Consider the following 57,671-nt stretch of genomic DNA (forward strand, 5'->3'; position numbering starts at 1 on the left):
TGGCGCTCGACGCGTACGGCGTAGTGGTGCTGGAGCTGCGATGACCCTCCCCCGCTACCGCGATCCCGCCGCGCCGGTGCTGGACCGCGTCCGTGACCTGCTGGGCCGCATGACCCTCGCGGAGAAGGTCGGTCAGGTCAACCAGCGCATGTACGGCTGGGACGCCTACGAGCGCGCCGGGGAGGGGCACCGGCTCACCGACGCCTTCCGCGCCGAGGTCGCCGCCTTCGACGGCATGGGCGCGCTGTACGGGCTGCAGCGGGCCGACGCCTGGTCGGGCGTCGGCTTCGCGGACGGCCTCGACGCCGGGAGCGGGGCGCGCACGGCGGCGGACGTGCAACGGCACGTCATGGAGCACACCCGGCTCGGCATACCCGTGCTGCTGGTCGAGGAGATGCCGCACGGCCACCAGGCGCTGGACGGCACGGTGCTCCCGGTGAACCTCGCGGTCGGTGCCACCTGGGACCCGGACCTGTACGCCGACGCGGTGGCCGGGGCGGCCGCCGAACTGCGGGCGCGCGGCGCGCACATCGCGTTGGTCTCCGCCCTCGACCTGGTGCGCGATCCACGCTGGGGACGCAGCGAGGAGTGCTTCGCCGAGGACCCGTACCTCGCCGCGCGAATGACCGAGGCCCTGGTCGAGGGCGCACGCCGGGCGGGTGTGGCCGTGGTCCTCAAGCACTTCGCCGGGCAGGGCGCCACCGTCGGCGGCCGCAACAGCGCGGCGACGGAGCTGGGGACGCGCGAACTGCACGAGGTGCACCTGGCTGCGGCGCGGGCCGGGGTGGCCGCCGGTGCGGCCGGGGTGATGGCCGCCTACAACGAGTTCGACGGTCTGCCCTGCATCGCGAACCGGTACCTGCTGACCGACCTGCTCCGCACGGAGTGGGGCTTCGAGGGTGTCGTCATGGCGGACGGCACGGCGGTGGACCGGCTGGTGCGGCTGACCGGCGATCCGGTGTCGGCCGGGGCGCTCGCCCTGGACGCCGGGTGCGACCTGAGCCTCTGGGACGCCTCCTTCACGCGGCTGGGCGAGGCGGTGGAACGGGGTCTGGTGTCCGAGTCGGCGCTGGACGCCGCGGTGGCGCGGGTCCTCACGCTGAAGTTCCGTCTGGGCCTGTTCGAACACCCTTTGCCTCCGGCCCGGTCCGAGACGGCGGGTCTCCCGGACCCCGCCGAGCTGGGCGAGCGGATCGCCCGTGCGTCGGTGACCCTGCTCGCCCACGAGGGCGGCGTGCTCCCCCTGCCCCGGGCGGTGCGGCGGATCGCGGTGCTCGGCCCGAACGCCGACTCCGTCGCGCAGCAGATCGGCGACTACACGGCGCCGCAGCGGCCCGGCGGCGGGATCACCGTCCTGGAGGGCATCCGGGCGGCGGTGGCGCCCGGCACCGAGGTGGTCCACGACCGGGGGTGCGCCCTGGTGGGTGACGACGTGTCGGACGTCCCCGCGGCCGTCGCCCTGGCGGCCGGCTCCGACGTGGCCGTGCTGGTGCTGGGCGGCTCCAGTGCCCGTACCCCGGACACGGTCTTCGACGCGAACGGGGCGGCCGTCACCGGTGCCGGAACACCGTCCGGCATGACCTGCGGCGAAGGGGTCGACCTGGCCGACCTGGCGCTGCCGCCCGCGCAACGGGCCCTGCTGGCCGCGGTGTCGGCGACCGGGACCCCGGTCGTGGTGGTACTGGTGCAGGGCCGTCCGCACGCCCTGCCCGACCTGGACGCGCCCGCGTCGGCGGTGCTGAGCGCCTGGTATCCGGGGCCGCGGGGCGGGCGCGCCGTGGCCGAGGTGCTGTTCGGCGACGCCGAGCCGCGCGGGCGGCTGCCGGTCTCCGTGCCCCGGTCGGCCGCCCAACTGCCCGTCTACTACAACGGCAAGGACCACCGCTACCGCGGGTACGTCGACGAGGGCGCCGGTCCGCGCCATGCCTTCGGGCACGGCCTGTCGTACACGAGCGTCACGTACGGGACACCGAGGTTGTCGCACTCGTGCGTCTGCGCGCGGGACCCGCGTCTGACGTGCCGGGTCACGGTCCGCAACACCGGGGGCCGGCCGGCCGAGGAGACGGTGCAGCTGTATGTGCGCCGCCTGTCCGGGGGCACGTCCTGGCCGCGCGTGCGCGAGCTGCGGGGCTTCGTCCGGCTGAGCATCGCGCCCGGCGACGAGGCCGAGGCGGTCTTCGAGGTGGGCCGTGACACGCTGGCCTCGGTGGGGCGCGACCTGCGGCTCACCGTGGAGCCGGGAGTGGTCGAGCTGGAGACGGGCCCGGCGTCCGACCGGACGACGGGCGTCCGCCTGGAGATCACGGACTCGGCATTGGGTGAAACTTAGGCTAGCCTTGCCTTCATGGCGAAGGTTCGGCGGCTCACGCCCCAGCACCCGGAGATGTTCCACGCCCGCGTCGTGCGGACCGAGCGGGTCTCCCCGTCCATGCAGCGTGTCACGGTCACCGGCCCGGGACTGGGCGGCTTCCCGTGGCTGGGGTACGACCACTGGTTCCGGCTGTTCTTCCCGCTGCCCCACCAACACGGGCTGCGGCTGCCGGAGTTCACCGGTTCGCAGTGGTGGCAGCCGTATCTCGCGATCCCGGAGGAGGAGCGGCCGCACTGCGCCAACTACTCCGTGGCCGACTACCGCAGGGCGGCGGCCGAGCTGGACATCGACTTCGTCGTGCACCGCGGCCCCGCCGGCGAGGTCGAAGGCAGGGCCGCGATCTGGGCCTGCGGCGCCCGCCCCGGGGACACACTCGCCCTGCTCGACCAGGGCGTCCTCTTCGACTGCCCGAAGGACGCCTCCGAGGTCACCGTGGTGGCCGACGAGACCGGGCTGCCCGCCACTGCGAGCATCATGCGCTCGCTCCCCGAAGGCACCGTGGGACGCCTCATCCAGGAGATCCCCACCGACGCCGACCGCCGCGAACTGAACGCCCCGGCCGGTGTGACCGTCTCCTGGGTCGTACGCCGGGACGGCACCTCGGTCCCCGGTGCCGCCGCACTCAGCGAGCTGCGCCGGCTGACCCGCGCCGACGCGGCGGGATACGCCTTCGTCGTCGGCGAGTCGACCCTGGCCACCGAGGGACGCAGGCACCTGCACCGCCTGGGCCTGCCCAAGGAGCGCATCACCTTCTCGGGGTTCTGGAAGCACGAGGCGATGGCGGCGGCCTGACGCCGGCCGGACTCCCCCACGACCGGGAGCCCCGTGTCCGCACCCCGGTCCCCTGACTACGCCTGGGAGTCCTTGACCCGCTGATAGTGCCGCCGGGCCTTCATCCGGTTCCCGCACTCGGCCATGGAGCACCAGCGGGCGCTGTTGGGCTTGCTCCGGTCCAGCAGGAAGCGCCGGCACTCCGGATTGCCGCACGCCTTGAGCCGACCCGGCCGGGTCTCTTCGACGTGCGCCCAGGTCAGCACCAGTTCGACGGCCAGACGGTGCGCCTCGGGGGCCCGGAGGGTCCATTCCAGCCTGCCGTTCTCGACGGCCGGCACCCTGCTGACGCCCTGGAGGAACTCACCCAGGCACGCGGGGTCCCGTCGCCCCCGGACGACGTCCTGGAGGGCATCGCGCGCGGCGACCAGGAGGACGAGTTCCTCGTCCGACCCGGTACCGCCGTGGCGGCGCGTCCACGCGCGGCCCTCGGCGGGCGTGCCCAGAGCGTCGCTCACCGAGCCCTGCACGACGGGAGTCGTGTTGAGCAGCTCCAGAAGGACGTCCTCCGCGGCTCCGTCGGCCACCGCCTTCACCCCTAACCATTTCGCTGACATTGGCAGGTTACAACACTCCTCACCGCACTCCACCTAACCCTTAAAATGCGCTTGACAGGTTACCCCCGAAGTGCTGGACTCTTACTAACCACCAAAAATCACTTAAGGGGTTGCCATGAGTGTCGCCGTGCACCACAGGACCGCCACCGTCGACGGTCTGGACGTCTTCTACCGGGAGGCCGGTGACCCGCAGGCGCCGACCGTCGTGCTGCTGCACGGCTTCCCGACGAGCAGCCACATGTTCCGCAACCTGATCCCGGAGCTCGCGGACACCTACCACGTGATCGCACCCGACATGATCGGCTTCGGACTGTCGGCCATGCCCGGGACCGACGCGTTCGACTACAGCTTCGACTCCCTCACGGACGTGACCGTCGGCCTCCTGGACCTGCTCGGCGTGGCGCGCTTCGCGGTGTACGTGCAGGACTACGGGGCGCCGGTGGCGTGGCGGATCGCCATCCGGACCCCGCACCGCGTCACCGCGATCGTCACGCAGAACGGCAACGGCTACACCGACGGGTTCGTCAAGGAGTTCTGGGACGGACTCTTCGCCTACACCGACGATCCGACCCCCGAGACCGAGGCACCCGCCCGGGCCGCGCTGACGCCCGAGGCGATCCGCTGGCAGTACCTGAACGGGGTGCCCGACCAGAGCCTCGTGAGCCCCGACACCTGGACCCTCGACCAGGCCCTGCTCGACCGGCCGGGCAACGACGCGGTCCAGCTCACGCTGTTCCGCGACTACCCGACCAACGTCGCCCTCTACCCCCGGCTCCACGCCTACTTCCGGGAGACCGGGGTGCCGCTGCTGGCCGTGTGGGGGGCCAACGACGAGATCTTCGGCCCCGAGGGCGCCCACGCGTTCCGGCGCGACCTCCCGGACGCCGAGATCCACCTCCTCGACACCGGGCACTTCGCCCTGGAGACCCACCTGGAGGAGATCGCCGGTCGTATGCGGGACTTCCTCGCCCGGGTCGGCGAGTAGAGCCCCGCGCCGGTCACGACCCGGCTGGCCGGCCGAGGACGTGCGGCGCGAGGATGTCGGCCACCGTCCGGTTGCGCGGGACGGGCACGCCGAGGCGGTCGCCGAGGTCGACGACTCCCCCGCTGAGCCAGGGCAGTTCGAGGCGGTTGCCGTTCTCCAGGTCGTTGTGCAGGGACGAGGTCATGGCCTCGGGGAGCGTGTCGCAGAAGTCGAGGCGGTCCTCGGCGAAGTCACTGTCCAGGTGTACTCCGCAGGCCCGCGCCACGGCCACCGTCTCGGCCATCACGTCGTGCAGGAGTCGTCGGCTCTGCTCGTTGGAGCGGACGACTCCTATGGGCCCGCGGACGGTTGCCGTGGTCGCCGACAGACCCACCAGGAACACGAACTTCTCCCAGATCGCCCGCTCGATGTCGTCGCTCGCCTCGACCTCGATCCCCGCGTCCCTGAACGCGGCGAGCACGTTCCGGCTGGTCGCCGACTGGCCGGGCCGGTAGGGGCCGAGGACGACCTTCTGCAGGGCGCTGTTGTGCCTGACCACGCCGGGTTCCTCGATGAAGGCGGAGATGAAGCAGACCCCGCCCAGGACCTGTTCGTCCGTCAGCCGGCCGCGCAGGACGGTGTCCTTGTGCACCCCGTTCTGCAGTGACAGCACCGGCGCCGCGTGTGCCGCCGAGGACCGGAGTTGGTCGGCGACGTCCTCGGTGTCCCACAGTTTGACGGCGACGAGGACGAGGTCGGCGGGGCCCAGCTCCGAGATGCTCCCCACGACGGAGTCGGGCGGGGTGCGCAACTCGCCCAGGGGGCTGTGGACGACCAGTCCGGACCGGCGCACGGCCTCCAGGTGGGCGCCGCGGGCCACGAAGGTGACCTCGTTCCCCGCGGCGGCCAACCGGGCCCCGAAATAGCCTCCGACGCCGCCCGCCCCGATCACCGCGATACGCATGACTCCGCCCCCACTCTCCTGGCAACCGTCTGACAGTCTCTTAGTAACCGTCTCAATGGTTACTATAGAACCATGGACGCCGAGCAACGCGAGCCCCGCAGGAGGCTCACCGCGCGACTGCGGGAGCTTCGTTTCGACGCGGGAACCCTGTGCCTGGACCTGGTGGCCACCGTGGGCCGCAGGCCCGAGCGCCCCGTCGAGCGGATGGGCGACGCAGCACGTCTGAGGGCCTGGTGCCGGGGGGTGGGGGTGACACTGGAGGACGGGTACGACCCCCAGGGCGTCCTGGAGTCGCTGCACGCGCTGCGCGCGGCCGCCCACGACATCGCCTCCGCCGCCCTCGACGCGCACCGGCCGCGGCAGGAGTCGGTCGACCTGGTCAATCTGCTGGCCGGGGCCGAACCTCCGGCGCCCCGACTGGAGTTGACGGCCGAGGGCGGGTGGGTGCCGAAGGGCAGCCGACCGCTGACCGAGGAAGCCCTGCTGTCGCTCGTCGCACGGGACCTGATCGATCTCGTGACCGACGAGGCACGCCGGTCCCGGCTGACCGCCTGCGCCTCCGAGGTGTGCCGGATGCTGTGCCTCGACCCCGGTGGCGGCCGGCCGCGCAAGTGGTGCTCCATGCGCCGCTGCGGCAACCAGGCCAAGGCGGCCGGCCGCCGCCTGCGGGCAGCGGCACCCTGAGGTCCGCACGCCGTCGAGCGGGGCGTCCGCTCAGCGGCCGCGGGCGAGCAGCAGGGTGACGTCGTCGGGCGGCGGGGTGGTGGGCAGGGTGCCGATCACCGCCGTGCCCAGTTCCTCCAGGGAGGAGGCGCTCCCGGTCAGGGCGCGCCCCACCCGGTGCAGTCCGACCTCGATGTCCTGGTCGCGCTCCTCGACGAGTCCGTCGGTGAACAGGGCGAGCAGGCTGCCCGCGGGCAGCTCCAACTCCGCGGTGGGGAAGGGCAGCAGGCCGACTCCGAGGGGAAGGCCGTGCGGCAGGTCCGGGAACGAGAAGTCGCCGCCCCGGTGCACGACGGCGGGCGGCGGATGCCCGGCCAGGGGCCAGCGTGCACCTCCGGGTCGCGGGGTCGTAGACCGCGTAGACGCAGGTGGCGCTCATGGTCGCGACCTCCCTGCCGCCCTCCTCCTCGTCCTCGGTCAGCCGGATGAACGTCCGGTCGAGTCTGGTCAGCACCTCCCCCGGCGGCAGGTCGAGATCGGCGAGCGTGCGGATGGCCATGCCCAGGCGCCCCATGGTGGCCGCGGCGTTCACGCCGTGTCCGACCACGTCGCCCACCACCAGTGCGAGCCGGCCGCCCGGCAGGCCGATGACGTCGAACCAGTCGCCGCCTACGCCTTCCTCCGGGTCCGCCGGAAGGTAGCGGGCGGCCACCTCCATGGCCGTTCCGCCGTGCACCCGGCGCGGCAGCAGACTGCGTTGGAGGGCGAGTGCGGTGTTGTGCTCCCGGGTGTAGCGGCGGGCGTTGTCCAGGCTCAGCGCCGCCCGGGCCACCAACTCCTCGGCCAGCAGCCGGTCGTTGTCGTCGAACGGCGTCGGATTCGAGGTACGGACGAAGACCGCCACGCCCAGCAGGACGCCCCGGGCGTGGATCGGCAGGATCAGCAGCGAGTGCATGCCGAACTCACGGATCTTCGCGGCCCTCGCCGGGTCGTCGGCCAGCCATGCCTCGTGGGAGGGGTCGAGCACGGGTTGCAGCAGGGCGCGTCCCGAGGACAGCACCTGCATGAACGGCGAGGTCTCGGGGACGTAGACGACCTCGCCGTTCAGCCACAGGGACTCCGGGGAGCCGGTGTGGACCGAGGCCCTGCCCCCGCGCCGGAACTTGGGGACGCGCCCCTGGGAGCGGCCCAGCCGGTCGAGCGGCTCCTCGCCGAGCCGCACCGCCTCCGTCAGGTCGACGGTGACGTAGTCGGCGATCAACGGCACGGTGAATTCGGCCAGTTCCTGTGCCGTGCGCATGACGTCGAGGGTGGTGCCGACGCGGGTGCCGGCCTCGCTGACCACGGCCAGCCGGTCGCCCGCCCAGCGCCGGTCGGTGACGACCAGCATCAGCATGCACACGCCCAGCGTGCGGCCGTCGGTGTCGTGCAGGCGCACGAAGGAGGCCGAGAAGGCCCGGTCGCGGCGCTTGCCCGCTTCCACCGGGACCCGGTACTCACGGCCGGTGACGCAGCGGCCGGTGGTCAGCACCCTCCGTACGAGCGCCTCCAGTTCGTCGGCGTCGCCGGTCAGCGAGTCCCGCGGGCGACGGCCCAGCCGCCGCTCGCGGGCGATGCCGTCGTAGCGTTCGAGGGTGTCGTTGACCCAGACGCACCGCAGGTCGGTGTTCCAGACGGCGAGCCCGACGACCGAGTCGGTCAGCAGGGCGTGCAGCGCCGGGCCCGCCTCGCCCTCCGGGATCCCGCTCACGCCGGCTCCCGGGCTACGACTTCACGAAGGCCAGGAGGTCCGGGTTGATGACCTCCGGGTGCGTCGCGTGCATGCCGTGCGGGAATCCCTCGTACGTCTTCAGGGTGCCGTTCTGGGCCAGTTCGGCGGACAGCGGCCCCGCGTCGGCGTAGGGCACGACCTGGTCGTCCGTGCCGTGCGCGGCGAGGAGCGGTACCCGGATCTGCTTCAGGTCCTCGGTGAAGTCGGTCTCGGAGAACGCCTTGATGCACTCGTAGTGCGCGTTGGCCGCGCCCCTCATCCCCTGCCGCCACCAGTTGTCGATGAGGCCCTGGGACACCTTCGCACCCTCCCTGTTGAAGCCGTAGAACGGTCCGGAGGGCACCTCGATGTAGAACTGCGCGCGATTGGCGGCGAGGGCGGCGCGGAACTCGTCGAAGACCTCGATCGGCGTACCTCCCGGGTTGGACGCGGACTTGACCATCACCGGCGGCACGGCGCTGAGCAGTACGGCCTTCGCCACCCGGCCCGGCTCGGCCCGCGCCACGTAGCGCGCGACCTCGCCGCCGCCGGTCGAGTGCCCGATGTGCACGGCGTCCCGCAGGTCGAGCGCCTCGGTCACGGCGGCGACGTCGGCGGCGTAGGTGTCCATGTCGTGGCCGATCGACGGCTGGCCGGACCGTCCGTGACCGCGGCGGTCGTGGGCGATCACGCGGTAGCCGTGCGAGAGGAAGTACAGCATCTGGTTGTCCCAGTCGTCGGCGCTGAGGGGCCAGCCGTGATGGAACACGATCGGCTGTCCGTCGCGCGGCCCCCAGTCCTTGTAGAAGATGTCCGTGCCGTCGGAGGTGGCGACCTTACCCATGGCTGATCCTTCCGCGTGTGCGACTGATCCCCGCCCGCCACCTTACGCCGATAACCGACATACCTCATTTTTCACTCATACTGACCAGGTCTTGAAGAACCGAATGGCGGAGGAAGCAATGGCAGCGGGACCGCACAGGGTGGGCGTCCTCGTGTTCGACGGCATGAAGCTGCTCGACCTGTCGGGACCGGCGGAGGTCTTCAGCGAGGCCAACCGGTTCGGCGCCGACTACCGCCTGAGCATCGTCTCGCCGGACGGGTCGCCGGTGTCCTCGTCCATCGGCATGCGGGTGCCGGCGGACACCGGCGCACAGGCCGCCGCGGCCTACGACACCCTGGTCGTGGTCGGCGGCGACGCGTTGCCCGCCTCCCCCGTCGACCCCGCTCTCGGCGCGGCCGCGAAGGCCCTGGCACACCGGGCGGGGCGCGTCGCCTCGGTGTGCACCGGCGCCTTCGTCCTGGGCGCGGCGGGCCTCCTGGAAGGCAGGCGCGCGACGACGCACTGGCAGCACACCGACGCACTGGCGCGCCGGTGCCCGGCGACCCGGGTCGAGCCGGACGCGCTGTTCGTGAAGGACGGCACCACGTACACGTCCGCCGGCGTGACCGCGGGCATCGACCTCGCACTCGCCCTGCTGGAGGAGGACCACGGTCCCTCGCTGGCCCGTCGGGTCGCCCGCTCGCTGGTGGTGTACATGCAACGGGCCGGCGGCCAGTCCCAGTTCTCCGCCTCGCTCCAGGGTCCGGCTCCCCGGACCCCGGTGCTGCGTCTGGTCCAGGAGGCGGTGCAGGGCGACCCGACGGCGGACCACGGCCTGGAGGCCCTGGCCGCGCGCGTGCGGGTCAGTCCACGCCATCTGACGCGCATGTTCCGCACCGAGCTGGACACGACGCCGGCGAAGTACGTCGAACTGGTCCGCTTCGACCTGGCCAAGGCCCTGCTCGACGCCGGGCACAACGCCACCGAGGCGGCCACCCGATCGGGCTTTCCCAGTTACGAGAGTCTGCGCCGCGCCTTCGCCCGGCACCTGGGCCTGTCCCCCATCCGCTACCAGCAGCGCTTCGCCACCACCGCGCGGGAGTCATGACCGGTTTCGAGGACACCCGGCCATCGGGGAGCGGACACGGCCCGGCCGTCCGGCACAGGGTGGGAACCGACACGACAGGCACCGACCCGTGAGGACCGCCATGACCGAGACCATCGCCGGAGTCGACGTCCCCGACAGCTCGCTCGCCCGGGAGGCGACCGAACTCGTCCGTGACACCACACCGCCCCTGATCTTCCACCACTCGCGGCGCGTCTACCTGTTCGGCAGCCTCCAGGCCGCCGCCCTGGGTCTGCGCCCTGACCCCGAGCTGCTGTACGTCGCCGCGCTCTTCCACGACACCGGCCTGGTGCCTCAGTACCGCAGCGACGACCAGCGCTTCGAGATGGACGGCGCGGACCAGGCGCGGGCGTTCCTGCTGGCCCACGGCGTGCCCGAGGCCGACGCGGGCACCGTGTGGACGGCCGTCGCGCTGCACACCACCCCCGAGGTCCCCTACAAGCTGGCACCGGAGATCGCGGCGACCACCGCGGGCGTCGAGACGGACGTGCTCGGCCTGCACCTGAGCCGCATCACCCGGGCGGAGATCGACGCGGTCACCGCCGTCCACCCCCGCCCGGACTTCAAGAAGCAGATCCTCCAGGCGTTCACGGACGGGTTCAGGCACCGTCCGGACACCACCTTCGGCACGGTGAACGCGGACGTCCTGGAGCACTTCGTGCCGGGCTTCCGGCGCACGGACTTCGTCGAGGTGATCGAGAACTCCGCCTGGCCGGAGTGACCCCGCTCCCGGTCTACGGCGCGGGGTTCCTGCGCGGGGACAGGGTGGCGTTGGGGAGCGCCGGCGCCGGGAGCCGGTCGCCGGGGTAGCCCTCGACCCGGCCGAAGCGCTCGGACTCGTTCTCCCAGTCCGTGCGGGCGGCCGCGACCTCGTCGTGGGTGCGCCCGACGAAGTTCCACCACATGACGAGCTCCTCGTCGAAGGGCGGGCCGCCGAGCAGCAGGGCCCGGGCGGTCCCGGAGCTCTCGTTGGTCAGCGCGAGCGTGTGCCGTTCCGGTGCGGCGTACGCCAGTCCGGCGGGGCGTACGGCCGTGCCGTCGACGCGTACGTCGCCGGTGTCGACGAGGACGCCGTGCTCGAAGCCGGGATCGACGTCCAGGGTCACCGCGGCGCCCGGGGCCAGGGTCACCTCGGCGCCCAGCAGGGGCGTGAAGGTGTCGACCGGCGAGGTGTCCCCGGCGAGCGAGCCGAGGAAGACGCGCGCCTCGCCGCCGTCCAGGGCCACCGGGGCGGGCACGTGGTGCTGGAAGTCCGGGGCGGTGTCGCGGTGCTCCGCGGGCAGCGCCACCCAGAGCTGGACGCCGTGCAGGACCGTGGTGTCGGGCGTGGACACCTCGGAGTGGCTGATGCCGCGGCCGCCCGTCATCAGGTTCACCTCGCCCGGTCTGACGTACGCGTGGCTGCCCAGGCTGTCCCGGTGCTCGATCACCCCGCTGAACAGCCAGCTGACCGTCTGGAGGCCGATGTGCGGATGGGGAGGGACGTTCATGCCGCCCGACTCCGAGACCGCGTCGGGTCCGTAGTGGTCGGCGAAGCACCAGGCTCCGATCAGCGTCCGGGCCCGTTGGGGCAGGGTGCGGCGCACCGTCATGGCGCGCGGCCCGCCGAGCGGGACCTCCCGCGCGGTCAGGATCTCCACACCGGCGGCGGGTGTGCCGTTCTCCCGTGCCCCGCACCCGACTTCGGCGGGATGCGCTTCCGTGTTGCTCACCGCTTCGTCCTCCCACTCGCCCCTGAAAGTTTCACTTTCAACTTCTATGGTTCGATGATAGGACGTGACGAACGCCAAGGCGCAACGGAGGGCACCCCCGCATGACGCAGACGCCTGTACGCACCGATGCAGACACCGCCGGAAGTACCGGAGAGCGACGCGTGTTCATCGACAAGCAGAGCCCCGAGGCATACAACGCACTGCGCGCCACGGCGGAGGCCGTTCGAGGCGTCGCCGCGGCGGCCGGACTCGACCGGACCCTCGTGGAACTGGTCAACATCCGCGTCTCCCAGCTCAACGCCTGCGCCTACTGCCTCAACGTGCACACCAGGGCCGCGCTGCGGGGCGGTGAGACGACCCAGCGGCTCGGGGTGCTGCCGGCCTGGCGCGACACCGAGCTGTTCTCGCCCGCCGAACGCGCCGCGCTCGCCCTCGCCGAGGCCACCACGCATCCCGCCGACGCGAGCGCGCAGAGCGCCGCGTACGCGCAGGCGCGGGGCGTCCTGTCGGAGGACCAGATCTCCGCGGTGATCTGGGTGGCGATCAGCATCAACGCCTTCAACCGGGTCTCCGTCCTCAGCAAGCACCCGGTGCGCGGCGCTTCACCCGCCTGACCGCCGGGTGATCCGAATGGCACCGCCCGGCCGTGCGTGGAATCGTGGACGGACGGCATCCACGGATGCGCACTGACAAGGACACGAACACGGACACGCACCGAGCAGACGTCTTCCGAAGGAGGCACGCATGTCCTCGAAGCGACGCCGGAAGAAGAAGGCCCGCCGCAACCACCCCGCCAACCACGGCCGGCGGCCCCAGTCCTAGGACAACCTGCCCGCAGACCGGAGATGACTCCATGAAGATCCACCTCACCAGTGTCTTCGTCGACGATCAGGCCCACGCTCTGCGCTTCTACACCGAGGCGCTGGGCTTCCTGAAGAAGCACGACGTGCCGGTGGGGGCGGGCGGGGACCGGTGGCTGACCGTGGTCTCGCCCGAGGCGCCCGAAGGGACCGAGCTGCTGCTCGAACCCTCCGCCCATCCCGCGGTGCGGCCGTACCGGACGGCGCTGGCCGAGGACGGCATCCCGGCCGCCTCCTTCGCCGTGGACGACGTACGGGCGGAGTACGACAGGCTGCGCGGCCTCGGGGTGCACTTCACCCAGGAGCCGCTGGAGACGGGCGCGGTCACCACGGCCGTCCTCGACGACACCTGCGGCAACCTGATCCAGATCATGCAGGTCCGGTAGCGGACGGGGGCCGGGCCGCGCGTCCGCTACGTCCCGGCCGTCGCGTTCTCGATCCGGTCGGCCAGGGTCGCGGCGAACTCCTCCGCGCGCGCCAGCCGGGTGCGCAGGTCGGCGACCCGCTGCCGGGCCGCCCGCTCGAAGCCGCGCACCCGCTCCAGGAGCCGCTCGCGTTCGTCCGCGGACAGCTCGTCACCGAGGTCCAGGCGGTCGGTCGCCTCCAGGAGGGCGCGCATCTCGTCCAGGGTGAAGCCGAGCGGCTTCATACGGCGTACGACCATGAGGCGGGCGACGTCGGCCTCGGTGTACAGCCGGAAGCCGCCCTGGGAGCGGGCGGACGGGACGACCAGGCCCGTCTCCTCGTAGTGCCGGATCGTGCGCAGCGACAACTCGGTCCTGGACGCCACCTCGCCGATCTGCATGTGCCCGCCGTTCACGCCCGCGCCTTCCTCCTCGTCCGTCCCGCCGTCGTCGGGACGGCCGGGATCCCTACCGTAACGTTAGGGTAGAGTTGCCGGGTCCCGTACCGACGCCGGCAGGAGAGAGCGAGCGCATGCCGATGATGCCCCGCGCCGCCGCCTGTCCGCCGTGATGCTTCGCCACTGAGCGGCGCGGCGTCCGCCTGTCGGCGCGCCGTCTCCACCCGTTCGGTCCGCCGACGCGCGGGCCTCGCGCACGGCCGGTCCGGCTCTCGCGCTCCCCCGCACGCCCCTCGCCGCCGGGTGTGCCCGACCACGACAGGTACCTCCCTCTTGTCTGCTGACGTGCTCTCCCCCGCCGCGCGCCTGCGCGGCCTCAAGCCCGACTGGATCTCCGACCCGAAGGTGTGGCGCACCGAGGTCCTCGCCGGACTCGTCGTCGCCCTCGCCCTGGTCCCCGAGGCCATCTCCTTCTCGATCATCGCCGGGGTCGATCCGGAGATCGGCCTGTTCGCCGCGTTCACCATGGCCGTCACCATCTCGATCGTCGGCGGCCGGCGCGCGATGATCTCCGCGGCCACGGGTGCCGTCGCCCTGGTGATCGCCCCGTTGAACCGTGAGCACGGGCTCGGGTACCTCGTCGCGGCGGTCATACTCGCCGGTGTCTTCCAGGTGGTCCTCGGCGCGCTCGGGGTGGCCAGACTGATGCGCTTCGTGCCGCGCTCGGTGATGACCGGCTTCGTCAACGCCCTGGCCATCCTCATCTTCATGGCGCAGGTGCCCGAGATGACCGACGTGCCCTGGCCCGTGTACCCGCTCGTCGTGGCGGGCCTGGTGCTGATGGTGTTCTTCCCCAGGATCACCAGGGTGGTCCCGGCGCCGCTGGTATCCATCGTCATCCTGACGGTCGTCACCGTGGCGGCCGGCATCGCGGTACCCACCGTCGGCGACAAGGGGGAGCTGCCCCACGCGCTGCCGGTGCCGGGGCTGCCGGACGTGCCGTTCACGCTCGACACGCTGACGACCGTCGCCCCGTACGCGCTCGCCATGGCGCTGGTCGGGCTCATGGAGTCGCTGATGACGGCCAAGCTGGTGGACGACATCACGGACACCCACTCCGACAAGACCCGCGAGTCGATCGGTCAGGGCGTCGCCAACATCGTCACCGGCTTCTTCGGCGGCATGGGCGGCTGCGCCATGATCGGCCAGACGATGATCAACGTGAAGGTGTCCGGCGCGCGCACCCGCCTGTCCACGTTCCTGGCGGGTTCGTTCCTGATGGTCCTGTGCATCGTCTTCGGCCCGGTCGTGTCCGACATCCCGATGGCCGCCCTGGTCGCGGTGATGGTCATGGTGTCGTTCACGACGTTCGACTGGCACTCCGTCGCTCCGCGGACCCTGCGGCGGATGCCCGCCGGCGAGATCCTCGTCATGGTGGTCACCGTCGCCGTCGTGGTCGCCACCAGCAACCTCGCCATCGGCGTCGTGGTCGGGTCCGTCACCGCCATGGTGATCTTCGCCAGGCGGGTGGCGCACCTCGCCGACGTCACCTCCGTCACCGACCCGGACGGCGGCCAGGTCGTCTACTCCGTCACCGGCGAGCTGTTCTTCGCCTCCAGCAACGACCTCGTCACGCGCTTCGACTACGCCGGCGACCCCGACCAGGTCGTCATCGACCTGTCCGCCACCCACATCTGGGACGCCTCGTCCGTCGCCGCACTGGACGCGATCGAGACCAAGTACGCGCAGCGCGGCAAGCGCGTCGAGATCGTCGGCCTCAACGAGCACAGCACCCTGATGCGCGAGCGGCTGGGCGGCACACTCGCCGGAAACCACTGACCGTCCCGCCGACGTCAACCCCGGGGCGGGCGGAACTGGGGGCCGTAGTTTCCCCGGGCGCCGGGGATGCCCGTTTCCATCAGCTCCAGGGCGGGGTCCTCCAGCGCGCGCATCGTCCGCACGGCCGAGCCCAGGGTGCGTGCGCCGCCGCCGGCCCAGGCCGCCTCCAGGGTGCTCAGCACCTTGGCGTAGGCGGTGTCGAACCGGTCGAGGAGGTCCGCCACCCGCTGCGGCGGGCCGGCCCAGCCGCCGGCCGGGACCCGGGCCATGGGGCGGGCGTCGGGGAAGGGCACGGGAGCGCCGGTGAACCGCCACTCGCCGTCCTCCTGGCGCAGTTGCCGCCCGTGGTAGATCTCGCCGAAGGCGTAGTAGTGGGCCGGGTAGTCGTCGCCGAAGGCGTCCTCGGGGGAACTGGTGGTGCCCTCGCCCTGTTCCTTGATGATCTCGATGGCCCGTTCGACGCCGTCGAGGTCGGTGACGGGTTCCAGGACGTCGGACCCGATGTGCTCGGACAGCTGCCCGCGGGCCGACAGCTCGGGCGCCGCGGACCGGAAGGCGCCCAGCAGATCGTCGTAGAAGCGCCCGATGCTGGGCGAGTTGTTCATGCCGCGGGCCAGCGGCTCCTCCGGGGCCTCGATCGCCATCATCACGTCGTGCACGAAGGGCCTGGTGAGGCCCGAGAGGTAGACGTTCACCCCGTCACGCACCCCGCCCGGCAGCGGGCCGGGGTAGGCGGGGGCCGCGTCCGTGATCCGGGGCCGGCCGCCCACGGCCACCAGCAGGTTGCAGACGACGCCCATGTGGTACATCTCGTCGCCGATGATGCGCCGGATCAGCCGTGCGACCTGGCTCGTGCGGTCCCCCACGGACCACCAACCGCACAGGTACGGCGGGATCGTGGCGAGTTCGAGTGCCACGGCGACCTGCAGGGCCTCCCTCAGCCAGTCGACGCCGCGGGAGCCCTCGGGGACGGCGAGCAGCCGGGCCACGGACCGGCAACCGGGCACGGCTCCCTCCGGCGGCGCGGCCGCGCGGACGGGGGCGGCGGCCGAGACCACAGTGGCGGCCGAGACGGGCACGGCGGCCGTCAGGACGGCCGACGCCATGAAGGTCCTTCGCCCGACCGGGGAGCCCTTCCCCGACGGTTCCTCGCGCACACCGGTCACCCGTACTCCCTCTCCCAGCCGACGCCCGTCTTTGCCCCAGACGTCCAGATTCCTCCGACGGCTGGCGAAACTAGCAGCGCCGAGGTCGTTTCCCGGTGGGCGACACCGAGCGACACCGGGCGGGTCATCCTCTACCCGGTCGGCCCTACGCGGCAGGACCGTCCGGTGCGGAGGTTCTTCGCGGCACCGGTGATCACGGAGTCGAGCCTGTCCCGGGTGCCGACCAGTTCGGTGATCCGGCCCTCGACACGGTCCCGCTCCGCGGACAGGCGGTCGATCAGTTCCGGGGTGGCCCTGCCGTCGACCGCGTACGGCATGAGTTCGACGATGGTCCTGCTCGACAGGCCCGCCGCGTAGAGCTCCTGGATCAGACGGACGTGGTCGACCGCGCTGTCGGGGTAGTGCCGCTGGCCGCTGCGGCTGCGCTGAGGGACGAGCAGTTCCTGCTCCTCGTAGTAGCGCAGCGCCCGCACGCTGACGCCCGTCCTGGCGGCGAGTTCCCCGATGCGCATCAGGCGCCTCCTCTCCCGAGCCGGGCCGTACGGCTTGCCTCTCACGTCAACGTCAGGTTTTAGCGTAACCCGCGAGGGCCCCACCTCGTCCCGGGCCCCTCCTCACCACCCTTGCGACCAGCAGGAAGAAGGCCCCTTCATGACCGCATCCGTCAGCGCGACGGCCCACGCCACTGCCACCGCACCGGTCGTCTCGGTCAAACCCGTCGTACTGCCCGCACCCGGGCGCGCCGAGGACCTGCGCGTGCGCGTGTCCGCACCGGTGACCGGGCACGGCCTGCCCGTCGTCCTCCTCGCGCACGGCTTCGGCTCGTCGCTCGACGGCTACGGCCCGCTCGCCGACCACTGGGCCGCCCACGGTTTCGTGGTGGTCCAGCCCACCCATCTCGACTCGCGGACCGTGGGCCTTGCCGAGGACGATCCGCGCAGGCCGGGGTTGTGGCGCTCGCGCGTCGAGGACATGCGGCGGGTCCTCGACGACCTGGACGTGGTGGAGGCGGCCGTACCCGGGCTCGCCGGGCGGCTGGACCGGTCCCGCGTCGCGGCGGCCGGACACTCCTTCGGCGGCCAGACGGCGGGCATCCTGTTGGGTCTGCGCGTCCGCGATCCCGCCACCGGGGAGGCGGAGGACCTCTCCGACCCCCGGGTCCGGGCCGGCGTGCTGCTCGCCACGGCCGGCGCAGGCGGCGACGCCCTGACACCGTTCGCCACCGAGCACCTCCCGTGGCTGAGGCATCCCGACTTCACCCGCATGACCGCCCCCGCCCTCGTGGTCGCGGGCGACAAGGACGACCTCCCCCTCACCGTCCGCGGCGCGGACTGGACGGTCGACCCGTACGTCCTGAGCCCCGGCGAGAAGAGCCTCCTGACGCTCTTCGGCGCGGAGCACTTCCTCGGCGGCATCTCCGGCTACGAGGCCGCGGAGACCACCGACGAGAACCCCGCCCACGTCGCCCTGGTGCAACGGGTCACCCTGGCCTACCTCCGCCACGCCCTCGGCGTCGACAGCACAGAATGGGCGACGGCGCGCGACGACCTCGCCGGGGACGCGCATCCCCTCGGGCGGCTCGAGTCCAAGGAGGTTTCCGACTGACCGCCCGTCGGTCCGACGCCCCCGGGCCGGTCAACGCGCGCTCTCCGGACGCTGGTTCACCGCGCGCTCTCCGGACGCCGGTTCACCGTGGACACACTCTTGACACGGTCACGTCGACCGCTTGTATGGTCTAGTCCAACAGAACTCACCGCTCCGCTTGCGGAGTTGAGCCCTGCCGGGGTCCCACACCCCTGCGGGGACGGTGAGTGCGCGTCACCTTCGCGCCTCCTGGCCCCACCCACGAGAGGCCGTACTCGGCGTGCGCGCGGTCCCCCCACACACGGCCGCGCGTGCCCTGGGACGGCCGGATGTGAAGGAGTTCCCATGAACGCACGCCGGAAGACCGCTGCCCTGATCGGTGCGGCCCTCGCCCCGGTCGTGGCCGTGAGCCTGCCCGCCTCCTCGGCGAGCGCGCACGGCTACATCTCCGATCCGCCCAGCCGTCAGGCCCAGTGCGCCGCGGGCACGGTGTCCTGTGGCGACATCACGTACGAGCCCCAGAGCGTCGAGGGCCCCAAGGGGCTGACCAGTTGCAGCGGCGGCAACAGCCGGTTCGCGGAGCTGGACGACGACAGCAAGGGCTGGAAGGTCACCCCGGTGTCGAAGACCACGACGTTCTCGTGGCAGCTCACCGCACAGCACGCCACCAGCACCTGGGAGTACTACGTCGGCGGTCAGCGGATCGCGCTGTTCGACGACGGTGGCGCGAAGCCGGGCGCGGTCGTGAACCACCAGGTCGACTTCGGCGGCGTCACCGGACAGCAGAAGGTCCTCGCCGTCTGGAACGTCGCGGACACCTCCAACGCGTTCTACGCCTGCATCGACGTCAACGTCGGCGGCTGACGGGCCGGGCGGAGCGGTCCGGGAGCGATCACACCCCCTGTTCGGGGTGCACGGTCGCTCCCCCCTCCGTCCTTCCCGCCTCCTCCCTCCCACCCGACTGGAGTCCCACCGATGCAGCACCGCAAGCTCGCACTGCTGGCCGCCACCGGCGCGGCCGCCGCCCTGTGCACCCTGACCTTGGCACCGTCTGCCGTCGCCGAGAAGTCCGAGAAGCCGGACACCGGGGCCGCTGCCGCCGAATTCGTGGTCAGCGAAGCCCAGTTCGACCAGATGTTCCCGAGCCGGAACTCGTTCTACACCTACGACGGCCTCACCGCCGCGCTCAGCGCCTACCCCGGGTTCTCGAACACCGGAAGCGACACGGTGAAGAAGCAGGAGGCCGCCGCCTTCCTCGCCAACGTCAGTCACGAAACCGGCGGACTGGTGTACGTCGTGGAGCAGAACACCGCCAACTACCCGCACTACTGCGACGCCTCACAGCCGTACGGCTGTCCGGCCGGCACCGACAAGTACTACGGGCGCGGGCCCGTCCAGCTGAGCTGGAACTTCAACTACAAGGCCGCCGGGGACGCCCTCGGCATCGACCTCCTCAACAACCCCGACCTGGTGCAGAACGACTCGGCCGTGGCCTGGAAGACGGGCCTGTGGTACTGGAACACCCAGACCGGGCCCGGGACGATGACCCCGCACGACGCCATGGTCAACGGCGCCGGGTTCGGCGAGACCATCCGGTCCATCAACGGCAGCCTGGAGTGCGACGGGGGCAATCCCGGGCAGGTCCAGAGCCGGATCGACAACTACGAACGCTTCACCCAGCTCCTCGGCGTCGAGCCCGGCGGCAACCTGAGCTGCTAGCCGGCCGACCCCGACCCGCCGCCCCCTCGCGCCCACCGGCACGCCCGGCCGCGAGGGGGCCCGGCGTGCCAACCGAACCGGCGGCCCGGGACGCGTCGCCCCCGGGCCGGCGTCGCTCCCCCGGCGGCAGTCACTCCCCCGGCCCGCGGTCCGGTCCCGGTGCGCCCAAACGCGCGAGGTCCTCGGCGTCCGGTTCCTCCAGCAGGAACCCCGCGCCGCCCTCCAGCATCCCGGCGATCTCGGCCGAGCGCGGGAGCATCGTCTTCTCGTAGGTGCGCACCGCATCGTCGACGGTGGTGGAGCGGGCGAGGGCGAGGGCGAGTTCCGCGGCGTCGAGCATGGCCAGGTTGACGCCGACACCGAGCGGGGGCATCAGGTGCGCGGCGTCCCCCAGGAGCGTCACGCCGGGCGTGTGCCGCCAGGTGTGCGGCACGGGCAGGGCGAAGAGCGGGCGGTCGACGTAGGCGCCGTCGTTCTCGGTGATCAGACGGAGTATGCGCGGGGACCAGCCCGCGTACTCGGCGAGGAGCCGCGCGCGGATTCCCTCGGTGTCCTGCGGGCCCAGGCCGCTCGCCGCCATCCAGTCCAGGGCGGCCCTGCGCATGATGTACACGCGCATGTGACCACCGCTGTTGCGCTGGGCGAAGAGACCGCGCTCCCCGTCGGCCACATGGGCGCTGCCCCGGCCGACCAGCTCGGACAACTCCGGGTGTGCGGACTCCGTCGCGTCGAACCGTGCTTCGAGGAAACCGACGCCGGTGTAGCGCGGTACGGCGTCGGAGACCGCCGCGCGGACGCGGGAGAAGGCGCCGTCCGCCCCGATCACGAGGTCCGTCTCCACGGTGCTCCCGTCGGCGAACGCCAGTGTCCGGGGCCCGTCGGCCGGCCCGCCCACCGATTCCAGGGTGTGCCCCCACCGCACCGTCCCGGCGTCGAGCGAGCGCAGCAGGAGGTCCCGGAGCTGACCGCGGTCGATCTCCGGGCGGGCGGTCTCGCCCTCGTCCGGCAGCCGGTGGCCGAGGAGGCGCCCCGCGGCGTCGAAGCGGCGCTCCTCCTGGCTCTCGCACCTGGCGAGCGCGAAGAACTCCTCCAGCAGGCCGGCTTCGCGAAGAGCCAGCTGGCCGTCCTCCTCGTGCAGGTCGAGCGAGCCTCCCTGGTCCCGGGAGGCGGCGTCCGGATCGCGGTCGTACACCGTCGCCGCGATGCCGTGCTGCCGCAGGACGCGGGCACAGGTGAGCCCGCCCGGGCCCGCACCGATGATGCTGATCCGCGCGGCCGCGGGCGTCGGAGCGTTCATGGTGGCTTCCTTCCGTCGGTGGATCCCCCGTGGAACCACCAAAGCAGAAACGAGTGAGGAACTGCAACTGTTCCACTTTCTGTCTCACTCAATTTTCTGTCCGGCACCGACTTCTGGTCCGTTCCAGCTGTCGGTTAGAGTGGGGTCATGCCCGACTCCCCGCCCCCAGGCCGTCGCGAGCGAAAGAAGGCCGCGACCAGGCAGGCCATCGCGGACGCCGCCCTCGAACTCTTCCTGGAGCACGGCTTCGACCGGGTCAGCGTCCGCGACGTCGCCGAGCGGGCCGACGTCTCGACGACAACCCTCTTCGCGCACTTCCCGAGCAAGGAGGCGCTGGTCTTCGACCGCGAGCAGGACGTCGACGCCGCACTGGCCGCCGCCGTGCGCGAACGGCCCGAGGAGCAGGGAGTGGTCGAGGCGCTCCGCGCGCACGCCCTGAAGTCCTGGGTGCCGATCGTGACCGACCCGCGCCGGGCGGACTTCACCGCTCTGGTCGGCGACACGCCCGCGCTCCGCGAGTACGGGGAGCGCATGTGGATGCGACACGCCGACACCCTCAGCGCCGTGATCGCGGAGGAACTCGACCGGGAGCCGGACGATCCGGCGTGCGCGGCGCTGGCCCGGTTCGTCCTGGAGATCCCCGCCCTGACCGCCGGGCGGCAGGACCCCCGGGCGACCGTGGAGACGGTGTTCGACCTGCTCCTGCACGGCTGGCACGCACAGGCAGGCCCGGCGGACGGGCCCGCGTCCGCTCAGGCGGGCCGCGGGTAGTCGGGTCAGGCGGGCCGCGGATAGTCGGGCAGTTCCAGGGACGAGTGGACCGCACGGCCCTCCGTCGCGCTCGCGGTCACCATCGCCCTCGCCGCCGCCTCCGGGTCGCGCAGCAGGGCGTTGCGGGCCTCGAGCTCCTGCCGCGTCACGGGGGTCACCGCCGAGCCGCCGCTGGTGGCCAGCGCCTGGTTGCGCTCCGCGAAGGGACGGACCCGGCGCTCGTAGGCAGCGAAGGCGTCGGCGTGGTCCGCGTGCGTGGCCAGTTCACCGGCCAGGACGTACGCGCCGACGAGCGCGACGCTCGACCCCTGGCCGGAGATGAACGACGTGGCGTGCGCGGCGTCGCCCGCCAGGACGACACGCCCGTGCGACCAGGTGGGCATGTGGATCTGGCTGACGATGTCGAAGAAGAGGTCGTCGGCCTCCCGCATGGCCTCGACCATGCGCGGCAGGTGCCAGGCCCGCTCGGGGAAGCGCGCCGCCACCAGGTCGCGCTGGGCCCGCGGGTCGCGGAATGCCTCGAAGGGCGGCGTGTCGCGGGTGAAGTTGAGGAAGCCGTGCACCGGGTCGGAGGGCTCGTGGGCGTAGAGGACGGCGCTGCGTCCCGGCTCGTTCCACATGACGGCCTCGTGCGCGAGCCCGAACTCGTTCGGCAGCGTGAAGCCGGCGAAGACCCGCCCGAGGTAGCTGTGGAACGGCTCCTCCGGGCCGAAGACCAGCCTGCGCGTGTTCGAGTGCAGCCCGTCCGCGCCGACCACCAGGTCGAAGGTACGGCGCACGCCGCTGTCGAGGACGACGTGCACGGCGTCCCCGTCGTCGTCGAGTGTCGCGATCGAGTCGTTGAAGAGGAACTCGACCCGGCCCCGCAGCGGGGTGTAGAGCACCTCGGCCAGATCACCGCGCCGGACTTCGAGATCCACCCCGGCCTCTCCCCCGGTCAGCTGCTCCGGCTGCAACGAGCCGACCTCCTCCCCCGCGGCGTCCACGAAGGTGATCCGCCGGCTGTCGACGTGCGCCTTGGTCAGGGCCGGCAGGAGGCCCATACGGTCCACGGCCTCGCGGGCCGTGCCCCGCACGTCGATCGCGTAGCCGCCCCCGCGGACGGCGGCGGCCTTCTCGACGACGGTCACCTCGAAGCCGTACCGGTCGAGCCAGTGCGCGAGCGCGGGGCCCGCGATACTTGCTCCGGAGATCAGTACGCGGCGAGCGGGACGGGACGTGTGGGTCATGGCTTCTCACCCTTCCACCGGGGCGGACCCCGGCGAGTCGGAGGCACGTGCCGCGCAGCGCGCAAACATACGTACCTTAGGTATCTTCATGGAGGCCATACGGCACCCTCCCAGGCACCGGCCACTCCCCACGATATAGATACCTAACTCAGGTATGCAAATGGAGACCTCATGACCCCCGGACCTTCCGACCCCGCCGAGCCCTCCGCGCCCGACGACCCGCACCCCGACCTGCTCACCGTGCTTCCGCGGCTCACCCAGCTCAGCGCCGCCTTCAACAAGGGCCGGCTCACCGAACGCGCGGCCGAGGCGGCCGGGCTCGCCCTCGACCGTCCCGCCATGGGCGTACTGGTGACCCTCCGGACGGCCGACCAGCCGCTGCGGATCGGTGAGATCGCCGACCGGATGCAGGTCGTGGGCCCGCACGTCACCCGACAGGTACAGGCGCTGGAGAAGCGCGGTCTGGTGCACCGGGTCGCCGACCCCCACGACCGCCGTGCGAGCCTCATCGAACCGACCGGGGCCGGCCTGGACGCCGCCAACCGGTATGTGGCGTCGCTGCTCGGCTGGTTCGCCGAGGCGCTCGCCGACTGGCCGCGGCAGGACCGCGAGGACCTCACCCGTCTCCTCACCCGTCTCGCCGACGACGTGACGGCGCGTCTGGCCAGACTCGACGCGGAGGAGTGAGCACTTGGCGCGCTGCGCCCGGGCCTACCCTGCGGCCCCGGTGCGGGCTCGCCACAGGTCGCGCAGGAGCGCGATCTCGGCCATGTGGTGGATGAACTCCAGGTTGTCCCCGGCCACGACGCCGATGTAGGGATCGTCGGGATCGGAGCCGTAGGGGTACTGGGAGAAGCCGACGGTGTCGAGCTGCTCGTCGGTGACGCCCGCGACGTCCTCGCGCCAGCGGTCGATCGCCGCCCAGAACCTCTCCAGCGCCAAGGCGGCGGAGGGGGTGAAGTCGACCAGCAGCCGCGGGTCGCGGCGTCGTTCACCGAAGGTCCACTCCCACTGGCCCGCGAAGCAGGAGTGCAGGTGCGAGAGCCGCCAGGCGATGGTGGTGACCGGCGCCGGGTCGGGCTCGGGCGTGCCGGTGTGGGCCAGGACCTGCTCGACGCGCTCGACGCTCACGCTCCAGTCGTCGGCGATCTTGGTGACCGCCATGCCGCTCGCGGCCTGCCGGGCCACCTCCGCGTACTCGCTCGCCGGGATGTCGGGGGCGCCCTTGTCGAGCACCCACTCGCCCGGCCCGTACGCCCTGGGCGTCACCGCCTCGCCCCGGCGCCGGATCGACCAGCAGTCGGCGGCGGGCTCCCACAGGTACTCCTCGTCGCCGAGCCCCGCCAGCCGCACCTGCGCCATCTCCCTGGCCTGGTCGAACTGGTCGAGCAGTACGCCCAACCGGTCCGTCCGCGCGCCCTCGATCTCCATGCCCGGCCCCTTTCACGGTTCTCACGGTGCGCCCGCGCCACGCGACGCCCGGCGGAGGCCGAGGCTAACGAGTGGCGTGACGCGGGCGCGACCGATTTCCCCGCCGCACGCTCCTACGGGCGGGACGCCGAACGCCGTGGCGTGGAACGGCCGTTGTCACATCCCTTGATGGGGCCCACAGGGCGTGCATAGGATCGTGAGGACAGTGATTGAATCGTTTCAACACTTCATTTCCGCACCTCCCCATCCGTAGGACCAGACAGCCGACGCGAGTCACACGCGCGGTCGTTCCCGCCGCGTCGGCACGACGAGCAAAGGCGGACACACATGACCGAGGAATCGGCCGGGGACCCGACCGAGGGCTGGAACCGCAGGGTCTTCCTCCGCGGCACGGTGGCGACCGCGGGTGCCGCCGGCGTCACCGCGCTGACCACCGGCGGCGCGGCCGCGGCCGTGGGCGCCGGGAGGGCGGGCGGCTCGCCGGAGACGGAGGCCGGACTGCGCGTCGTGCGCACCGGCGTCGAGTACGCCGAGAACCTGCTCGGCACGGACGTCGAACTCCCCCGGCTGTCCTGGGAGCCGGCCGCCCCCGGACACGGCGCCCGGCAGACCGCCTACCAGGTCCGGGTGACCCGGGACCCCGGCGGCCGGGGCTCGCGCACCCGCACGGTGTGGGACTCGGGCAAGGTCGCCTCCGACCGCACCGTCGGCATCCCCTACGGCGGGCCCGCGCTGCTCCCCCGCACCCGCTACCACTGGCAGGTCCGGGTCTGGGACGCCGCGGGGCGCCGCTCCCCCTGGAGCGAGACGCGCTGGTGGGAGACGTCGCTGCCGGACGACGGCTGGCTGGCTAGCTGGATCGGCGCCGAGGAGCCGCCCGCACCGCCGACCCTGGACGGCGCGTCCTGGATCTGGTCCCCCGGCGCGACCTCCTCGGACGCCCCGGAGGGCGAACGCCGGTTCCGCGCCACGCTCGCCCTGCCCGCGGGCGCCGTGGTGAGGCGGGCCGTGGTGAGCGCCACGGCGGACGACGACTTCACCCTCTACGTCCACGGACAGCAGGTGCTCCACGCACCGCCGCAGACCGACGGCTGGCGCACCGGCCGCACCGCCGACGTCACGGAGCAGGCGCGCTCCGCCGGCGGCGGGATCGTCGTCGCCGCCCTCGCCACCAACCGGCCCGGGGCCAGTGTGAACCCCGGCGGACTCCTCGCCCGCCTCCTCGTCGAGACCGAGGACGGACGCACCCACGAACTGCGCACCGGCGACGGCTGGCGCACCACCGACACGGCACAGGAGGGCTGGGAGCGCCCGGGGTTCGACGACGGCGACTGGGCTCCGGCCGCCGTCCTGGCCCCGTACGGCGAGGGCCCCTGGGGCGGCAGCGTCACCGTCACGACTCCCGAGGCTCCCGCTCCGCTGCTGCGCCGCTCCTTCACCGTCCACGGCCGGGTGGCCCGCGCACGCCTGTACATCAGCGGACTCGCCTACTACGAGGCCGAGATCAACGGGCGGCGCGTCGGCGACCAGGTCCTCGACCCCGGTTTCACCGACTACGACGAGACGGTGCTGTACGCCGTCCACGACGTGACGGAGCTGCTGAGACGCGGCGAGAACGCCATCGGGGTCGCCCTGGGCCGCGGCTTCTACGGTATGACGACGCCCAACGTCTGGAACTGGCACCGCGCTCCCTGGCACGGCGAGCCCCGGCTGCTCGCGCAGTTGGAGATCGACCATCCGGACGGGACCCGCACCACCGTCGCCACGGACACCGAATGGCGCATCACCGAGGGGCCGACCCGGTCCAACTCCCTGTACGCCGGGGAGACCTATGATGCCCGGCGGGCGCCCGACGGCTGGTCCCGGCCCGGGTTCGACGACTCCGGGTGGCGGCCCGCCGGTGTGCGCGAGGCGCCCGGCGGCACACTGCGCGCACAGCCGCACGACCCGATCGGGATCGTCGACACCGTCCGCCCGAAGGCGATCGAGGAGCTGCGCGACGGCGTGTACGTCGTGGACATGGGCCGCACGATGGCCGGCTGGACCCGGCTGAGCGTGCGCGGGGCCGCCGAGGGCACGGTGGTCCGGCTCGTCCACGGCGAGAAGCTCAAGGACGACGGAAGTGTGCACGCGGAGACCGGGCACGTACCCGGCCGCTTCCAGACCGACGAATACGTGTGCGCCGGCCGGGACGAGGAGGTGTGGGAGCCGAGCTTCTCGTACAAGGGATTCCGGTACGTCGAGGTCCACGGCCTGCCCGCGGGTCCTGAGCCGGGGGACGTGCTGGGGCGGCTGGTGCACTCCCGCGTGGACGAGGTCAGCTCGTTCTCCTGCTCGGAGCCGTTCTACGAGTGGCTGGACGGGGCCATGCGGCGCACCGTCCTGAACAACCTGCACGGCATCCCCACCGACACGCCGATGTACGAGAAGAACGGCTGGACCGGCGACGCCCAGCTCGGTACACCGGTCATGACGTACGCCTTCGGCATGCAGCGCTTCCTGTCCAAGTGGCTCGGCGACCTCGCCGACAGCCAGACCGGTGACGGCCAACTCCCGGTGATCGTGCCCAGCGGCGGGTGGGGGTACGGGGACCTCGGGCCCTCCCCGGAGTGGACGACCGTGTACCCCTTCGTGGTGCGCGAGTTGTACCGGGTGTACGGGGACGAACGGGCGGCCCGGGAGCACTGGGAGACCCTGACCCGCTACCTGGACTGGGAACTCGGCCGGCTGCGGGACGGCCTGGCGGTCACCGCGCTCGGCGACTACCTGGCACCCGGCTACGGCGGCAACCCGCCCGAGGACACCCGGCTGACCGCGACGGCCTATCTGTACCGGGCGCTGCTGCACACGGCGGAGCTGGGCGAGACGCTCTCCGGCCTGCCCGGCGACAACGATGTCCCCACTCGTTACCGTGCCGCCGCCGAGGGGCTGCGGGACGCCTTCAACGCGGCGTTCCTGGGGCCGGAGGGGCACTACCGCACGGCCAAGGACCCGGACTACCGGCAGACGTCCAACGCGATCCCGCTGGCGTTCGGGCTGGTGCCGCCGGGAGCCCGGGCCACGGTCCTGGAAAGCCTGGTCGCCGACATCGAGAAGCGCGGGAACCACCTCAACACGGGGGCCCTGGGCACGAGCGTGCTACTGCGGGTCCTGTGCGCCCACGGCCGCCCGGACGTCGCCCACGCCGTGGCCACCCGGCGCACGTACCCGAGTTGGGGCTACTGGCACGACAACGGTGCCGACACGATGTGGGAGATGTGGCCGCTGGACTCCCGCTCCCGCGACCACTACTTCCAGGGCACCGTCGCCCAGTGGCTGTACGAGAACGTGGCCGGGCTCAGGCCGGGCGACGCGGGGTGGCGCACCTTCTCCGTGCGCCCCGACGCCCGTACGGGGGTGGACTGGGCGCGCACCTCGATCCGCACCGTGCGCGGCGAGGCGGCCGTGGCGTGGTCCGCCGTGGGCGGGAGGCTGCGGCTCACCGTACGGGTACCCGTCGGGTCGCGGGCGGAGGTCCACGTGCCGGTGTCCGAGGGCGGGCGCGCGAGCGCGCCCGCCGGGGCGGAGCTCCTGCGCTCGGTGCCCGGCTTCGACGTCCTCCGGGTCGGCCACGGCAAGTGGGAGTTCACCGGCGACGCGTGAGGCGGCCCGACGCTCAGGCGTCCGCGGACCCGGCCAGGGAACGCGGGCGCAGGTCGGTCCAGTTGGCCTCGACGTAGGCCAGGCAGGCGTCGCGGGTGTTCTCCTCGAAGACGGTCGTCCAGCCTCCGGGCACCGGAGCGAAGGACGGCCAGAGCGAGTGCTGGCCCTCGTCGTTCACCAGGACCAGGAACCGGCCGTCGGCGTCGTCGAAGGGGTTGGTGCTCATCCGCGGTACCTCCCGTTGAATTAGGTTAGGCTCGCCTAATGCGCGATGAGCTTAGCCTTCTGGATTTCCGCTCCACAAGGAGACGTTCATGAGGCGGTCGGGCCCGGATCCCTTCGCCGCGTTCGGGCTGGCGGGGGAACCGGGCACCGATGCCTTCTGGGCCGACGTGGCCGCCGTGACCACGCCCGTGGCGACACCCGACGGTGACGGGTGGGCGACCCTGTTCCTGCGGCGCGGGTCGCGGGCGGCGAGCGTCGTCTTCGAGAGCTGGTCGGAGCCCGTCCCCCTGCGGCGGTGGGGCGACACGGACTGCTGGTACGCCGAGGTGCGGATGCCGGCGCGACTGCGGGTGACGTACCGGTTCCTGGCGGGCGACGAGGCGTACGCCGACCCGTACAACCCGGCGGGCGCGGGCGGCGACCGGTCCCTCGCCGCCACCCCGGACGCCCCGGCCCAGCCGCACTGGCCGCTGGTCGGCGCCACCGACGTCCTGCCCCTGCCCCGCACCCGGCTGCGCTGGACCAGCGAGCGGCTCGGCGGACGGCGCACCGTGCGGGTCCATCCGGTGGGCGGCGGCGGGCCGGTGGTCCTGCTGCTCGACGGCGACGACTGGCTGTACCTGCACCCGGCGACGGCCGCGTTCGACTCGGCCGCGGCGAGCGGTGAGATGCCGCCGGTCACCCTGGTGTTCCTCCCGGCCAAGGACCGCGGGGCCGAGTTCGGGTGCCGGTCCGCGCTGTGGGAGGCGGTGCGGGACGAGTTGCTGCCCCTGGTGGCCGGGAGCGGGGTGCCCGCCGATCCGGGCCGGACGGTGGTCGCGGGGCAGAGCCTCGGCGGTCTGAGCGCGCTGTACGCGGCGCTGGAGTTCCCGGACCTGGTGTCGCGCGTCGCCTGTCAGTCGGCATCCCTGTGGTGGACGCCCGAGGCGGCTGCTCTGCCCGATCCCCTGGGCGGCCCGGTCGGCGGCACGCTCGCGGCGCGCCTGCGGGCGCGTCCGGACCTGTCCGGAGCGCGGATCGCGTTCGACGTGGGGGAGCACGAGACGCGGATGCTCCCTCACTGCGCCCTGGTGGAGGGCCTGGCCGAACAGGCCGGTGCGACCGTGCGGGTCTCCAGGTCGGCCTCCGGGCACGACCGCGCGGGCTGGCGGCACGCGCTGCTCCGGGACGTGGCCTGGGCCCTCGGGTAGCCCCCCCCCCCCCCCCCCCCGCGGCCGGCCCACCGGGTCACCGGGTCACCGGGTCACGGCGAGGCAGTACGCCTCGTCGGTGGCGAGGAGGTTGCGGTGCGTGTCCTCGGCGGTGATGACGCCCTCGTCCAGGACGAGGACGCGGTCGGCGGCGTCCAGCAGGGCCGGGCTGCTGGTGATCACGAGGGTGGTGCGGTCCCGGCGCAGCTTGGCGACGCCCCGGGCGATGAGTTGTTCGGTCACCGCGTCCACGGCCGTCGTCGGGTCGCGCAGCACCAGGACGTCCGTGTCGGCGGCCAGCGCGCGGGCCAGGGACAGCCGTTGGCGCTGCCCGCCGGAGAGGTTGGCGCCCCGGTCCCGGACGGCGTGGTCGAGCCCTTCGCGGTGCAGCGCGACGACGTCGGTCAGCATCGACGCCTCGACCGCTTCGGGAACCGTCCGGCTGGTGCCCGACGGGTCGATGTTGGAACGCAGGGTGCCCGCGAAGATCTCGCCGTCGTACGGGTTGACCAGCAGATGCTCGCGGACCCCCTCGACCGCCAGGTCCGCGAGGTCCCGTCCGCCGACCCGCACCGTCCCCTCGTAGGCGTCGGGCGGGACGTTCAGCGCGAGGACCGCCGCGAGGTCGGCCGCCGCACTCGGCTGGTACGCCGCGACGGCCACGAACTCGCCGGCCCGGACCCGAAACCGCACCTTGCGCAGCGCCCCGTGCCGGACCCCGTCGACCTCCAGGTCCCCGCCCGGGGCCGGTCGCTCCGCCCCCGGGGTCGTCACCGGCGGGGCGCTCAGGACGAGGGCCATCCGCTCGGCCGAGGCGCGCGCGATCATCACGTACTTCGGCATCTCCGAGAACAGCTTCAGCGGCTCCATGATGAACTGCGCGAGGCCCACGGCCGTGACCAGTTCACCGATGTTGATCCGGCCCCGGAAGGCCAGCCAGCCGGCGGTGAGGGTCACGGCGGCGGCGAGCACCGCGTTGAGGGCCAGTGCGGTGCCCGCGTAGACGCCGCTCACCCGGGCGACGGTGACGGACTGGCGCTTCGCCTCCGTGCTGACCTCGCGGTAGGAGCGGAACGCCGCGTGGTTGCCGCCGAAGCCGTGCAGCGGGCGCAGGCCGATGATGAGGTCGGCGACCTTGGCGCCCGCCCGGGCCACCCGGGCCTGCTGCTCCCGGGTGCTGGAGCCGATGCGTCTGGACATCACGCTCAGGACGGACAGGATCGCGACGGTACCCACGACGACCAGCAGCCCGAGCCGGATGTCGGCCAGCCCCAGGGCGACCGCGGCGATCAGCACCGCCACCAGCGAGCTGATCAGCAGGGGCACCACCTCGATGATGTCGGCGGTCTGGTCGGCGTCCTCGGTGGCGATGGTCAGCACCTCGCCGGACTTGAGGTCGACGTCCCTGGCCACCGGCTGGAGTCCGCAGCCGGCCACCCGGACCCGCCAGCGGTGCGCCTCGGTCGTGTTGGCCTTCTGCAGGATCCGCATCCCGAACCGCCAGGACAGGGACACGGTCGTGATGATCACGGCCAGCGCGGCGACGGAGACACCTAGCGCTTCGGGGCTGCGGTCCCGCATGGTGTGCTCGACGATCAGGCCGAGCGCGATGGGGAAGGCCGTCTCACCGGCCTGGTAGAGGCCCATGAGGAGGGTGCCCCAGGCCATCGCGCCGACGTTGCGCCGCAGGGCGGTACGGAGGATGTCGGACCCCGCGCGGGGCCGCTGTGCGTCAGGAGTGGTCATCGAGGTGGCGGGCAATCGCTTCCGGGGTTCGCAGGGTGAACAGATCGCGGATCGTGATCACTGGACCGTACTCCCGGCGGAGCAGCCCGGTCAGCCGGACGGCCAGCATGGAGTGCCCGCCGAGGGCCGTGAAGTCGCTCACCGCGCTCACCTCGTCGTCGTCCAGGTCCAGGGCCTCGGCGAAGAGTTCGCACACCGTCGTCTCGGTCTCCGTCTGCGGTGCCCGCTCCCCCGCCGTGGTCAGCGCGCCCAGTGGCCTGGCCTCGGGGAGCGCCTTGGTGTCGGCCTTCCCGTTCACGGTCAGCGGGATGCCGTCGACCCGGGCGTAGTGCGTGGGGCGCAGGAAGTCCGGCAGTGCGGCGCCCACTTCGGCGGCGATCCCGGCCAGGTCTGCGCCGTCGAGCACGAGGTAGGCGGCCAGCCGGTGGGCGCCGTCGACCTGCGGATCGGGCTGGGCGACGGCGGCCACGAACCGCACCGCCGGATGGGCGGCGAACGCGGCCTCGACCTCGCCGAGTTCGACCCGGTGGCCGCGGATCTTGACCTGCTGGTCGGTGCGGCCGAGGTACATCAGGTTCCCGTCGGGCCGCCGCACCACCAGGTCGCCGGTGCGGTACATGCGCTCGCCGGGGGCGCCGAACGGGCAGGCGACGAAGCGGTGCGCGGTCTGGGCGGGCTGCCCGAGGTAGCCGCGTGCGATGCCGACGCCCGCGACGTACAGCTCGCCGGGGACACCGTCGGGCAGGGGGCGCAGCCACGGGTCCAGCACGTACACGTCCGTGTTGTCGATCGCGACGCCCACCACCGGGTCGGGGCACTCGAAGGTGCCGACGCCGAGGGTGTTGATGGTGTACTCGGTGGGCCCGTACAGGTTGTAGCCGACGGTCCCCTCGGTCTCGGCCAGCCGCCGCCACAGCGCCGGGGTGACGGCCTCGCCGCCGAGCAGCACCAGCGCGGGCCGGCGGGCCGGATCGTCGAGCAGGCCCTCGGCGACCAGTTGCTGTGCGTAGGTCGGGGTGACGTTGACGACGTCGATCCCGTGCTCCAGGCAGTACGCGACCAGCCGGGGCGCGTCGCGGCGCAACTCCTCGTCGCAGATGTGCACTTCGTGGCCGTCGGCGAGCCACAGCAGTTCCTCCCACGACATGTCGAACGCGAACGACACGGTGTGGGCGACGCGGAAGGTTCGGTGGCCGTGCCGCGCCAGGACCGGTTCGAAGATCCGGCGCTGGTGGTTGACCAGCATGTTGGTCAGTCCGGCGTACTCGGTCACCACCCCCTTGGGCCGCCCGGTGGAACCGGAGGTGTAGATGGTGTACGCGGGGTGCCGCAGCCGGTCCGGGTCGCCCGGCGCGAAGGTCGCGAGCGGCTCGGCCGCGGGCAGCGGCCGGTCCAGCTCGATCAGGTCGACGTCGAGGCCGCCGGTGAGCCGGTGCGCGACCGTGCTCACCGTGAGCACGACGTCCGGGCGGGCGTCCGCGACGATCGCGGCGATCCGCTCGTCCGGGTGGTCCAGCTCCAGCGGCACGTAGGCGGCGCCGGTGCGCAGTACGGCGAAGAGCGCCACGATCGAGTCGAGGGAGCGCGGGACGGCGAGGCCCACGGTCGCCCCGGGTCCGACGCCGCGCCGGGCCAGCACACCCGCCACCGCGCGGCTGCGGTCCCGCAACCGGCCGAAGGTCAGGGTGGAGCCGTGGGCGACGAGTGCCGTCCGTTCCGGGTCGCGGTCGGCCGCCCGGTCGAAGCGGTCCACGACGGTGTCCGTGCCGATGTCGGTGCGTGCGACGGGCCGGGGTGCGGGGGCCGGGCCGGGGAGGGCTCCGAGCGGTTCGGTGGAGCCGGTGCGCGCGGCGAGTTCGTCGAGCAGGCGCAGGTAGTCGTCGAGGAGGCGCCGGGCGCCCGCCGTGTCGTGGTCGCGGTACTCCAGTTTGACGGTGAGCCGGTCGCCGGGTGTCACGACCCAGGTGAACGGATAGTGGGTGGAGTCGTCGGCGCGCACCGAGGTGATGCCGTGCCGGGCGTTCATGTCGGCGAAGGCGTCCAGGTCCAGGAAGTTCTGGAGGACGAACAGGTTGTCGAACAGCGTGTCGTGGCCGCCGGCCCGCTGGATCTCGCCCAGCCCGAGGTGCTCGTGCTCCATGGCGTCGGCCCTGGCCGCCTGCACGGCGGTCAGGTAGGCGCGGACCGTGTCGTGCGGCCGGGCCCGGGTCCACATGGGCACGGTGTTGAGCAGCACGCCGACGACGTCGGCCAGCCCTTCGCCCTCCCGGCCGGAGACGGTCACCCCGAAGACGGCGTCGGCGCGGCCGGTGCGGGCACCGAGGAGCAGGCCGAAGGCGCCGGTCAGCACCGAGTTCAGCGTGACGCCGTACGTCCGTGCCGCCGACCTCAGCGCCTCGGACCGTTCGGCGGTCAGCGTGTGCACGAGGGCGCGCGGCAGGTCGTCGGGGAGGGCGGGTGCGGGTCCGGCGAGCAGGGTCGGGCCGGACAGTCCGGCGAGGTGTGCCGCCCAGAAGCGTTCCGAGTCGGCCGGATCCTTGGCGGCGAGGGCCCGGGTGTGGTCCTCGAAGCCGGGCGTGGCCGGCACGGGGTCGAGGGGCTCGCCGTCCAGGACGGCGCGGTAGGCGTCGAACAGGTCGCGCAGGACGATCTCCCGCGACCAGCCGTCCCACAGCAGCAGGTGGTAGGCGAGCAGCAGGCCGTCGCGGTCGTCGGGCAGCCGTACCACGGTCAGCCGGATCAGCGGCGGCTCGCCGGGGTCGAAGCCGCGCTCCCGGTCCGTGCGGAGCAGCGCGTCGACCTCCTCGTCCGTCGCCGCGTGTACGGTGCGGACGTCGACCCGGCGGTCCGCGGCGAGGACCTGGACCGGGTTCCCGTCCTCGTCCGTGGTGAAGCCCGCGCCCACGGCCGGGTGCCGTGCGAGCACGTACCCCATCGCCCGGGCCAACGCGTCGGTGTCCAGGCGCCGTTCGAAGGTGAAGTAGCTCTGGGCGACGTAGTGCCCGGCCGGGCCCGTCAGCTGGGCCTGGAAGTACAGGCCCCGCTGGAGGGGGCTGACCGGTGCCGTGCGCTCGGCCGTCGCGGCGGCCTCCGCGATCCGTTCCAGTGCGCGGAGCCAGTACTCGGTGATCTCGTCGGGAACGTCCTCGGCCAGGGTGAAGGCCGCGTGCAGGCTGCCGGTCGCGGCGTCGGTCCAGGCGTTCACCTCGACCGCGTACGGGGTGCCCGGGTCGCCGCCGCTGAGGTGCGGTGCCTCGGACTCGCCGCCCCGGCCGAGGTAGTTGAAGAGGACCTGGGGCCGGGCGGTGAGCAGTGGGGCGGTCTGCGGGTTCAGGTACCTGAGGCCGCCATAGGCGACGTGTGCGCGTTCGTCCGGCTGGCGTTCGGCGATCTCGCGCGCCGCGGCGACGGGGTCGGTGTGCGCGGTGAGCCGTACGGGTGCGATGGAGGTGAACCAGCCGACGGTGCGGGTGTAGTCGTGGTGGTCGAGGGCCGGGACCCTGCCGTGCCGCTCCAGGTCGACGGCCAGGTCGGTGGGCGTGGGCTGGACGCCGGTCAGCGCGGTGCGCAGCGCGCCGCACAGCAGTTCGGTGAGGCCGAGGCCGAGCGCGGCGGGCGCGGTGCGGGTGACGCGGTCGCTCAGGTCGGGGGCGAGTACCACCGTCGTCTCGCGCGGGTTCACCGCGGCGGGCAGCGGGGTGGGCGCCTGGAGGGTGGTGATCCAGTGCGCCAGGTCGTCCGTCGGGTCGGTGGAGCGGGAGGTCAGCGCTCGGGCGTACTCGGCGTAGGACGTGGTCTGCGGTGCCGGGTCCGTACCGCGCATCGCGTCGGCCAGGTCGTCCAGGAGGATCAGCCAGGACACGGCGTCGACGGCGAGGTGGTGCACGGCGACCACCAGGGTCCTGGTCTCCTCCAGCCAGGTGAACGCGACGACGTCGCCGGTCTCGGGATCGAGGCGGTCCGCCGCCCGGTCGGCCGCGCCCGCCGCGTCGGTGCCGGCGGCCCGGACCACGGTCACGTCGCGGTGGGGTTCGGTGCGCGGGAACCACGCCCCGTGGTCGACGCGCAGCCGCAGGCGCAGCGCCGGGTGCGTGGCGACGACGGCCCGCGCGGCACGCTCCGCGTCGGCGAACCCGGTGCCTTCGGGTGCCGCCAGCGTCCTGGCCTGGGCGAACCGGGCCAGTGTTCCGCCCAGTTCCCGTCGGCGCAGCATGATCGGGGTGGGCGGCAGCGGGCCGTCCTCGTGGCGGGCGGCCGCGGGCGCCTCGGGCCGCGGCGTGCGGGGGCCGAGGTGATCGGCGAGCGCGCGCGGGGTGCGGAGCAGGAACACGTCGCGGGGCGTGATCGGCAGGCCGAGCGCCCGGGCCCGGTTGATCACCGTGATGGCGACGATGCTGTCGCCTCCGGCGGTGAAGAAGTCGGTGTCGGCGTCGACGGCGGAGCCGGGCAGCGTCGCCGCGAAGATGTCGACGAGGGACGCGAGCGCACAGTCGTGTCCGCGGTCCGAAGTGCCACCGTCCGAAGCACCACCGTGCGCATCTGTGCCGCCCGAGGCGACGCCGTCCGCCGCGTCGCCGTTCGTGGACGGCGTCGGTGACGCGCGCTCGGTCAGTGCCCGGCGGTCGAGCTTCCCGTTGACCGTCAGCGGCAGGGCGTCGACGGGCAGCACCCGGCCCGGCACCATGTGGGCGGGCAGCTTCGCCGACAGCAGCGCGGGGAGGTCCGCGGGCACCCGGCCCACGACGTGCGCGACCAGGTGGTCCTCGCTGTCGGCGACGGTGACGGCGGCGTCGACCACGCCGTCGAGGTCCCGGATCGCGGACTCCACCTCGCCCAACTCGATGCGGAACCCCTTGAGCTGCACCTGGTCGTCGGCGCGGCCCACGAACTCCAGCTCGCCGTCGAGCGTACGGCGGGCGAGGTCGCCCGTGTGGTACATGCGGGAGCCGTCCGCCCTGAACGGGTCCGCCACGAACCGGCCGGCGGTGAGCCCCGGCCTGCCCAGGTAGCCGAGCGCCACCTGATCGCCCGCGACGTAGATGGCGCCCACCCGGCCCGGCGGCACGGGCCGGAGCCGGTCGTCCAGGAGGTGGGTGACGAGCCCGGGGACCGGGCCGCCGATGGGGCTGGTCGCGGTGGCGCCGGGGGCGAAGTCGGCGGCGGTCAGCGCCCGGTGGGTGACGTGCACGGTGGTCTCGGTGATGCCGTACATGTTGACCAGCTCGGGCGAGTCGGTGCCGTGCCGTTCGACCCAGTCGCGCAGCCGAGCCGGGTCCAGTGCCTCGCCGCCGAAGACGATCCGGCGCAGGGCGGGCAGCGGCTCGCCCGCGTGCCGGTCGGCCTCGGCGAACCGGTGGAACGCCGAGGGGGTCTGGTTGAGCACGGTCACCCCGCGCTCGCGGACCAGGCGGTGGAAGTCGACCGGGGAACGGGTCAGCCCGTACTCCGGCACCAGCAGCTCGGCGCCGTGCGCGAGCGCGCCCCACAGCTCCCAGACGGCGAAGTCGAAGGAGAAGGAGTGGAACTGGACCCACACGTCGTCCGGGCCGAAGGCCATCGCGGGCCGGGTGTTGGCGAGCAGCGTCACGACACTGGAGTGCGTGACGACGACGCCCTTGGGCCGGCCGGTCGAGCCCGAGGTGTAGATCACGTACGCCGGGTCGTTCCAGTCGGCCCCGGGTCCGGGCTCCGTGCCGGTGGGCGGGTGCCCCTCCCCCGGTACCAGCACGCGGGCCGTCACCCCCGCTCGGTCCAGCAGGCCGGTGAACCGCTCGCGCTGCTCCGGGTCCACGAGGACGACCTGGGGTGCGGAGTCGGCGAGGACGTACTCCAGTCGTTCGTCCGGGTAGGCCAGGTCCAGCGGTACGTAGGCGCCGCCCGCGGTGACGACCGCGACCAGGGCGACGACCTGCTCGAGGGAGCGCGGCACGGCGACGGCGACCCGCCCGCCGGGACCGACCCCGGCCGCGCGCAGGGCGGCGGCCAACCCGTCCTTGGCCTCGGCCAGTTCACGGTAGGTCAGGGACCGGGTGGCGCCGTCGAGGGCGCACTGGGTGACGGCGGTGGCGGCCGGGTGGCGGTGCGCGGCGGCGTCGAACAGGCCGCCCAGGGTGGTCGGGGTGATCGGCTCGACGTGCCCGGCGTCCCGGGACGCCAGGTCGGCGACCGGGGTGTCCGGCCTGGTGAGCAGGGTGGTGAGGTTCCGGGTGAAGGTGCCGAGGATCTCGCGGACGGCGGCCCGCCCCAGCAGTTCGGCGTCGTGGATCAGGTTGAAGCGGGGGCGGCCGTCCGGTGTGCGTTCCACCACGAGCGTCAGCGGGTAGTGCGGGGCGCCCTCGTTGACGATGCCGGTGACGGCGAGGGTGTCGCCGGGTCGCCGCAGTGCGTCCACGTCGGTCGCCACGTCGAACACCACCAGGGTGTCGAACAGGGCGCCCGCGTCGGCCCGGCGGGCGATCCGGGCCAGCGAGACGTGCTGGTGCGGCAGTACCGCGCTCTGGTGTGCCCGGACGGCGGCGAGCAGCTCGCGCGCGGTCGTCCCGGCGGCCCAGCGGGCCCGCAGCGGGATCGTGTTGATGAACAGGCCGACCATGTCCTCGATGCCGGGCACGTCCGCGTCGCGGCCGGACACCGTGGAGCCGAACACGACGTCGTCGCTGTGCAGGATGCCGCCCAGGGTGAGGGCCCAGGCGCTGTGCACGGCCACGCTCAGCGGCACTCCGGCCGACCGGGCGGCGGCGTCGACGTCGGTGTCCGCGGTCACGGCCGTGTCGGCGAAGTGTGCGGAGGGCGTGTGCCCCTCGGCGATCAGCGACGGGCCGGGGAGACCGGCCAGTTGTTCGCCCCAGACCCGGTCGCTCGCCTCGTCGTCGCGCGCGGCGAGGCGGCGTACGTGGTCCGGAAATCCGCCGAGCGCGTGCCCGGAGCCGGGCGCGTGGTACTCGGCCAGCAGGGCCCGCAGCATGGGCGGCACCGACCAGCCGTCGGCGACGATGTGGTGCACCGTCTGCACCAGGACGTGCCTGCCCGCTCCGGCACGGATGAGCGTGTAGCGCATCAGCGGGCCGGTGGCCAGGTCGAATCCGGCGCGGCGGTCCCGCTCGGCGTGGGCTCGGATCTCGTCGTCGGTGATGCCGGGGCGGTTCAGCGTGGTGAACGGCGCCTCGACTCCGTTCTCCAGCACGGAGACGACGCGGCCGTCGGCCAGGACCACGAAGCGCGCGGCGAGGTTCGGGTGGAGGGTGAGCAGGCGGGTGGTCGCCGTCGCGAGCCGGTCGGGGTCCACCTCGCCCTCCAGCGTGAGCAGTTGCTGCTCGACGTAGCTGCCGGTGGCCTCGTCGTCGTACACGGAGTGGAAGTACAGGCCCTCCTGCAGCGGGGTCAGCGGGAGGATGTCCCGCAGTGCCGGGCCGTCCAGCGCGTCGACGTCGGCCTGGGTGAGCGGCAGCGGGCGGAAGTCGCTGGGCGAGTGGCCGCCGTGCTCCAGCGCGGCCAGTCCGGTGAGCGCCTCCCGGTAGTAGGTGGCGAGGGTGTCGATGTCCGCGTCGGTGAACATGCCGTCGGGCCAGGAGATGGTGGTGACCAGCTCGTGGGCGCCGGTGGGGTCGGGCTCGGCGATGGCGTTGAACTCCAGGGCGCGGGGCAGGCGCATGCGCGGGTCACGCCGCTCGCCCAGCTGTCCGGTGGTGCGGGCGAGTTGCCAGTCGCCGGTCGAGCCCGCGTCGAAGCGGCCCAGGTAGTTGAAGAGCACCTGGGGTGCGGGCGCGTCGAAGGCGACCTGGGCCAGGTGGCGCAGGGCGCCGTAGGAGACGCCGTTGTCCGGTACGCGCGCGAGGTCCTCCTTGACTGCCTTGAGCGCGGCGGCCAGGTACTCGGGGGCGGTGGGGTCGGTGCCCGTGCCGGGGTCGACGGTCACCGGGAAGAGGGTGGTGAACCAGCCCACCGTCCGGGAGAGTTCTGGCTCGAAGCCGGCGGAAGGGGCGACGAACCGGGCTTCGCGGCCGTGGCCCTCGAGTTCGATGTGCGCGAAGGTCTGGTCCTGGCCGAGGTCTCGGCGGCGGCGGGCGAGGGCGACGGCGAGCGCGGTCACCAGTACGTCGTTGACGCCCGCGTGGAACTTCGCCGGGGTGGCGCCGAGCAGTGCGGTCGTGGACCGGGCGTCGACCTGGACGGTCCGGGTCCGCTCGCGTGCCACGGTGTCGTCCTCGGACAGCGCGCGTCTGCCCAGCGGCTCGTCCGGGCCGGGCAGGGGACGCCGGAAGCAGGCGCTGTCCGCGTCGAACGCCGCGCGTTCCAGCAGCTGGGTCCAGCGCCGGAACGACGTGCCCACCACGGGCAGTTCCACGGGTGTGCCCGCGGCGAGCTGCCGCCAGGCCGTGGCCAGGTCGTCCATCAGGACCCGCCAGGACACGCCGTCGATCACCACGTGGTGCGCGACGACGGCCAGTTGCCGAGCCTCGCGGCGCCAGACCGCGTGCAGCATCCTGCCGTCCGTCGGGTCGAGTTCCCCGGTGGCGAGGGCGAGGCACGCATCGAGCGGCCTGTCGCTCTCCTGCCAGAGGGCCCGGGCGGGGTCCTGGTCCGCCTCCGGGATGTCGAATCCCCAGCGGGCGCCGCGCACCAGCCTGGCGCGCAGCATGGGGTGCCGTCGGACGAGGGCGGCCAGGAGCGTGTCCAGGGCGTCCGCGGTCAGGTCCGCCGGGGTGTTGAGGACGACCGACTGGACGAAGCCGTCGATCGCGTCCGTGGTCTCGCCGAGCCACTGCACGACGGGGGATCCCACGACGGGTCCGGTCGCCACGTCGCGGTGGTCCACGGCGGTGGTGTCCTCGCGGCTCGCCACCGCCGCCAGCGCTCCCACCGTGCTGTGGGTGAAGATCTGCCGGGCGCTCACGTAGAGTCCGGCGTCGCGCAGCGCGCTCAGCAGGGAGATGGCGAGGATGCTGTCCCCGCCGAGCTGGAAGAAGTCCTGGTCGACTCCCACCCGGTCCAGCTGGAGCAGTGCCGCGACCGCCGCGCACACCGTCCGCTCCTCTTCGGTGGTGGGCGCGGCGACGGAGGCGGTGGCGAGCACGGGTTCGGGCAGTGCGTTCCGGTCGAGCTTGCCGTTCGCGGTGAGCGGGAACGCGGGCATCACGACCACGTGGGCGGGCACCATGTACTCCACCATGTGCGCGCCGGCCCACGCCTTGACCTCGTCCGCGCGCAGGTCCTCGTGGCCGGTGGCCGGGATGACGTATCCCACGAGGTAGGTGCCGCCCGCCGTGTTCTTCTTCGCCACGACGCAGGTGTGGCGGACGTGGGGGTGTTCCGCGAGGCCGACCTCGACGTCCTCGATCTCCAGGCGCATGCCGCGGATCTTGATCTGGTTGTCCGCGCGGCCGAGGAAGTCGAGCGAGCCGTCGGGGGCGAAGCGCGCGAGGTCACCGGTGCGGTACAGCCGGGAGCCGTCGTTCGCGAAGGGGTTCGCCACGAACCGGGAGGCGGTGAGGCCCGGCGCGTTCACGTAGCCGCGGCCCAGCAGCAGTCCGCCCGCGTACAGTTCGCCGCCGACGCCGACCGGGACCGGGCGCAGTTCGTCGTCCAGGACGTACAGCCGGGTGTTGGGGTTGGCCCGGCCGATGGATGTCGACAGGCGCTCGGCCGCCCCCCGGTAGACGACGTGCGAGACTCCGATGGTCGTCTCGGCGGGGCCGTAGCCGTGGTACAGGGGAATGTCGAGCCGGGTGCGGAAGCGCTCGTACAGTTCGGGCGTGAGCACCTCGCCACCGCACCAGACGTGCCGGAGGCTGCCGAGGCGCCCCGAGTCGCCCGCCATCTCGAGGAGCACGTCCAGCATGGACGAGACCAGGTAGGTGAAGGTGACGCGCTGTTCGGCGATCACCCTCAGCAGGTGCTGCGGGTCGCGTTCGCCGCCGGGCCGCAGGACCACCAGCCTGCCGCCGCTGACGAGCGGCAGGAAGATCTCGTTGATGGAGATGTCGAAGGACAGCGGGGCCTTGAAGAGTGACGCGTCGTCGGGTCCGAAACCCAGGATCTCGTGGATCTGCCACAGCAGGCGCTCGCTGATCGCCTCGTGCCGGATCATGGCGCCCTTGGGCCGCCCGGTCGAGCCCGAGGTGAAGATGACGTAGGCCAGGGCGTCGCCGGGGACACCGATCGCGGGCCCCTCGGCGGGGTGGGCGCCGAACCGCCAGTCGCCGAGGTCCACGGCCGCGGCCTCCGGTTCCGTCGGCGCGTGCTCTCCCGAGGAGTTGAGCTGTACGACGACGCCCGCGTCCTCGATGACCACGGCCCGGCGTTCGGCGGGCCAGTGCGGGTCCAGCGGGACGAACGCGCCGCCTGCCCGGAGCACACCGAGCAGCCCGATCACCATCTCGGCGGAGCGTTCCAGGGAGATGCCCACGACGCCTTCGGGGGCGAGCCCGCGTGCGACCAGGTGATGGGCCAACTGCGCGGACAGCTCGTCGACCTGACGGTAGGTCAACGAGCGGCGTTCGTCGACGACGGCCACGGCGTCCGGCCTGGCGCGGACCTGTTCGCGGAACATCTCCACCAAGGTGGGGCGGACCCGGTCGGCGTCGGTGTCGTTCCACCTGGCGAGGTCCGCCAGCCGCTGCGCGGGGCCGGAGGGGCCGATGGTGCCGAGCGGACGGTCCGGGAAGTCGGCCAGGTCGTCGAGCGCGAGTTGCGCGTCGTCCGGCGCGACGTCGCCCGGGAGGGTGATGGTCCGGCCGTCCCCGCCCACGGTCCAACCGCCGGGTGCCGTACCGCCGTTGTCGGCCCAGCCGAGCACGTCGGTGAACAGGGTGCCCGGTGCGAGGTCGAGTCCGGCGGGGGCGCGGCCCGAGGCCCAGTACGCCAGTGAGACGGCGCACGCCTCGGCGACGACCCGGTCGGGGAAGTCGCCGGTGCGCCGGCGTATGTCGGTCAGCTGCCCGGGAGAAAGCCGTACGAGAGAAGCGGTCGGTTCCATCATCGAAGACTCAACGCCCCTTCCAAGGAATGAACGCAGGCTAACCTAACTAAGGCATGCCTAACTACCCCGCCCGGCCGCCTTCGCGCCAGGCCCGCCACAGCCGTGCGTAGCGGCCGCCGAGCGCCACCAACTCCGCGTGTGTGCCCTCCTCGACGACCCGCCCGGCGTCCAGGACGGCGATCCGGTCCGCCGCCATCGCCTGGGTCAGACGGTGCGCCACGAAGAGCGTCGTTCGGCCCGCACACGCGGCCAGCACCGCCCGCTCCAACTCGGCGGCACCCTCGCTGCCCGCCTCCGCGGTCGACTCGTCGAGGACCACCACCGGCGCCCGGCCGAGCACCAGCCGGGCCAGCGCGATCTGGGCGACCTTGGTCACGTCCAGGCGCTCTCCGCCCTCACCGACCGGGGTGTCGAGACCGTCGGGCAGCGCGTCGGCCCACCGGTCGGCGCCGACCGTGCGCAGGGCGTCCAGGAGTTCGGCGTCGGTCGCCTGCGGCGCGGCCAGCCGCAGGTCGTCGGCGAGCGTCCCGGAGAACACGTGCGTCTCCTGGGTCAGGATGCTCACCAGGGCCCGCGCCCCGGCCTCGTCGAGTTCCGCCAGGTCGGTCCGCCCGACGCGCACCGAGCCCGCCTGCGGGGTCCCGATGCCGGCGACCAGGGCGGCCAGGGTCGTCTTGCCCGCGCCCGTCGCCCCCACGAGGGCGAGCGAGCCGCCCGCCGGGATCGTCAGGTCGACGTCCCTGAGCACCGGCTCCTCGCCGCCCGGGTAGGTGAACGTCAGTCCCCGCACCGTCACCGGGTACGGTCCGGCGGCCGCGCCCACGGAGGCGTCGCCCACCAGCCGGTCCGCGGCGTCCTCCCCCAGCACGCCGACCAGGCGGGTCAGGCTCGCGCCCGACTTCTGCGCCTCGTCGAAGGTGAACATGATGGCGCCCAGCGGGGTGAACAGCCGGTGGAACAGCAGCGGGGCCGCGGCCACCTCGCCCAGCGTGGCCGCGTCCGCCTCCAGCAGCGCGTAGCCGACCACGATGATGAGCGTCAACCCGATGAACTCGGCGCGGTTCTCCCGGCCGACGAACCGGCCGAAGAACCGGAACACCTCGATGCCGAGGTCGCGCACCCGCCACGACTCGCGCGTGACCCGCTCGCGGAAGGCGCCCTCGAGCCGGTACGCGCGGACGGTGTCGATGCCGTTCAGACCGCTGATCAGGGCCTGCGCCCGGTCGGCCTGGGCCACCCGCTGCCTGCGGTACAGCGGGGCGGACCTCGGCAGGTACCAGCGCAGGGCCAGCGCGTAGGCGGGCAGCGCGCCGGCGCCCGCCAGACCGAGCCGCCAGTCGAGGCCGAACATGCCGGCCGTGGCGATGGCGACGAGGACCCCGGCCGAGAACACCGTGGGAACGGCGGTGCGGATGCCCTTGGAGATCACGGCGACGTCGTCGCCGACCCGGGACAGCACGTCGCCGCGGCCCACCTGTTCGACGCGTGCGCTCGGCATGGCCAGGACGGCGCGGACCGCGGCCTCCCGCAACCGGGCGAGCAGGTCGGCGCCCAGACGGCCGGTCAGGTAGGTGGACACCGCGGTCGCCGCCGCGCCGAGCAGCGCCGCGGCGACCATCAGGGCGCCGACCGTGACCAGGACGGACTGCGACTCGCCCCCGGCCACCGCGTCGACCACGCGGCCCAGCAGCAGCACCGGGAGCACTTGGAGCGCCGCTGAGGCCACCGTGCCGATCACCGTGGCGGCGGTCAGCCAGGGCATCTCGCGGCAGTGGGCCGCGACCCATCGGCCTGCCTCGCGTCCGGTCGCCGTGCGCAGGGCGGCCGGGGCCGGGCGGGTGTCGGTGTCGCTCACACCTACCCGGCCGACTTGACGAGTTCGTCGACGGCGTACGGCATGGAGAGCAGGGTGCCCTGGGAGATGGCCGCACCGACCGCCGGGCCCTCGCTGTCCAGCAGGTACGACACCTTGCCGTTCTTGACGGCGTCCAGGTTGGTGAACAGCTCGAACTTCTTCAACGCGTCCTGGTCCGCCTTGTCGTTGAGGACGAAGATGCGGTCCACGTCGACCAGGTCGACGCGTTCGGGCGAGAGCGTGGTGTAGAAGTCGCCGCCGGCGACCTTGTCGATCTCGGTCTGGTACTTGAAACCGATGCCGGTCACGAGCCGTCCGCGCACGTCCGTGGAGGTGAACGGGGCCACCGAGTCCTTGTACCAGGACAGCACGACGGCGGTCCGGTCCGCGAACTCGGGGTGCGCCTGCTTGGCCGCGTCCAGCTTGCCCTGGATGTCGGCGACCATCTTCTCGCCCTCCTCGGCCTTGCCGAGCGCCTTGGCGATGTGCAGCGCGTTGTCCTGCCAGGGAGCGCTGAACGGCTCCTTCTCGCCCTTGGTGCGGCCCACCGTGGGCGCGATCTTGGAGAGCTTGTCGTAGGCGGCCCGGTCGATCTCGGAGTAGACCGCGACGATCAGGTCGGGGCGCAGGGCGGCGATCTTCTCGTAGTTGGGGCCCGTGTCACCGTTCTTCATGATGACCTCGGGCTCGCTGTCGCCCCACTTGTCCTTCACCCAGGGCCACTGGGTGTTGATGTCGGGGCTCTGGCCGGCCGGGTTGGGGTACTGGTCGACCATGCCGACGGGCTTGATGCCGAAGGCCAGGACGGTCTGGTCGTCGGTGTAGCCGACGGAGACGACCCGCTCGGGCGCCTTGTCGATCTTCGTCGTTCCGAACGCGTGCTCCACGGTGACCGGGAAGGCACCGGCGGCGGCCGGGGTGCCGCCGCCGGCCTGGTCCGCCGAGTCGTCCGAGTCGGAACCGCACCCCGCGAGGAGTCCGACGCCGAGCGCGGCAGCGGACAGGGCCGCCGCGAGTCGTCGCCAGGGCTTCATACGCGTCGTTCTGAGGAGCATCCGGAGATCCCTTTGCTGTCGCGCCGTCCACTGCGCCCCGTCTGAGGGCAGCAAACCTTACCGCGCCTGAGTGAGGTTAGCCTACCCTCACCGGGGCAACTCCGGGGCGAGCTGGTCCAGTTCGACGTGGGTGCGGCCGATCGGCACGATGAGCGGGCGGTCCCCCACCGGGTCGTCGATCACCTTGGCGCGCAGTCCGAACGCCTCGTGCAGCAGCTCGGCGGTGATCACGTCGCGCGGGTGCCCCTGCGCCAGGATCGCGCCCTCCCTCATGACCACGAGGTTGTCGCTGTAGCGCGTGGCCAGATTGAGGTCGTGCAGCACCATCACCACGGTGCGCCCGGACTCGTGCAGGTCGTCGACCAGGTCGAGCACGTCGACCGCGTGCGCGAGGTCCAGATAGGTGGTGGGCTCGTCCAGCAGCAGCAGGCCGGTGCCCTGGGCCAGGGTCATCGAGATCCACACGCGCTGGCGCTGGCCGCCGGAGAGCGAGTCCACCGGACGGTCCGCGAGGTCGGACACGCCGGTCATGGCCAGCGCCCGCCGTACCACGTCGGCGTCGTCCGAGGACCACTGCCGCAGCCAGCTCTGGTGCGGGTGGCGGCCCCGGGCGACCAGGTCGGACACCGTCAGTCCCTCCGGGGCCACCGGTGCCTGGGGCAGCAGGCCGAGCTTCTTCGCCACCTCGCGGGTTTTGAGCGCGGCGATGTCCTCGCCGTCCAGCACGACCGTTCCGCCGGTCGGCCTGAGCAGCCGGGACAGGGTGCGCAGCAGGGTCGACTTGCCGCAGCCGTTCGGTCCGATGATGGTGGTGATCACCCCGGGCGGGATCGCCACGTCGAGACCGTCGATGACGGACCGGGCCCCGTACCCGACGGTGATGCCCCGGGCCGCCAGTCGTGAGGCGCCGTCAACTTCCGTCTCGGTCCCGGTGATGGACTGAACGACCACAAGGCCCCCTCGATTAGGCTCGCCTTACTTTGTACCAGCTATCTGCGGTTCGCCCGCACCAGCAGATAGACGAGGAAGGGCCCGCCGACGGCGGCGGTGACCACACCGACCGGCAGCGAGACGGGCAGGGCGGTGCGGGCGACCAGGTCGGAACCGGTCAGCAGCAACGCCCCCACCAGGCCGGAGGCCACCAGCGGCGGGGTCGGACACCTGGCCAGTCGCATCGCCACCTGCGGCGCCACCAGCGCGACGAACGGCACCGGTCCGGCCGCGCTCACGGCCACGCCCGCCAGCAACACGGCGCACAGCAGCAGGACCGCACGGACCGCGCCGTACCGCACGCCGAGCCCCGCGGCGACCTCGTCGCCGAAGTGCAGCGGCTTGAACTGGAAGGCGACCGAGGCCACGACGACCAGCAGGCCGAGTGTGCACCACAGGGCGACGTTCACCTCGTCCCACGACCGGTTGTCCAGCGAGCCGACCAGCCACGCCTGGGCCCGGGCGACGTCCCTGATGTCGGCGGTGACCAGCAGCCACGTCGTGATCGCCTGCATCACGGCGTTCACCGAGATGCCGATGAGGATGAGCCGGAAGCCGTCGATCCCGCGACGCCACGCCATGAAGTAGACGAGCAGTCCGGTGCCGAGGCCGCCCGCGAGCGCCGCCGCCGACAGGCCCACGGAGTCGGTCACGGCCGTCGCGGCGCCACCGGACACCGTCACCAGGAACACCGCGACGGCCCCGGCGCCGCTGGTGATGCCGAGGACGTCCGGGCTGGCCAGCGGGTTGCGGGCGATCGACTGGGTGAGGGCGCCCGACACCCCGAGCGCGACGCCCACGACGAGTCCGGCGAGGGCGCGGGGCATCCGCAGGTCCATGATCACGAACTCGTCGACCTGCTCACCCCGGCCGAGGATCGTGGCCACGACCCGGGGCAGGGCGATGGGGAAGTCCCCGACGCCGATGGACAGGCAGAACACCAGGAAGCCCGCGACCGCCAGGAGCAGGGTGACGCCCGCGACCCAGGGCCGCCACACGAACGACACACCACCGAACCGCACCCCCGGCGCCACCGACGCCCGCACGTCCGCCTTCACGTCCACCGCCGCACCCGCGCCCTTCGCCTCCACGTCCGCCCCGTTCACGCGTTCTTGAACTTTCCGCGCCACACCAGGACGGCGAAGAACGGCGCGCCGAGGAGCGAGACGACGACTCCCGCGTCCAGCTCTCCCGGCCGTACGACCAGGCGTCCCACGATGTCGCAGACCAGCAGGACGACGGCCCCGAGCAGACCGGCGTACGGCACCAGCCAGCGGTAGTCCGGGCCGGTCAGGTACCGGGCCACGTGGGCCACCATGAGCCCGAGGAAGGCGATCGGGCCGCAGGCCGCGGTCGCCGCGCCGGCCAGCAGGGTGATGGCGACGATGCCGATCGTGCGGGTCCGCGCGATGTTCACCCCGAGTCCCCGTGCGACGTCGTCGCCCAGGTTGAGCAGGTTGACGGAGGGCAGCGTGGTCAGCGCGAGCAGCAGCCCGGCGGCGATGAAGGCGGACACCGGCCAGATGACGTCGAAGCCGACACCGGTCAGCGAGCCCGCGTTCCAGAACCGCAGGGCGTTCAGCGATGCCTTGTCCGTCAGTGCGACCGCCGTGGTCATCGCCGCGAGGAACACCGTGACCCCCTGCCCGGCCAGGGCCAGCGTCAGGGGGTTGCCGGCCCCCCGGCCGATGCTCGACAGCCCGAAGACGACGACACCGGCGACCGCCGCGCCCAGGAAGCCGAACCAGACGTACTGGAACGGGCTGGTGAACCCGAAGGCGGCGATCCCCGACACCACGGCGAACGAGGCACCGGAGTTCACCCCCAGCAGGCCGGTGTCGGCAATGGGGTTGCGGGTGTACCCCTGGATCAGTGCCCCTCCGACGCCGAGCGCGAGGCCGGCCACGACGGCGAGCACCGTGCGCGGCACCCGGACGGTCTGCACGATCAGCCTGATCTCGGTGAGCCGCTGGTCGGACTCGGGCGCCGCGAACAGCCCGTGCCAGACCTCGGCGGGGCTGAGCGCACGCGCACCGACGGCCAGCGACGCCGCCGCCGCGACCACGAGGAGCACCGCCAGCACAGCCAGACCGACAACGCGTCGCCGCCGGACCTCTGTCGGTCCCCGGGGCGCGGACACGGGGCGCTGGGCCGCAGTCGTGGTCATGGCGACGTACACTAACGCGCGCCGGTGCCGGTCCCGTCGGCGACCGTACGGGCCTCGTCGGAAACGGACTTGAGGCCCCGGTCGAGGAGCGACTCGAGGATCTCGCCGACCCGGACGGCGGTGTTGGACAGCAAGGACGACGTGATGCCGTGCGTGTGCTCCGTGCCGCCCTGCAGATAGATGCCGCAGCGCAGGGCGGGGTCGGTGGCGATGCGGTAGTCGCGCTCGACCCGCACCCGGCCCTCGTCGTCGCGCAGACAGCGGTCCGCGACCTCGCCGAGCAGGCCGAGCGGGTCGGCCGGGCCGTAGCCGGTGGCGAAGACCACGACGTCGGCGTCCAGGAAGCTCTCCTCACCGCTGACCAGGGACGTCACGGTGGCGCGCACCCGGTCGGGTGTCTCCTTGACGTCGGAGAGCCGGGAGACGTTGAGGAAGCGCAGCCGCTCGGTGCCGAGAACCTTCTCCCGGTACATCTGCCGGTACAGGTCGTCGATCAGGTCGATGTCCACCACGGAGTAGTTGGTGTTGCCGTGGTAGTCCATCAGCCGCTGTTTGACGCCGTCGGGCGCGGTGAAGTAGTCGTCGACCGCCGCCGGGTCGAAGATCCGGTTGGCGAACGCGCTGTCGTCGGCGGGGCTGTAGCCGTAGCGGGCGAAGACCGCGCAGACCTCGGCCGTGGGGAAGCGGCGGTGCAGGTAGGCGACGTTCTCGGCGGCGCTCTGCCCGGCGCCGACGACGACGAACCGGGAGGGTGAGGTGCCCTCCAACGCGTCGACCCTGCTCAGCAGTTCGGAGTTGTGCCAGACACGGTCTCCGCGTTCCACGCCCTCGGGGACGAGGGGGCGCAGCCCGGTGCCGACGACGAGGTTGCGCGCCCGGTGGACCTCGAGTCCCTCCCCCGAGCGGACCGTCACCTCCAGGTGGTCCACGACGCCGTCCCGCACGATTGGTGCGACGCCGACGACCTCGTGGCCGTAGGAGACCATGTCGTCGACCTTGGCCGCGGCCCACTCGAAGTAGTCGTGGAACTCGACCCGCAGCGGGAAGAGGTTCTTGTGGTTGATGAAGTCGATCAGCCGCCCCTTGCTCTGCAGGTAGCAGAGGAAGCTGTACTCGCTGGCCGGGTTCCGCAGGGTCACCAGGTCCTTGAGGAAGGACACCTGCATGGTCGCGTCGTCGATCAGCATGCCGCGGTGCCAGCCGAAGCGGGGCTGCTGCTCGAAGAAGCGGGCGTCGAGCGCCTCCTGACCCCCGGCCCGTGCGTTGTGCTCGCGGATCGCGATCGCCATGGCGACATTGGACGGTCCGAAGCCGATCCCGATGAGGTCGTGGACCAGCGTGGAGTCAGCAGGAAGAACCGGTGACATGTCACTCCCATCGTGCGCCGGAAACTTAGGTGAGCCTAAGCTAACGAGATACGGCTGTCGATAGGGCATGGCGGGAGAGGATTCGAGCCAACTGGGCTGTCATGCATGGGCGTTGCCCACTAAGGTAAGGCTTGCTTAACCACCCGGTCAGTCCCTGCCTTGAGGAGGAACCCCATGCGGGTCGTCATGTTCGGTTACCAGACCTGGGGGCACCGCACCCTGCAAGCCCTGCTGGACTCCGAGCACGACGTGGTGCTGGTGGTGACGCACCCCAAGAGCGAGCACGCGTACGAGAAGATCTGGAGCGACTCCGTCGCCGACCTCGCCGAGGAGCACGGCGTCCCGGTGCTGATCCGCAACCGCCCGGACGACGACGAGCTGTTCGAGCGCCTCAAGGACGCCGATCCGGACATCATCGTGGCCAACAACTGGCGTACCTGGATCCCTCCGCGCATCTTCGGCCTCCCGCGGCACGGCACGCTCAACGTGCACGACTCGCTGCTGCCGAAGTACGCCGGATTCTCCCCGCTGATCTGGGCGCTGATCAACGGCGAGACCGAAGTGGGTGTCACCGCGCACATGATGAACGACGAGCTGGACGCCGGCGACATCGTCCGGCAGGAGGCGGTGCCGGTCGGGCCGGCGGACACCGCGACCGACCTGTTCCACAAGACCGTCGACCTCATCGCCCCGGTCACCGTCGGCGCCCTCGGACTCATCGCGGCCGGACAGACGGAGTTCACCAAGCAGGACAGGTCCCGGGCGAGCTTCTTCCACAAGCGGTCCGCCGAGGACATCCGCATCGACTGGAGCTGGCCGGCCGAGGACCTGGAGCGTCTGGTCCGGGCCCAGTCCGAGCCGTACCCCAGCGCCTTCACCTTCCACCGGGGCAGGCGGCTGGAGATCCTCGCCGCGGTGGTCTCCGAGGGCCGCTACGGCGGCACACCCGGCCGGATCTTCTACCGCGAGGGCGAGGGCGTGGTGATCGTCGCCGGGGCCGACGCGCGCCGGGGCCGCAACCACGGCCTCGCCGTCACGCGCGTACGCACCGAGGACGGACGGGAGTTGGCTGCGACGGAGTACTTCACCTCCATGGGCGGCTATCTGACGTCCCGTCCCTGAACACCCGCCGACCGGCCGTCGACAACGGGCGGGGCCCGGCCGTGCTGCCACGGCCTGGCCCCGCCCGGGACGGTCGTGCGCCGTCTCAGCCGCTCTTGCGCCGGAACGAGCGCTGACTGGCGGCGGGGCCGTGGGTGCCCCGGATCTTCGCCACGTCGCCGCCCGCCGCGAGGGCCGCGGCCTCCGCCTGTTTGCCGCGCTTGCGCTCCAGCGCCTGGCGGAACTTGTCCTTCAGGTCGTACCGACCGTCGGCGTCGGGTGTCAGGGCGGTGCCCTCGTCCTCCGCCGGCTCCGAACCTGCTTGCGATGAAGACTCTTCAGTCATGACGACCTCCTGGGCTCGGACAACAGGAGCACAGCTTGTCACGACCGGCCGCCCGGAACCACCGAGAATGTGCCCGGGCCCGCCGGCAGGCTCACCGTGTACTGACGCAGGTACGTGTCCAGGTACGGCGACCGGGCGCCCTGGGTGGCGACGTCGTCGGCCGGGTCGTCCAGGGCGAGTCGCAGCTTCGCGCCCCTGACCTCGATGGTGTCGCCGGAGGGCGTGTCGCGCCAGGAGCCGGTCTGGATGGAGCCGATCTCCACGGCCAGCACGTGACCGGCGGCCAGGGTCCAGTCGGTCGCCTTCAGATCGACGCTCATCCGGCCGGACTTCACCAGGGAGACCTGCTCGTCGAACATGACGGCGGTGCCGTCCGGGGCGACGTCGTACAGCTTGAGCATGACGTTGCCCTCCCCCCGGGCGGTCAGGGACACCTGCGGGGTGCCGGTGACGCGCGTGTCCTTCCTCAGCGGCTTCGACCACACGAAGAAGCTGGAGGAGACCTCACCGGCGCGCTGGCGCTTCGCCAGTTCCGCGGCCAGCCCGGCCGGGGCCCGCTGCTCGGTCGCGGGCGCGTTCTCCATGTCCCACCTGCCGGTCGGCTGCGGCGGGGCCTTCGGCGCCGGAACGCCGGACGCGGTCAGGGCCGCGCGGGCGGAAGCGCCGCCGTCGTCCACGTACGAGCCGCCGCCCAGCGCAAGGTTCACCGACCGCTCGGTGACGGGCCAGGTGCGCTGGGCCCGCCAGGCACCGGTGGAGTCCTCCACGGCGTAGGCCGGGTATCGCACCGTCGGCTTGGCCCCCTTCAGGTACTGGTCGTAGAAGGCGAGGGTCTCGTCGTACCAGCCCTCACGGCCCATGGCCAGACGTCCGTCCTCGACGCGGTCGCCGCCGCGCACGTGGTCCCACTGGCCGAGCCAGCCGCGCTCGGACCCCCGGTGGTTGTCGAGGTACTCCTCCATCTCCTCGGGCTTGGTGTTGTTCTCGACGAAGCCCTGCGTGACGAACAGCGGGGTGTCACTGCCCCTGGCCATCCTCGCCAGGTCACGGGAGGTCCAGTGCTCATCCCGCTGATCGGATATCCGGTAGCCGGCCGAGTTCTCCGTCAGGCACTCCGGGTGGCTCTCCTCGTAGCGGGCGGCGGCCTGGTAGCGCGGGTCGTCGTCCGCCATCGGGGGCATCGAGGCGATGGAGTTGTACGCGCCGGCGGTGCCCGTCACGTTCGGGCGGGGCACTCCGTTGGAGTAGATGTACTGGTACATGTCCCACACGGGTTCCTGGGCGACGACGGCCTTGAGCGCGCGCTGGTCCAGGTTGTTGCCGATGAGGCCGGTGACGGCGTCGTAGGACTTGCCGTACATGCCGACCGCGCCGGTGGACCACGGCTGCTTCGCCGCCCAGTCGATCGCGGCCTTCACGTCCGCCTGTTCGCCGGGCCCGCCCCAGTCCAGGCAGCCGGTGGAGCCCCCGAAGCCGCGCAGGTCCACCATGACGAAGGCGTACCCCTGGTCGAACAGGTCGGTGCCCTCGATGAAGTCCTGGAAACGGGCGGAGGGACCGGTGTGCGACCAGCCCTCGGGGCCGGTCTGGCCCGCGTGGGCGAAGTACGGGCCGATCGACAGGATGACCGGCACCCGCTCCTTCCGCTTCATCCCCTCGGGCAGCAGGACGTCGGCGTGGAGCCGGGTGCCCGAGCGGTCGGCGGAGGGGAAGTAGTGCTGGGTCCAGACCGAGCCCTCCGGCACCCGGTCGTTCTCCTCGTGCGTGACGGGGCCGGTACCGGCGGCGGTCGGCCCGGCCTCCGCCTCGTGCGCCGCGACGGCGGGGCCGCCCAGGCCGACGGTCAGGGCGAGGGCGGCGACGAGTGCCGATGCGGTCCGGACGACCGCGCGACGTGGTCTCACATGCTCCTCCTTGGAAGGCGGGTGCAGGTGGTACGGGTGGTGCAGGTCTAGCAGCGAAGTCCCGGCGCGTCGATGGGGCCGAAACGCAACTTCCCCTGTCACATCGGGCGTTGACGGACGCGACCGGGCACCCGTCTCCGGCCGGGCCCTGCCGGACGACGGCCCCGGGTCCTCACCGGCCGGGCACCCGGCCCCGCGTCCACTCCGGAATCGCCCGCGCCCCGATCCGTGCCTAGGCTGGGTCACGCCGACGGAACCGGAGTCCTTGCCGACCGCAGGAGAGTGGGGCGCCATGGCACGGGGTGTCGAATCGATCCGGCGCACCGCCCTGGGCACCCTCGGCGCCCTCCTGCTGCTGATCGGCGTCGCGCTGCTGGTGCTGCCCGGGCCGGGCCTGCTGCTCGTCTTCGCCGGCGTGGTGCTGCTGGCGCGCGCCGTCCCGGCGCTGGACCGGTTCGTCGCCCCGGTCCGCGTCCGGGCGATGCGTGCCGCCGAGGAGAGCGTCTCCTCCCGCTGGCGCATCGCCGGGTCGGTGCTCGTGGGGCTGTTCCTCCTCGCCGCCGGCGTGGCCTGGGGCCTCGTGCCCGAGCTGCCGTACTCCGGATGGGCCACCGGGGCGAGCCTGCTCGTCTCCGGCCTGGTGCTCTTCGCCCTGCTGGTGTGGAGCCACCGGCGGGTCCAGGCGGCCCGGCGCGGCTCGCCACCGGCCCCCGGACGGCCGCGTTGAGGCCGGCGGCCGGGCCGGATCCGCTCGGACGGGTCGCGTCCACGTGGGCCGAGCACCGTCGGGCCGCGAGGAGCGGGGAGACCCGCTGGTAAAATGGGTGCACGCTTCGAGGCGCCCGGGTCCGTACCGAGGGGTACGGACCCGGCCGCGTTCCGGGCGCCTGATCAGAAAGGTCCCCCATGAACGCGAAGCCGACCGCGTCCTTCGACGGCCTCGGACTGCCGCCGGTCCTCGTCGAGGCGATGACCGCCCTCGGGGTGACGCAGCCCTTCCCGATCCAGGCGGCGACCCTGCCCGACGCACTGGCCGGGCGGGACGTCCTCGGCCGGGCCCGGACCGGTTCGGGCAAGACGCTGGCCTTCGGGCTCGCTCTGCTCGCCAGGACCGCCGGCCGGCGCGCGCAGCCGAAGCGGCCGCTGGCCCTCGTCCTGGTGTCGACCCGGGAGCTGGCCCAGCAGGTGAGCGACGCGCTGGCGCCGTACGCCCGGGCGCTGGGCGTGCGCCTGACGACGGTCGTCGGCGGGCTGTCGATCAACCGGCAGACCCAGGCACTGCGCGACGGCGCCGAGGTGGTCGTCGCCACGCCGGGGCGCCTGGCCGACCTGGTCTCCCGCCGGGACTGCCGGCTGGACCAGGTGCGGATCACGGTGCTGGACGAGGCGGACCAGATGTGCGACCTGGGGTTCCTGCCGCAGGTCTCCGGCATCCTGGAGCAGGTGCCCTCCGACGGGCAGCGGCTCCTGTTCTCGGCCACCCTCGACCGCGACGTGGACCAGCTGGTGCGGGACCATCTCCACGACCCCGTTCTCGTGTCGGTCGACCCGGCGTCGGCCTCGGTGAGCACGATGGAGCACCACGTACTGGTCGTCCACCCCGCCGACAAGTACGCGACCGCCACCGAGATCGCCGCCCGCGACGGCCGGGTGCTGATGTTCCTGGACACCAAGGCGGGGGTCGACCGGTTCACCCGTGACCTGCGGGCCGCCGGTGTGTCCGCCGCCGCCCTGCACAGCGGGAAGTCGCAGCCACAGCGCACGCATACGCTCGCCCGGTTCGTGGAGGGTGAGGTCACCGTGCTGGTGGCCACCAACGTCGCGGCGCGGGGCATCCACGTCGAGGCGCTCGACCTCGTCGTCAACGTCGATCCCCCGGCCGACGCCAAGGACTACCTGCACCGCGGCGGGCGCACGGCGCGGGCCGGACGGGCGGGCAGTGTGGTCACCCTCGTCACCCCCGACCAGCGGCGCGAGGTGAACCGGATGACGTCCGAGGCCGGGATTCGGCCGACGGTCACCCCCGTGCGCTCGGGCGAGCAGAAGCTGACCGACCTCACCGGCGCGAAGCGCCCGCCGGCCGGGCAGGGCAAGGAGAGCGGCAACGCCCGGTTCCGCGGGATGGGCACCCGTCCGGCCGGTGCCGCCAAGGGGTCCCGCAAGGCCGTCGAGGCGCGCAAGGCCGCACAGGCACGCGCGGCGGCCCGGGTGCGCAGGGGCCGCTGATACCCGGCGCGGGTGAACATGCCGCCCCGACGGGTGACTTGACGCCCAGAACTTTCCACACACTGATGACAAAGTATGGACATGCCAAGCGGAAGTCTTCTACCTTGGCGGCGGAACGTCCGTCCTACCGCACAAGACCGGAGCGACATCCGGCACGGTCCGGTCCCCACCTCCCGGAGGACCAATGCACCCACGGCTGTTCTCGCGTGCCCGAAGACACCTCATACTTCTGCTGACGTCGGCCGTCGCCCTCGGCGGCGCCTGGGCCGCCCCGGCGTCCTCGGCGGCGCCGGCCGACATCCCGCCGCAGGAACCCGGCGTCACCCTGCGCGTGTTCGACGTCCAGACACCGCTGAACGAGCTGTGCACCCTCAAGCCGGGCCAGACCCCCAACCACGACAGGCTGATGCCGACGGTCGACTGGTCCACCACCGCCGACTTCGGCGGCATCGCCGACAACTTCGTCTCCCAGGCGTCCGGTTACCTGATCGCCCCGCGTGACGGCACCTATGTGTTCCGGCTCGTCAGCGACGACGGTTCGCGGCTGACCCTCGACGGCGCCACGGTGATCGACCACGACGGACTGCACGGCGCGGAGCCGAAGGACGGCACGGTCGAACTCACCGCGGGAGCGCATCCGTTGCGCATCGAGCACTTCGACCGCGGCGGCGGCCAGCAGTTGCAGCTGTCCTGGATGCCGCCGGGCGAGAGCGGGTTCACCGTCGTACCCACCGAGGCGCTGAGCACCGACGCCGGGGTCGTCCGGGTGACGGCGCCGGGCCGCAAGGAGTGCGAGGCCGGGCGCGACACCCCGGGCGACGGTCTGCCGCTCACCTCCGTGCGCCCCGACCTCGACCTCACCGACCTGCGCCCCGAAGGCTTCGAACCGCAGGTCACCGGCATGGACTGGCTGCCCGACGGCCGCCTGGCCATCAGCACCTGGGGCGGCACCGACAACGTTGCCGGGGAGGTGTACCTCCTGGACAACGTCACCGGTGAGACCAGCCGCGACAAGGTCACCGTCGAGAAGGTGGCGAGCGGGCTGCGCGAGCCCATGGGCATCAAGTACGTCGACGGCTCGCTCTACGTCTCGCAGAAGCACGAGCTGACCCGGCTGGTCGACAGCGACGGCGACGACGTGACCGACGAGTACCGCACGGTCGCCACCTGGCCCTACGGCGGCAACTTCCACGAGTTCGCGTTCGGCCTGCTCTACCGGGACGGCTACTTCTACGTGAACCTCTCCGTCGCCATCGACCTCGGCGGCGCGACCACCAACCCGCAGCCCGCGCCCAACCGCGGGACGACGTACAGGATCAGCAAGAAGACCGGGAAGATCAGCCCGATCGCGGGCGGGCTGCGCACGCCCAACGGCATCGGCTGGGGACCGGGCGGCAGCCTGTTCGCCACCGACAACCAGGGCGGCTGGCTGCCCGCCTCGAAGCTCGTCCAGATCAAGCAGGACCGCTTCTTCAACCACTACACCGAGCCCGCCGGGCCCTTCGAGGACTCCCCCGTCACCCAGCCGGTGCTGTGGCTGCCGCAGAACGAGATCGGCAACTCGCCGTCCACCCCGCTGTACCTCACCAAGGGCACGTTCGCGGGCCAGATGCTGCTCGGCGACGTCACCTACGGCGGTCTCCAGCGCGCCTACCTGGAGAAGGTGAAGGGCCAGTACCAGGGTGCCGTCTTCCGCTACACGCAGGGCCTGGAGGCGGGCGTCAACCGGGTCTCCATGGGCCCCGACGGCGCGATCTACACCGGCGGCCTGGGCGCCGACGGCAACTGGGGACAGGAGGGCAAGCTCAAGTTCGGCCTGCAGAAGCTGACGCCCAACGGGGGCAACACCTTCGACGTCCAGAAGATGCGGGCGGTGCCCGGCGGCTTCGACCTGACGTACACCCAGCCGGTGTCCGAGGAGACGACCGCGGAGCTGGCCTCCCGCTACGAGGCCCAGCAGTGGCGCTACACGCCGACCGGCGACTACGGCGGCCCGAAGATCGCCGAGGAGGAGCTGGCCGTGCGGTCCGCGACACTCTCGGACGACGGCCGCACCGTGCGACTGCGGCTGGACGGCCTGAAGCCGGACCGCGTCGTGCACGTGCGCTCCCCGCGCCCCTTCACCTCGGCCTCCGGTGAGACGCTCTGGAGCACCGAGGCCTGGTACACGCTCAACGAGATGCCCGGCAAGCAGCCGCCCGCGGCCACCCTGTACGAGGCCGAGGAGGCCCGGCTGACGGGGAAGGCGGGCATCAACACCGACCACGTCGGCTACTCCGGCAGCGGCTTCGTCGACCGCTACGCCACCGAGGGCGACGTCACCACGACGTTCGACGTGACCGTTCCGAAGACCGGCACCTACGACGTGGGCCTGCGCTACTCCAACGGCCCGAACCCCTTCGAGGGCACCAAGTCGCTCT

General features: G+C 72.5%; 44 protein-coding genes and 1 pseudogene (2 of these 45 cut by a window edge). 22 read left to right on the forward strand and 23 right to left on the reverse strand.

The genetic code is table 11. The annotated features are described in order from the left end of the window. The 3 genes in view from IE258_RS13350 to IE258_RS13360 are tightly spaced (at most 15 nt apart) and all read left to right on the forward strand, a layout consistent with a single transcriptional unit that may run on beyond the window. Window positions 1-44: the 3' portion of a glycoside hydrolase 5 family protein gene (locus IE258_RS13350; protein ID WP_189743092.1), read on the forward strand. 1,891 nt of this gene lie to the left of the window's left edge; only the last 44 of its 1,935 coding nucleotides appear in the window; its start codon lies off the left edge, out of view; the stop codon is at window positions 42-44. Further along, window positions 41-2,329, forward strand: a complete 2,289-nt coding sequence (locus IE258_RS13355) for a glycoside hydrolase family 3 N-terminal domain-containing protein (RefSeq protein WP_189743094.1) — start codon at window positions 41-43, stop codon at window positions 2,327-2,329. The genes IE258_RS13350 and IE258_RS13355 overlap by 4 nt, the downstream gene beginning before the upstream one ends. Window positions 2,330-2,344: 15 nt before the next feature. Continuing rightward, complete coding sequence (locus IE258_RS13360) at window positions 2,345-3,163, forward strand: siderophore-interacting protein (protein ID WP_189743096.1); 819 nt, start codon at window positions 2,345-2,347, stop codon at window positions 3,161-3,163. A gap of 56 nt (window positions 3,164-3,219) precedes the next feature. On the opposite strand, the gene IE258_RS13365 is transcribed toward IE258_RS13360, so the two are convergent. Further along, window positions 3,220-3,729: a CGNR zinc finger domain-containing protein gene (locus tag IE258_RS13365; protein ID WP_189743098.1), complete on the reverse strand. Its 510-nt coding sequence runs from the start codon at window positions 3,727-3,729 to the stop codon at window positions 3,220-3,222. Window positions 3,730-3,874: 145 nt separating this feature from the next. On the opposite strand from IE258_RS13365, the gene IE258_RS13370 reads away from it, so the two are divergent. Continuing rightward, window positions 3,875-4,744 carry an alpha/beta fold hydrolase gene (locus IE258_RS13370; protein WP_189743100.1) on the forward strand — a complete coding sequence of 290 codons (870 nt, stop codon included), beginning with the start codon at window positions 3,875-3,877 and terminating at the stop codon, window positions 4,742-4,744. Window positions 4,745-4,757: 13 nt separating this feature from the next. On the opposite strand, the gene IE258_RS13375 is transcribed toward IE258_RS13370, so the two are convergent. Beyond that, complete coding sequence (locus IE258_RS13375) at window positions 4,758-5,687, reverse strand: ketopantoate reductase family protein (RefSeq protein WP_189743102.1); 930 nt, start codon at window positions 5,685-5,687, stop codon at window positions 4,758-4,760. A gap of 72 nt (window positions 5,688-5,759) precedes the next feature. Between IE258_RS13375 and IE258_RS13380 the strand changes: the two genes are divergently transcribed. Next, complete coding sequence (locus IE258_RS13380) at window positions 5,760-6,371, forward strand: CGNR zinc finger domain-containing protein (protein WP_189743104.1); 612 nt, start codon at window positions 5,760-5,762, stop codon at window positions 6,369-6,371. Between the two features lie 30 nt (window positions 6,372-6,401). Here the strand turns inward: IE258_RS13380 and IE258_RS41200 are convergent, their stop codons facing one another. From IE258_RS41200 to IE258_RS13390, 3 genes and pseudogenes are all read right to left on the reverse strand, one after another. Continuing rightward, a complete protein-coding gene (locus tag IE258_RS41200; RefSeq protein ID WP_229892096.1) occupies window positions 6,402-6,701 on the reverse strand; it encodes a SpoIIE family protein phosphatase in 300 nt (99 codons plus the stop codon). Between the two features lie 88 nt (window positions 6,702-6,789). Continuing rightward, window positions 6,790-8,100: pseudogene (locus IE258_RS13385) on the reverse strand (PAS domain-containing protein); the annotation flags it as partial. Between the two features lie 13 nt (window positions 8,101-8,113). Next, on the reverse strand, window positions 8,114-8,944 hold the full coding sequence (locus IE258_RS13390; protein WP_189743106.1) for an alpha/beta fold hydrolase: 831 nt from the start codon (window positions 8,942-8,944) through the stop codon (window positions 8,114-8,116). A gap of 118 nt (window positions 8,945-9,062) precedes the next feature. On the opposite strand from IE258_RS13390, the gene IE258_RS13395 reads away from it, so the two are divergent. Together IE258_RS13395 and IE258_RS13400 are read left to right on the forward strand one after the other, a co-directional pair. Next, a complete protein-coding gene (locus tag IE258_RS13395) occupies window positions 9,063-10,031 on the forward strand; it encodes a GlxA family transcriptional regulator (RefSeq protein ID WP_229892098.1) in 969 nt (322 codons plus the stop codon). A gap of 100 nt (window positions 10,032-10,131) precedes the next feature. Next, on the forward strand, window positions 10,132-10,770 hold the full coding sequence (locus IE258_RS13400) for an HD domain-containing protein (protein WP_189743110.1): 639 nt from the start codon (window positions 10,132-10,134) through the stop codon (window positions 10,768-10,770). A 13-nt stretch (window positions 10,771-10,783) separates the two neighbouring features. Here IE258_RS13400 and IE258_RS13405 read toward each other — a convergent pair whose 3' ends face one another. Further along, window positions 10,784-11,761 (reverse strand): pirin family protein, encoded by a 978-nt coding sequence (locus IE258_RS13405; RefSeq protein ID WP_189743112.1) that lies wholly within the window; start codon window positions 11,759-11,761, stop codon window positions 10,784-10,786. A gap of 101 nt (window positions 11,762-11,862) precedes the next feature. On the opposite strand from IE258_RS13405, the gene IE258_RS13410 reads away from it, so the two are divergent. The 3 genes from IE258_RS13410 to IE258_RS13415 all read left to right on the forward strand — a co-directional run bounded on the left by IE258_RS13410 (window position 11,863) and on the right by IE258_RS13415 (window position 13,007). After that, window positions 11,863-12,375 carry a carboxymuconolactone decarboxylase family protein gene (locus tag IE258_RS13410; protein WP_189743115.1) on the forward strand — a complete coding sequence of 171 codons (513 nt, stop codon included), beginning with the start codon at window positions 11,863-11,865 and terminating at the stop codon, window positions 12,373-12,375. Window positions 12,376-12,505: 130 nt separating this feature from the next. Next, window positions 12,506-12,583 carry a hypothetical protein gene (locus tag IE258_RS42215; RefSeq protein ID WP_464863028.1) on the forward strand — a complete coding sequence of 26 codons (78 nt, stop codon included), beginning with the start codon at window positions 12,506-12,508 and terminating at the stop codon, window positions 12,581-12,583. A 31-nt stretch (window positions 12,584-12,614) separates the two neighbouring features. After that, complete coding sequence (locus tag IE258_RS13415; protein WP_189743117.1) at window positions 12,615-13,007, forward strand: VOC family protein; 393 nt, start codon at window positions 12,615-12,617, stop codon at window positions 13,005-13,007. Between the two features lie 26 nt (window positions 13,008-13,033). Here the strand turns inward: IE258_RS13415 and IE258_RS13420 are convergent, their stop codons facing one another. After that, window positions 13,034-13,441, reverse strand: coding sequence for a MerR family transcriptional regulator (locus tag IE258_RS13420; RefSeq protein WP_373309749.1), 408 nt, complete (start codon window positions 13,439-13,441; stop codon window positions 13,034-13,036). 315 nt (window positions 13,442-13,756) lie between these two features. On the opposite strand from IE258_RS13420, the gene IE258_RS13425 reads away from it, so the two are divergent. Continuing rightward, window positions 13,757-15,262: a SulP family inorganic anion transporter gene (locus IE258_RS13425; protein ID WP_159323672.1), complete on the forward strand. Its 1,506-nt coding sequence runs from the start codon at window positions 13,757-13,759 to the stop codon at window positions 15,260-15,262. 14 nt (window positions 15,263-15,276) lie between these two features. On the opposite strand, the gene IE258_RS13430 is transcribed toward IE258_RS13425, so the two are convergent. Continuing rightward, window positions 15,277-16,368, reverse strand: a complete 1,092-nt coding sequence (locus tag IE258_RS13430; protein ID WP_189743119.1) for a ferritin-like domain-containing protein — start codon at window positions 16,366-16,368, stop codon at window positions 15,277-15,279. 191 nt (window positions 16,369-16,559) lie between these two features. Further along, window positions 16,560-16,940: a MerR family transcriptional regulator gene (locus IE258_RS13435; protein WP_189743121.1), complete on the reverse strand. Its 381-nt coding sequence runs from the start codon at window positions 16,938-16,940 to the stop codon at window positions 16,560-16,562. A gap of 139 nt (window positions 16,941-17,079) precedes the next feature. On the opposite strand from IE258_RS13435, the gene IE258_RS13440 reads away from it, so the two are divergent. The 3 genes from IE258_RS13440 to IE258_RS13450 all read left to right on the forward strand — a co-directional run bounded on the left by IE258_RS13440 (window position 17,080) and on the right by IE258_RS13450 (window position 19,731). After that, window positions 17,080-18,033, forward strand: a complete 954-nt coding sequence (locus tag IE258_RS13440; protein WP_189743123.1) for an alpha/beta hydrolase family protein — start codon at window positions 17,080-17,082, stop codon at window positions 18,031-18,033. Between the two features lie 324 nt (window positions 18,034-18,357). Then, window positions 18,358-18,876 (forward strand): lytic polysaccharide monooxygenase auxiliary activity family 9 protein, encoded by a 519-nt coding sequence (locus IE258_RS13445; protein WP_189743125.1) that lies wholly within the window; start codon window positions 18,358-18,360, stop codon window positions 18,874-18,876. Between the two features lie 111 nt (window positions 18,877-18,987). After that, window positions 18,988-19,731 carry a chitinase gene (locus IE258_RS13450; RefSeq protein WP_189743126.1) on the forward strand — a complete coding sequence of 248 codons (744 nt, stop codon included), beginning with the start codon at window positions 18,988-18,990 and terminating at the stop codon, window positions 19,729-19,731. Between the two features lie 130 nt (window positions 19,732-19,861). Here the strand turns inward: IE258_RS13450 and IE258_RS13455 are convergent, their stop codons facing one another. Beyond that, entirely contained in the window at window positions 19,862-21,028 is a 1,167-nt protein-coding gene (locus tag IE258_RS13455; RefSeq protein ID WP_189743128.1) for an FAD-dependent oxidoreductase, read from the reverse strand. Window positions 21,029-21,175: 147 nt separating this feature from the next. Between IE258_RS13455 and IE258_RS13460 the strand changes: the two genes are divergently transcribed. After that, window positions 21,176-21,799, forward strand: coding sequence for a TetR/AcrR family transcriptional regulator (locus tag IE258_RS13460; protein WP_189743130.1), 624 nt, complete (start codon window positions 21,176-21,178; stop codon window positions 21,797-21,799). 5 nt (window positions 21,800-21,804) lie between these two features. On the opposite strand, the gene IE258_RS13465 is transcribed toward IE258_RS13460, so the two are convergent. Beyond that, entirely contained in the window at window positions 21,805-23,028 is a 1,224-nt protein-coding gene (locus IE258_RS13465; RefSeq protein ID WP_189743132.1) for an FAD-dependent monooxygenase, read from the reverse strand. A 171-nt stretch (window positions 23,029-23,199) separates the two neighbouring features. On the opposite strand from IE258_RS13465, the gene IE258_RS13470 reads away from it, so the two are divergent. After that, complete coding sequence (locus IE258_RS13470) at window positions 23,200-23,715, forward strand: MarR family winged helix-turn-helix transcriptional regulator (RefSeq protein ID WP_189743134.1); 516 nt, start codon at window positions 23,200-23,202, stop codon at window positions 23,713-23,715. A gap of 24 nt (window positions 23,716-23,739) precedes the next feature. Here IE258_RS13470 and IE258_RS13475 read toward each other — a convergent pair whose 3' ends face one another. After that, on the reverse strand, window positions 23,740-24,459 hold the full coding sequence (locus tag IE258_RS13475; protein ID WP_189743136.1) for a DinB family protein: 720 nt from the start codon (window positions 24,457-24,459) through the stop codon (window positions 23,740-23,742). 327 nt (window positions 24,460-24,786) lie between these two features. On the opposite strand from IE258_RS13475, the gene IE258_RS13480 reads away from it, so the two are divergent. Continuing rightward, window positions 24,787-28,101: a family 78 glycoside hydrolase catalytic domain gene (locus tag IE258_RS13480; protein ID WP_189743138.1), complete on the forward strand. Its 3,315-nt coding sequence runs from the start codon at window positions 24,787-24,789 to the stop codon at window positions 28,099-28,101. A gap of 13 nt (window positions 28,102-28,114) precedes the next feature. Here the strand turns inward: IE258_RS13480 and IE258_RS13485 are convergent, their stop codons facing one another. Beyond that, on the reverse strand, window positions 28,115-28,327 hold the full coding sequence (locus IE258_RS13485) for an MbtH family protein (protein WP_189743140.1): 213 nt from the start codon (window positions 28,325-28,327) through the stop codon (window positions 28,115-28,117). 88 nt (window positions 28,328-28,415) lie between these two features. Here IE258_RS13485 and IE258_RS13490 point away from each other — a divergent pair, with 88 nt between their 5' ends. Further along, window positions 28,416-29,516: an alpha/beta fold hydrolase gene (locus IE258_RS13490; RefSeq protein WP_189743142.1), complete on the forward strand. Its 1,101-nt coding sequence runs from the start codon at window positions 28,416-28,418 to the stop codon at window positions 29,514-29,516. Window positions 29,517-29,561: 45 nt separating this feature from the next. Here IE258_RS13490 and IE258_RS13495 read toward each other — a convergent pair whose 3' ends face one another. The 8 genes from IE258_RS13495 to IE258_RS13530 all read right to left on the reverse strand — a co-directional run bounded on the left by IE258_RS13495 (window position 29,562) and on the right by IE258_RS13530 (window position 49,674). Then, the gene (locus IE258_RS13495) at window positions 29,562-31,262 is read right to left on the reverse strand and encodes an ABC transporter ATP-binding protein (RefSeq protein ID WP_189743144.1); all 1,701 of its coding nucleotides are present in this window, start codon (window positions 31,260-31,262) and stop codon (window positions 29,562-29,564) included. Continuing rightward, entirely contained in the window at window positions 31,249-42,240 is a 10,992-nt protein-coding gene (locus IE258_RS13500) for a non-ribosomal peptide synthetase (RefSeq protein ID WP_189743146.1), read from the reverse strand. Before IE258_RS13500 ends, IE258_RS13495 begins: the two co-directional genes overlap by 14 nt. Before the next feature lie 61 nt (window positions 42,241-42,301). Further along, window positions 42,302-44,095 (reverse strand): ABC transporter ATP-binding protein, encoded by a 1,794-nt coding sequence (locus IE258_RS13505; RefSeq protein ID WP_189743148.1) that lies wholly within the window; start codon window positions 44,093-44,095, stop codon window positions 42,302-42,304. A gap of 2 nt (window positions 44,096-44,097) precedes the next feature. Next, window positions 44,098-45,150, reverse strand: coding sequence for an iron-siderophore ABC transporter substrate-binding protein (locus tag IE258_RS13510; protein WP_189743150.1), 1,053 nt, complete (start codon window positions 45,148-45,150; stop codon window positions 44,098-44,100). 87 nt (window positions 45,151-45,237) lie between these two features. After that, complete coding sequence (locus tag IE258_RS13515) at window positions 45,238-46,101, reverse strand: ABC transporter ATP-binding protein (RefSeq protein ID WP_189743152.1); 864 nt, start codon at window positions 46,099-46,101, stop codon at window positions 45,238-45,240. Window positions 46,102-46,139: 38 nt separating this feature from the next. After that, window positions 46,140-47,246, reverse strand: coding sequence for a FecCD family ABC transporter permease (locus tag IE258_RS13520; RefSeq protein ID WP_229892099.1), 1,107 nt, complete (start codon window positions 47,244-47,246; stop codon window positions 46,140-46,142). After that, the gene (locus tag IE258_RS13525; protein WP_189743154.1) at window positions 47,243-48,307 is read right to left on the reverse strand and encodes a FecCD family ABC transporter permease; all 1,065 of its coding nucleotides are present in this window, start codon (window positions 48,305-48,307) and stop codon (window positions 47,243-47,245) included. Before IE258_RS13525 ends, IE258_RS13520 begins: the two co-directional genes overlap by 4 nt. An 11-nt stretch (window positions 48,308-48,318) precedes the next feature. Continuing rightward, window positions 48,319-49,674 carry a lysine N(6)-hydroxylase/L-ornithine N(5)-oxygenase family protein gene (locus IE258_RS13530; protein WP_189743156.1) on the reverse strand — a complete coding sequence of 452 codons (1,356 nt, stop codon included), beginning with the start codon at window positions 49,672-49,674 and terminating at the stop codon, window positions 48,319-48,321. 174 nt (window positions 49,675-49,848) lie between these two features. On the opposite strand from IE258_RS13530, the gene IE258_RS13535 reads away from it, so the two are divergent. Then, window positions 49,849-50,796 carry a methionyl-tRNA formyltransferase gene (locus IE258_RS13535; RefSeq protein ID WP_189743158.1) on the forward strand — a complete coding sequence of 316 codons (948 nt, stop codon included), beginning with the start codon at window positions 49,849-49,851 and terminating at the stop codon, window positions 50,794-50,796. 85 nt (window positions 50,797-50,881) lie between these two features. Here the strand turns inward: IE258_RS13535 and IE258_RS13540 are convergent, their stop codons facing one another. Together IE258_RS13540 and IE258_RS13545 are read right to left on the reverse strand one after the other, a co-directional pair. Beyond that, window positions 50,882-51,121: a DUF5302 domain-containing protein gene (locus IE258_RS13540; RefSeq protein ID WP_161379950.1), complete on the reverse strand. Its 240-nt coding sequence runs from the start codon at window positions 51,119-51,121 to the stop codon at window positions 50,882-50,884. Window positions 51,122-51,159: 38 nt separating this feature from the next. Then, window positions 51,160-53,025 carry a CocE/NonD family hydrolase gene (locus tag IE258_RS13545; RefSeq protein ID WP_189743160.1) on the reverse strand — a complete coding sequence of 622 codons (1,866 nt, stop codon included), beginning with the start codon at window positions 53,023-53,025 and terminating at the stop codon, window positions 51,160-51,162. Between the two features lie 292 nt (window positions 53,026-53,317). On the opposite strand from IE258_RS13545, the gene IE258_RS13550 reads away from it, so the two are divergent. The 3 genes from IE258_RS13550 to IE258_RS13560 form a co-directional block, all read left to right on the forward strand. Further along, window positions 53,318-53,752: a PGPGW domain-containing protein gene (locus tag IE258_RS13550; RefSeq protein ID WP_189743162.1), complete on the forward strand. Its 435-nt coding sequence runs from the start codon at window positions 53,318-53,320 to the stop codon at window positions 53,750-53,752. A 179-nt stretch (window positions 53,753-53,931) separates the two neighbouring features. After that, window positions 53,932-55,251, forward strand: a complete 1,320-nt coding sequence (locus IE258_RS13555; RefSeq protein ID WP_189743164.1) for a DEAD/DEAH box helicase — start codon at window positions 53,932-53,934, stop codon at window positions 55,249-55,251. A 184-nt stretch (window positions 55,252-55,435) separates the two neighbouring features. Beyond that, on the forward strand, window positions 55,436-57,671 hold the 5' portion of the coding sequence (locus tag IE258_RS13560; RefSeq protein ID WP_189743166.1) for a 3-keto-alpha-glucoside-1,2-lyase-like domain-containing protein. Its footprint extends 773 nt past the window's final position; only the first 2,236 of its 3,009 coding nucleotides appear in the window; the start codon lies at window positions 55,436-55,438; the stop codon falls past the right edge of the window.

It is taken from the genome of Streptomyces tendae, from assembly GCF_014650435.1.
GTDB classification, from domain to species: Bacteria; Actinomycetota; Actinomycetes; order Streptomycetales; family Streptomycetaceae; genus Streptomyces; species Streptomyces tendae.

What these genes read in the sequence shown, in the direction of transcription:
- IE258_RS13415 (WP_189743117.1), top strand. Translation starts at nt 12,615, where the DNA reads ATGAAGATCCACCTCACCAGTGTCTTCGTCGACGATCAGGCCCACGCT.
- IE258_RS13555 (WP_189743164.1), top strand. Translation starts at nt 53,932, where the DNA reads ATGAACGCGAAGCCGACCGCGTCCTTCGACGGCCTCGGACTGCCGCCG.
- IE258_RS13440 (WP_189743123.1), top strand. Translation starts at nt 17,080, where the DNA reads ATGACCGCATCCGTCAGCGCGACGGCCCACGCCACTGCCACCGCACCG.
- IE258_RS13465 (WP_189743132.1), bottom strand. Translation starts at nt 23,028, where the DNA reads ATGACCCACACGTCCCGTCCCGCTCGCCGCGTACTGATCTCCGGAGCA.
- IE258_RS13540 (WP_161379950.1), bottom strand. Translation starts at nt 51,121, where the DNA reads ATGACTGAAGAGTCTTCATCGCAAGCAGGTTCGGAGCCGGCGGAGGAC.
- IE258_RS13510 (WP_189743150.1), bottom strand. Translation starts at nt 45,150, where the DNA reads ATGCTCCTCAGAACGACGCGTATGAAGCCCTGGCGACGACTCGCGGCG.
- IE258_RS13530 (WP_189743156.1), bottom strand. Translation starts at nt 49,674, where the DNA reads ATGTCACCGGTTCTTCCTGCTGACTCCACGCTGGTCCACGACCTCATC.
- IE258_RS13470 (WP_189743134.1), top strand. Translation starts at nt 23,200, where the DNA reads ATGACCCCCGGACCTTCCGACCCCGCCGAGCCCTCCGCGCCCGACGAC.
- IE258_RS13480 (WP_189743138.1), top strand. Translation starts at nt 24,787, where the DNA reads ATGACCGAGGAATCGGCCGGGGACCCGACCGAGGGCTGGAACCGCAGG.
- IE258_RS13445 (WP_189743125.1), top strand. Translation starts at nt 18,358, where the DNA reads ATGAACGCACGCCGGAAGACCGCTGCCCTGATCGGTGCGGCCCTCGCC.
- IE258_RS13525 (WP_189743154.1), bottom strand. Translation starts at nt 48,307, where the DNA reads ATGACCACGACTGCGGCCCAGCGCCCCGTGTCCGCGCCCCGGGGACCG.
- IE258_RS13435 (WP_189743121.1), bottom strand. Translation starts at nt 16,940, where the DNA reads ATGCGCATCGGGGAACTCGCCGCCAGGACGGGCGTCAGCGTGCGGGCG.
- IE258_RS13395 (WP_229892098.1), top strand. Translation starts at nt 9,063, where the DNA reads ATGGCAGCGGGACCGCACAGGGTGGGCGTCCTCGTGTTCGACGGCATG.
- IE258_RS13455 (WP_189743128.1), bottom strand. Translation starts at nt 21,028, where the DNA reads ATGAACGCTCCGACGCCCGCGGCCGCGCGGATCAGCATCATCGGTGCG.
- IE258_RS13400 (WP_189743110.1), top strand. Translation starts at nt 10,132, where the DNA reads ATGACCGAGACCATCGCCGGAGTCGACGTCCCCGACAGCTCGCTCGCC.
- IE258_RS13500 (WP_189743146.1), bottom strand. Translation starts at nt 42,240, where the DNA reads ATGATGGAACCGACCGCTTCTCTCGTACGGCTTTCTCCCGGGCAGCTG.
- IE258_RS13490 (WP_189743142.1), top strand. Translation starts at nt 28,416, where the DNA reads ATGAGGCGGTCGGGCCCGGATCCCTTCGCCGCGTTCGGGCTGGCGGGG.
- IE258_RS13550 (WP_189743162.1), top strand. Translation starts at nt 53,318, where the DNA reads ATGGCACGGGGTGTCGAATCGATCCGGCGCACCGCCCTGGGCACCCTC.
- IE258_RS13390 (WP_189743106.1), bottom strand. Translation starts at nt 8,944, where the DNA reads ATGGGTAAGGTCGCCACCTCCGACGGCACGGACATCTTCTACAAGGAC.
- IE258_RS13370 (WP_189743100.1), top strand. Translation starts at nt 3,875, where the DNA reads ATGAGTGTCGCCGTGCACCACAGGACCGCCACCGTCGACGGTCTGGAC.
- IE258_RS13460 (WP_189743130.1), top strand. Translation starts at nt 21,176, where the DNA reads ATGCCCGACTCCCCGCCCCCAGGCCGTCGCGAGCGAAAGAAGGCCGCG.
- IE258_RS13430 (WP_189743119.1), bottom strand. Translation starts at nt 16,368, where the DNA reads ATGGCGTCGGCCGTCCTGACGGCCGCCGTGCCCGTCTCGGCCGCCACT.
- IE258_RS13495 (WP_189743144.1), bottom strand. Translation starts at nt 31,262, where the DNA reads ATGACCACTCCTGACGCACAGCGGCCCCGCGCGGGGTCCGACATCCTC.
- IE258_RS13475 (WP_189743136.1), bottom strand. Translation starts at nt 24,459, where the DNA reads ATGGAGATCGAGGGCGCGCGGACGGACCGGTTGGGCGTACTGCTCGAC.
- IE258_RS13410 (WP_189743115.1), top strand. Translation starts at nt 11,863, where the DNA reads ATGACGCAGACGCCTGTACGCACCGATGCAGACACCGCCGGAAGTACC.
- IE258_RS13535 (WP_189743158.1), top strand. Translation starts at nt 49,849, where the DNA reads ATGCGGGTCGTCATGTTCGGTTACCAGACCTGGGGGCACCGCACCCTG.
- IE258_RS13450 (WP_189743126.1), top strand. Translation starts at nt 18,988, where the DNA reads ATGCAGCACCGCAAGCTCGCACTGCTGGCCGCCACCGGCGCGGCCGCC.
- IE258_RS13485 (WP_189743140.1), bottom strand. Translation starts at nt 28,327, where the DNA reads ATGAGCACCAACCCCTTCGACGACGCCGACGGCCGGTTCCTGGTCCTG.
- IE258_RS42215 (WP_464863028.1), top strand. Translation starts at nt 12,506, where the DNA reads ATGTCCTCGAAGCGACGCCGGAAGAAGAAGGCCCGCCGCAACCACCCC.
- IE258_RS13375 (WP_189743102.1), bottom strand. Translation starts at nt 5,687, where the DNA reads ATGCGTATCGCGGTGATCGGGGCGGGCGGCGTCGGAGGCTATTTCGGG.
- IE258_RS13380 (WP_189743104.1), top strand. Translation starts at nt 5,760, where the DNA reads ATGGACGCCGAGCAACGCGAGCCCCGCAGGAGGCTCACCGCGCGACTG.
- IE258_RS13360 (WP_189743096.1), top strand. Translation starts at nt 2,345, where the DNA reads ATGGCGAAGGTTCGGCGGCTCACGCCCCAGCACCCGGAGATGTTCCAC.
- IE258_RS13355 (WP_189743094.1), top strand. Translation starts at nt 41, where the DNA reads ATGACCCTCCCCCGCTACCGCGATCCCGCCGCGCCGGTGCTGGACCGC.